The 54,843-nt window shown below is 70.5% G+C and carries 55 protein-coding genes and 1 tRNA gene (2 of these 56 running past the window's edge); 31 read left to right on the top strand and 25 right to left on the bottom strand.

Annotation, left to right across the window (positions count from 1 at the left end; translation table 11 throughout):
• Window positions 1–556, top strand: partial view of an LCP family protein gene (locus ACFYPA_RS00545; RefSeq protein ID WP_389128476.1) — the end only. The gene continues 932 nt to the left of window position 1, outside the view; only the last 556 of its 1,488 coding nucleotides appear in the window; the start codon falls outside the window, past its left edge; the stop codon is at window positions 554–556.
• 16 nt (window positions 557–572) lie between these two features.
• On the opposite strand, the gene ACFYPA_RS00540 is transcribed toward ACFYPA_RS00545, so the two are convergent.
• Complete coding sequence (locus ACFYPA_RS00540) at window positions 573–1,100, bottom strand: GNAT family N-acetyltransferase (RefSeq protein ID WP_389128473.1); 528 nt, start codon at window positions 1,098–1,100, stop codon at window positions 573–575.
• Window positions 1,101–1,542: 442 nt separating this feature from the next.
• Window positions 1,543–1,908: a metalloregulator ArsR/SmtB family transcription factor gene (locus ACFYPA_RS00535; RefSeq protein WP_359080240.1), complete on the bottom strand. Its 366-nt coding sequence runs from the start codon at window positions 1,906–1,908 to the stop codon at window positions 1,543–1,545.
• A gap of 389 nt (window positions 1,909–2,297) precedes the next feature.
• Here ACFYPA_RS00535 and ACFYPA_RS00530 point away from each other — a divergent pair, with 389 nt between their 5' ends.
• The 5 genes from ACFYPA_RS00530 (at window position 2,298) to ACFYPA_RS00510 (ending at window position 6,055) form a co-directional block, all read left to right on the top strand.
• Window positions 2,298–2,921, top strand: coding sequence for an ATP/GTP-binding protein (locus tag ACFYPA_RS00530; RefSeq protein ID WP_359080242.1), 624 nt, complete (start codon window positions 2,298–2,300; stop codon window positions 2,919–2,921).
• A gap of 118 nt (window positions 2,922–3,039) precedes the next feature.
• Complete coding sequence (locus ACFYPA_RS00525) at window positions 3,040–3,453, top strand: roadblock/LC7 domain-containing protein (RefSeq protein ID WP_359080244.1); 414 nt, start codon at window positions 3,040–3,042, stop codon at window positions 3,451–3,453.
• Between the two features lie 116 nt (window positions 3,454–3,569).
• Window positions 3,570–4,703, top strand: a complete 1,134-nt coding sequence (locus tag ACFYPA_RS00520; RefSeq protein WP_389128469.1) for a DUF6397 family protein — start codon at window positions 3,570–3,572, stop codon at window positions 4,701–4,703.
• Window positions 4,678–5,166, top strand: a complete 489-nt coding sequence (locus ACFYPA_RS00515) for a GNAT family N-acetyltransferase (RefSeq protein ID WP_359312214.1) — start codon at window positions 4,678–4,680, stop codon at window positions 5,164–5,166. Before ACFYPA_RS00520 ends, ACFYPA_RS00515 begins: the two co-directional genes overlap by 26 nt.
• 247 nt (window positions 5,167–5,413) lie before the next feature.
• Window positions 5,414–6,055, top strand: a complete 642-nt coding sequence (locus tag ACFYPA_RS00510; RefSeq protein WP_359080250.1) for an LAETG motif-containing sortase-dependent surface protein — start codon at window positions 5,414–5,416, stop codon at window positions 6,053–6,055.
• Window positions 6,056–6,156: 101 nt separating this feature from the next.
• Here the strand turns inward: ACFYPA_RS00510 and ACFYPA_RS00505 are convergent, their stop codons facing one another.
• Entirely contained in the window at window positions 6,157–8,355 is a 2,199-nt protein-coding gene (locus tag ACFYPA_RS00505) for a SpoIIE family protein phosphatase (protein ID WP_389128465.1), read from the bottom strand.
• A gap of 219 nt (window positions 8,356–8,574) precedes the next feature.
• On the opposite strand from ACFYPA_RS00505, the gene ACFYPA_RS00500 reads away from it, so the two are divergent.
• Window positions 8,575–9,648, top strand: coding sequence for an enoyl-CoA hydratase/isomerase family protein (locus ACFYPA_RS00500; protein ID WP_389128463.1), 1,074 nt, complete (start codon window positions 8,575–8,577; stop codon window positions 9,646–9,648).
• A gap of 90 nt (window positions 9,649–9,738) precedes the next feature.
• On the opposite strand, the gene ACFYPA_RS00495 is transcribed toward ACFYPA_RS00500, so the two are convergent.
• Complete coding sequence (locus tag ACFYPA_RS00495; protein WP_359080256.1) at window positions 9,739–10,731, bottom strand: helix-turn-helix domain-containing protein; 993 nt, start codon at window positions 10,729–10,731, stop codon at window positions 9,739–9,741.
• Window positions 10,732–10,783: 52 nt separating this feature from the next.
• On the opposite strand from ACFYPA_RS00495, the gene ACFYPA_RS00490 reads away from it, so the two are divergent.
• Window positions 10,784–11,179: a cupin domain-containing protein gene (locus ACFYPA_RS00490; RefSeq protein ID WP_359080258.1), complete on the top strand. Its 396-nt coding sequence runs from the start codon at window positions 10,784–10,786 to the stop codon at window positions 11,177–11,179.
• A gap of 191 nt (window positions 11,180–11,370) precedes the next feature.
• Here the strand turns inward: ACFYPA_RS00490 and ACFYPA_RS00485 are convergent, their stop codons facing one another.
• The 3 genes from ACFYPA_RS00485 to ACFYPA_RS00475 form a co-directional block, all read right to left on the bottom strand.
• Window positions 11,371–11,598: a hypothetical protein gene (locus tag ACFYPA_RS00485; RefSeq protein WP_359080260.1), complete on the bottom strand. Its 228-nt coding sequence runs from the start codon at window positions 11,596–11,598 to the stop codon at window positions 11,371–11,373.
• 43 nt (window positions 11,599–11,641) lie between these two features.
• Window positions 11,642–12,178 (bottom strand): hypothetical protein, encoded by a 537-nt coding sequence (locus tag ACFYPA_RS00480; protein WP_359080262.1) that lies wholly within the window; start codon window positions 12,176–12,178, stop codon window positions 11,642–11,644.
• 94 nt (window positions 12,179–12,272) lie between these two features.
• Window positions 12,273–13,643 (bottom strand): FAD-linked oxidase C-terminal domain-containing protein, encoded by a 1,371-nt coding sequence (locus ACFYPA_RS00475; RefSeq protein WP_359080264.1) that lies wholly within the window; start codon window positions 13,641–13,643, stop codon window positions 12,273–12,275.
• A gap of 143 nt (window positions 13,644–13,786) precedes the next feature.
• On the opposite strand from ACFYPA_RS00475, the gene ACFYPA_RS00470 reads away from it, so the two are divergent.
• A complete protein-coding gene (locus ACFYPA_RS00470) occupies window positions 13,787–14,662 on the top strand; it encodes a pentapeptide repeat-containing protein (protein WP_389128458.1) in 876 nt (291 codons plus the stop codon).
• A gap of 15 nt (window positions 14,663–14,677) precedes the next feature.
• Here ACFYPA_RS00470 and ACFYPA_RS00465 read toward each other — a convergent pair whose 3' ends face one another.
• The gene (locus ACFYPA_RS00465) at window positions 14,678–15,202 is read right to left on the bottom strand and encodes an SRPBCC family protein (protein WP_359080268.1); all 525 of its coding nucleotides are present in this window, start codon (window positions 15,200–15,202) and stop codon (window positions 14,678–14,680) included.
• A gap of 224 nt (window positions 15,203–15,426) precedes the next feature.
• Between ACFYPA_RS00465 and ACFYPA_RS00460 the strand changes: the two genes are divergently transcribed.
• Window positions 15,427–16,779 (top strand): radical SAM protein, encoded by a 1,353-nt coding sequence (locus ACFYPA_RS00460; protein ID WP_359080270.1) that lies wholly within the window; start codon window positions 15,427–15,429, stop codon window positions 16,777–16,779.
• Between the two features lie 172 nt (window positions 16,780–16,951).
• Here ACFYPA_RS00460 and ACFYPA_RS00455 read toward each other — a convergent pair whose 3' ends face one another.
• The gene (locus tag ACFYPA_RS00455; protein WP_359080272.1) at window positions 16,952–17,872 is read right to left on the bottom strand and encodes a LysR family transcriptional regulator; all 921 of its coding nucleotides are present in this window, start codon (window positions 17,870–17,872) and stop codon (window positions 16,952–16,954) included.
• A gap of 115 nt (window positions 17,873–17,987) precedes the next feature.
• On the opposite strand from ACFYPA_RS00455, the gene ACFYPA_RS00450 reads away from it, so the two are divergent.
• A complete protein-coding gene (locus ACFYPA_RS00450) occupies window positions 17,988–18,860 on the top strand; it encodes an oxidoreductase (RefSeq protein ID WP_359080274.1) in 873 nt (290 codons plus the stop codon).
• A gap of 67 nt (window positions 18,861–18,927) precedes the next feature.
• On the opposite strand, the gene ACFYPA_RS00445 is transcribed toward ACFYPA_RS00450, so the two are convergent.
• Window positions 18,928–19,587, bottom strand: coding sequence for an NAD(P)-binding domain-containing protein (locus ACFYPA_RS00445; protein WP_359080276.1), 660 nt, complete (start codon window positions 19,585–19,587; stop codon window positions 18,928–18,930).
• Between the two features lie 192 nt (window positions 19,588–19,779).
• On the opposite strand from ACFYPA_RS00445, the gene ACFYPA_RS00440 reads away from it, so the two are divergent.
• The 10 genes from ACFYPA_RS00440 (at window position 19,780) to ACFYPA_RS00395 (ending at window position 31,731) form a co-directional block, all read left to right on the top strand.
• Window positions 19,780–20,331: a glycoside hydrolase family 25 protein gene (locus tag ACFYPA_RS00440; protein WP_359080497.1), complete on the top strand. Its 552-nt coding sequence runs from the start codon at window positions 19,780–19,782 to the stop codon at window positions 20,329–20,331.
• Between the two features lie 193 nt (window positions 20,332–20,524).
• Window positions 20,525–20,944 (top strand): MarR family winged helix-turn-helix transcriptional regulator, encoded by a 420-nt coding sequence (locus ACFYPA_RS00435; RefSeq protein ID WP_359080499.1) that lies wholly within the window; start codon window positions 20,525–20,527, stop codon window positions 20,942–20,944.
• Window positions 20,945–20,979: 35 nt separating this feature from the next.
• Entirely contained in the window at window positions 20,980–21,249 is a 270-nt protein-coding gene (locus tag ACFYPA_RS00430) for a hypothetical protein (protein WP_359080278.1), read from the top strand.
• Window positions 21,250–21,621: 372 nt separating this feature from the next.
• Window positions 21,622–22,755, top strand: a complete 1,134-nt coding sequence (gene chvE, locus ACFYPA_RS00425; RefSeq protein WP_359080280.1) for a multiple monosaccharide ABC transporter substrate-binding protein — start codon at window positions 21,622–21,624, stop codon at window positions 22,753–22,755.
• Window positions 22,752–24,323, top strand: a complete 1,572-nt coding sequence (gene mmsA, locus ACFYPA_RS00420; protein WP_359312228.1) for a multiple monosaccharide ABC transporter ATP-binding protein — start codon at window positions 22,752–22,754, stop codon at window positions 24,321–24,323. Before chvE ends, mmsA begins: the two co-directional genes overlap by 4 nt.
• A 5-nt stretch (window positions 24,324–24,328) precedes the next feature.
• Window positions 24,329–25,564, top strand: a complete 1,236-nt coding sequence (gene mmsB / locus ACFYPA_RS00415; protein WP_359080284.1) for a multiple monosaccharide ABC transporter permease — start codon at window positions 24,329–24,331, stop codon at window positions 25,562–25,564.
• A gap of 27 nt (window positions 25,565–25,591) precedes the next feature.
• On the top strand, window positions 25,592–26,761 hold the full coding sequence (locus ACFYPA_RS00410; protein ID WP_389128452.1) for an aldose epimerase family protein: 1,170 nt from the start codon (window positions 25,592–25,594) through the stop codon (window positions 26,759–26,761).
• 110 nt (window positions 26,762–26,871) lie between these two features.
• The gene (locus ACFYPA_RS00405; protein WP_389128450.1) at window positions 26,872–28,404 is read left to right on the top strand and encodes a carboxylesterase/lipase family protein; all 1,533 of its coding nucleotides are present in this window, start codon (window positions 26,872–26,874) and stop codon (window positions 28,402–28,404) included.
• Window positions 28,405–28,582: 178 nt separating this feature from the next.
• Complete coding sequence (locus ACFYPA_RS00400; RefSeq protein ID WP_359312235.1) at window positions 28,583–29,749, top strand: S1 family peptidase; 1,167 nt, start codon at window positions 28,583–28,585, stop codon at window positions 29,747–29,749.
• A gap of 491 nt (window positions 29,750–30,240) precedes the next feature.
• A complete protein-coding gene (locus ACFYPA_RS00395) occupies window positions 30,241–31,731 on the top strand; it encodes a UDP-N-acetylmuramoyl-L-alanyl-D-glutamate--2,6-diaminopimelate ligase (RefSeq protein ID WP_359080292.1) in 1,491 nt (496 codons plus the stop codon).
• Between the two features lie 45 nt (window positions 31,732–31,776).
• Here ACFYPA_RS00395 and ACFYPA_RS00390 read toward each other — a convergent pair whose 3' ends face one another.
• Complete coding sequence (locus ACFYPA_RS00390; RefSeq protein WP_359080294.1) at window positions 31,777–32,217, bottom strand: GNAT family N-acetyltransferase; 441 nt, start codon at window positions 32,215–32,217, stop codon at window positions 31,777–31,779.
• A 150-nt stretch (window positions 32,218–32,367) separates the two neighbouring features.
• Here ACFYPA_RS00390 and ACFYPA_RS00385 point away from each other — a divergent pair, with 150 nt between their 5' ends.
• A complete protein-coding gene (locus tag ACFYPA_RS00385; protein WP_359080296.1) occupies window positions 32,368–32,655 on the top strand; it encodes a DUF2087 domain-containing protein in 288 nt (95 codons plus the stop codon).
• A gap of 122 nt (window positions 32,656–32,777) precedes the next feature.
• Here ACFYPA_RS00385 and ACFYPA_RS00380 read toward each other — a convergent pair whose 3' ends face one another.
• Window positions 32,778–33,656, bottom strand: a complete 879-nt coding sequence (locus tag ACFYPA_RS00380; protein ID WP_359080298.1) for a sigma-70 family RNA polymerase sigma factor — start codon at window positions 33,654–33,656, stop codon at window positions 32,778–32,780.
• A gap of 104 nt (window positions 33,657–33,760) precedes the next feature.
• Entirely contained in the window at window positions 33,761–34,690 is a 930-nt protein-coding gene (locus ACFYPA_RS00375) for a TIGR03619 family F420-dependent LLM class oxidoreductase (protein ID WP_359080300.1), read from the bottom strand.
• A 201-nt stretch (window positions 34,691–34,891) separates the two neighbouring features.
• On the opposite strand from ACFYPA_RS00375, the gene ACFYPA_RS00370 reads away from it, so the two are divergent.
• A tRNA-Met gene (locus ACFYPA_RS00370) sits at window positions 34,892–34,965 on the top strand.
• Window positions 34,966–35,058: 93 nt separating this feature from the next.
• Here the strand turns inward: ACFYPA_RS00370 and ACFYPA_RS00365 are convergent.
• Window positions 35,059–35,901, bottom strand: a complete 843-nt coding sequence (locus ACFYPA_RS00365) for an oxidoreductase (RefSeq protein ID WP_359080302.1) — start codon at window positions 35,899–35,901, stop codon at window positions 35,059–35,061.
• 82 nt (window positions 35,902–35,983) lie between these two features.
• Between ACFYPA_RS00365 and ACFYPA_RS00360 the strand changes: the two genes are divergently transcribed.
• Window positions 35,984–36,643, top strand: a complete 660-nt coding sequence (locus tag ACFYPA_RS00360; RefSeq protein WP_359080304.1) for a DNA-binding response regulator — start codon at window positions 35,984–35,986, stop codon at window positions 36,641–36,643.
• Between the two features lie 92 nt (window positions 36,644–36,735).
• Here ACFYPA_RS00360 and ACFYPA_RS00355 read toward each other — a convergent pair whose 3' ends face one another.
• Window positions 36,736–37,209: a carboxymuconolactone decarboxylase family protein gene (locus ACFYPA_RS00355; RefSeq protein ID WP_359080306.1), complete on the bottom strand. Its 474-nt coding sequence runs from the start codon at window positions 37,207–37,209 to the stop codon at window positions 36,736–36,738.
• Between the two features lie 252 nt (window positions 37,210–37,461).
• The gene (locus ACFYPA_RS00350; RefSeq protein ID WP_359080308.1) at window positions 37,462–38,034 is read right to left on the bottom strand and encodes a GNAT family N-acetyltransferase; all 573 of its coding nucleotides are present in this window, start codon (window positions 38,032–38,034) and stop codon (window positions 37,462–37,464) included.
• 59 nt (window positions 38,035–38,093) lie between these two features.
• Here ACFYPA_RS00350 and ACFYPA_RS00345 point away from each other — a divergent pair, with 59 nt between their 5' ends.
• Entirely contained in the window at window positions 38,094–38,534 is a 441-nt protein-coding gene (locus tag ACFYPA_RS00345) for a GNAT family N-acetyltransferase (RefSeq protein ID WP_359080310.1), read from the top strand.
• 130 nt (window positions 38,535–38,664) lie between these two features.
• Here ACFYPA_RS00345 and ACFYPA_RS00340 read toward each other — a convergent pair whose 3' ends face one another.
• Window positions 38,665–42,039 (bottom strand): pyruvate carboxylase, encoded by a 3,375-nt coding sequence (locus ACFYPA_RS00340; RefSeq protein ID WP_359080312.1) that lies wholly within the window; start codon window positions 42,037–42,039, stop codon window positions 38,665–38,667.
• 353 nt (window positions 42,040–42,392) lie between these two features.
• A complete protein-coding gene (locus ACFYPA_RS00335) occupies window positions 42,393–43,466 on the bottom strand; it encodes an alkene reductase (RefSeq protein ID WP_389128438.1) in 1,074 nt (357 codons plus the stop codon).
• A 115-nt stretch (window positions 43,467–43,581) separates the two neighbouring features.
• On the opposite strand from ACFYPA_RS00335, the gene ACFYPA_RS00330 reads away from it, so the two are divergent.
• Window positions 43,582–43,959, top strand: a complete 378-nt coding sequence (locus ACFYPA_RS00330) for a MerR family transcriptional regulator (protein ID WP_359080316.1) — start codon at window positions 43,582–43,584, stop codon at window positions 43,957–43,959.
• A 17-nt stretch (window positions 43,960–43,976) separates the two neighbouring features.
• Here the strand turns inward: ACFYPA_RS00330 and ACFYPA_RS00325 are convergent, their stop codons facing one another.
• Window positions 43,977–44,723: a TetR/AcrR family transcriptional regulator gene (locus ACFYPA_RS00325; protein ID WP_359080317.1), complete on the bottom strand. Its 747-nt coding sequence runs from the start codon at window positions 44,721–44,723 to the stop codon at window positions 43,977–43,979.
• An 88-nt stretch (window positions 44,724–44,811) separates the two neighbouring features.
• Here ACFYPA_RS00325 and ACFYPA_RS00320 point away from each other — a divergent pair, with 88 nt between their 5' ends.
• On the top strand, window positions 44,812–45,684 hold the full coding sequence (locus ACFYPA_RS00320) for an NAD(P)H-binding protein (RefSeq protein WP_359080319.1): 873 nt from the start codon (window positions 44,812–44,814) through the stop codon (window positions 45,682–45,684).
• A gap of 91 nt (window positions 45,685–45,775) precedes the next feature.
• Here the strand turns inward: ACFYPA_RS00320 and ACFYPA_RS00315 are convergent, their stop codons facing one another.
• Window positions 45,776–46,345 (bottom strand): GNAT family N-acetyltransferase, encoded by a 570-nt coding sequence (locus ACFYPA_RS00315; RefSeq protein WP_389128433.1) that lies wholly within the window; start codon window positions 46,343–46,345, stop codon window positions 45,776–45,778.
• A gap of 200 nt (window positions 46,346–46,545) precedes the next feature.
• On the opposite strand from ACFYPA_RS00315, the gene ACFYPA_RS00310 reads away from it, so the two are divergent.
• Window positions 46,546–46,992 (top strand): SRPBCC domain-containing protein, encoded by a 447-nt coding sequence (locus ACFYPA_RS00310; protein WP_359080322.1) that lies wholly within the window; start codon window positions 46,546–46,548, stop codon window positions 46,990–46,992.
• Window positions 46,989–47,372, top strand: a complete 384-nt coding sequence (locus ACFYPA_RS00305) for a metalloregulator ArsR/SmtB family transcription factor (RefSeq protein ID WP_359080323.1) — start codon at window positions 46,989–46,991, stop codon at window positions 47,370–47,372. The genes ACFYPA_RS00310 and ACFYPA_RS00305 overlap by 4 nt, the downstream gene beginning before the upstream one ends.
• Window positions 47,373–47,550: 178 nt before the next feature.
• Here the strand turns inward: ACFYPA_RS00305 and ACFYPA_RS00300 are convergent, their stop codons facing one another.
• Complete coding sequence (locus ACFYPA_RS00300; RefSeq protein ID WP_359080325.1) at window positions 47,551–48,012, bottom strand: VOC family protein; 462 nt, start codon at window positions 48,010–48,012, stop codon at window positions 47,551–47,553.
• A gap of 142 nt (window positions 48,013–48,154) precedes the next feature.
• On the opposite strand from ACFYPA_RS00300, the gene ACFYPA_RS00295 reads away from it, so the two are divergent.
• The gene (locus ACFYPA_RS00295; RefSeq protein ID WP_359080327.1) at window positions 48,155–49,153 is read left to right on the top strand and encodes a YafY family protein; all 999 of its coding nucleotides are present in this window, start codon (window positions 48,155–48,157) and stop codon (window positions 49,151–49,153) included.
• A gap of 455 nt (window positions 49,154–49,608) precedes the next feature.
• Window positions 49,609–50,865, top strand: a complete 1,257-nt coding sequence (locus tag ACFYPA_RS00290; protein ID WP_359080329.1) for a right-handed parallel beta-helix repeat-containing protein — start codon at window positions 49,609–49,611, stop codon at window positions 50,863–50,865.
• Between the two features lie 139 nt (window positions 50,866–51,004).
• Here the strand turns inward: ACFYPA_RS00290 and ACFYPA_RS00285 are convergent, their stop codons facing one another.
• The 4 genes from ACFYPA_RS00285 to ACFYPA_RS00270 all read right to left on the bottom strand — a co-directional run.
• Complete coding sequence (locus tag ACFYPA_RS00285) at window positions 51,005–52,399, bottom strand: VWA domain-containing protein (RefSeq protein ID WP_359080331.1); 1,395 nt, start codon at window positions 52,397–52,399, stop codon at window positions 51,005–51,007.
• 64 nt (window positions 52,400–52,463) lie between these two features.
• Entirely contained in the window at window positions 52,464–53,630 is a 1,167-nt protein-coding gene (locus ACFYPA_RS00280) for an alanine--tRNA ligase-related protein (RefSeq protein ID WP_359080332.1), read from the bottom strand.
• A gap of 286 nt (window positions 53,631–53,916) precedes the next feature.
• On the bottom strand, window positions 53,917–54,576 hold the full coding sequence (gene thpR, locus ACFYPA_RS00275; protein ID WP_359080334.1) for an RNA 2',3'-cyclic phosphodiesterase: 660 nt from the start codon (window positions 54,574–54,576) through the stop codon (window positions 53,917–53,919).
• A 39-nt stretch (window positions 54,577–54,615) separates the two neighbouring features.
• On the bottom strand, window positions 54,616–54,843 hold the end of the coding sequence (locus tag ACFYPA_RS00270) for a helix-turn-helix domain-containing protein (protein WP_359080336.1). 378 nt of this gene lie beyond the right edge of the window; 228 of the gene's 606 nt are visible here — the last part of the coding sequence; its start codon lies beyond the right edge, outside the window; the stop codon is at window positions 54,616–54,618.

Raw genomic sequence — 54,843 nt, 5'->3', positions numbered from 1 at the left:
GACCGTCCCCTGGCGCTACGAGGGAGCGCGCGTCGCCCTCGTGGAACCGGAGGCGGACGCGCTGTGGGCGACGCTGAAGGCCGACCGCACGATCGACGGACAGGACGCCGCGGGCACCTCCGGAGCCAAGAAGTCCAAGCCGGCCGCCGGCGCGACAGCCTCTCCCACCGGTCCCGTCTCCGGGCAGGGCATCGACGTGGCCGTCTACAACGGCACCACGGTGACCGGCCTCGCGGCCCGGGCCGCCGAGTTCCTGCGCACGCACGGGTTCACCGTCACCGGCACGGCGACCGCGAACTCCCAGGACCAGGCCCGCACCGTCGTCACCTACGGCCCGGGCCTGAAGGACGCGGCCGCGACTACCGCCAGGCTCTTTGGGGGCGCGCGGACTTCGCAGTCCGGCGAGCCCGGAATCCAGGTGATCGTGGGCGGCGACTTCGCCGAGAACCCGTCGCCCGCTCCCGCGTCACCGACACCCGACGCAGTACCGTCCACCGTCGCCGACGAGGCCCGCTCGGCCGCCGACGACCCGTGCAGCGATCTCTCCTACGGCTGAGGCGGCCGCGGACGGCTCAGGCCCGTGGCCGGGCCGTCCGCAGCTGCAGCGACGGGTGCCGGGGCGGTTCGAACCCGAACGACGCGTACAGACCGGCCCCGTCCCCCGTGGCGTTCAGATTGACCACCGTCACACACGTCTCCTGACGGAACCAGGTGAGCAGCGCGTCGACGCAGGCACGAGCATGACCGAGCCTGCGCCTCCGGGGGTCGGCGCACACGTTGGACACGTGGCCGTGCAGCCCGCTCGGATTGACCGGACTCGGCGCGTGCGCGTCGCACGCCCCTACCGCGCACGCCACCACGCCCAGTTCCGCATCGTCGACGACGAACGCCGCGAACTCGTCGCTCCTCGGCATCCGCTCGGTGAACCATCGTGCCGCGTCCGCCCGCCAGGGAGCGCGGTCGTCCCCGACCTCCAGCCCCATGTCGGCGAGCATCACTGCCCGCATGCGCACCAGCGCCGCGACATCGGCGAGAGTGGCCCGGCGCACCGGCGCCAACCTGCCGTCCGCTGATCCGGCGGCAGCGCTTCCGGTACTCACCGTCATGCGTTCCTCCCGTTCCGTTCGTAGCGGTCGCGCGCCCGCCCGAGACCGTATGCGTACAACGCGAGGACGGCGGCGAGCAACAGGTATGGAGCGGCGGCAGGGCGCCCGTCCCGGCACGGGCCCGAGCGCGGTGAGCGGCAGGAGCACACCGACGCCGCCCGTACCGGGCCGCCGCCTGCAATGGCCCGCCGCCGCCGCTGCACGGTTCGCCGGCCGGCGCGCCCAGCCGGTCGCGTTCCGCCGGGGCCAGACCGCCCCGCTGTCCAGCGAGCGGAGCACCTGGAGGGAAGTCCGCGAAGGGGACGGCCGTACGCCCGTCCGCGGAGGGGACAGTCGTACGCCGCGCCGCCCGCCGACTGCGGATGCCGGGCGGGGCGTCGGCACGACCACGGCCGAGTGCTCACCGGCCTGTCCGGACCCCGCGGCGGCAGCGTTCTCAGGTACCGAGTTCACGGAGACGCATGGGCTGCGTGGCCTGGAATCCTGCCCGCTCGGCGAGCTGGCCGACCATCAACCGCACCACCGTCACGACATCGGGATCATCGACCAGGTAGACCTGTCGGCGACCCTCGCGCCGTGAGCGGACGAGTCCGGCGAGTTTCAGCTTCGTCAGATGCTGGCTGACCGAGGGGAGCGTGCCGCCGACCCGCTCCGCCAGACCGGTCACGTCGCTCTCGCCCTGGGCCAGCGCCCAGACGATGTGCAGCCGGGCCGGGGTCGCCAGAAGACCGAAGGCGGCAGCCGCCTGGGCCAGTACGTCCGCGGGCGGATCCTCGAAACCGCCGCCGGCACCTGTCGACACTTCTGCACTCCCGTCCGCGTGGGCCGACTCCTCGCACCCGAGGCGATCAGTGTAGGCGTCGGACACGTTGTTCCCCGGGCCCGCTCGCCGCCGTACGGCAGGCGCCGGAGCCGTGCGGTCACTGCCGTTCCACCGGAAGGGGGCGGCGCGTTGTTATCGGCCAAAAGCAATCGGATGGCTGACAATCGCACCGGAATTCGTGCGGTTCCGGGCATCGGATGGCCCTGAACAGTCACATCCTCAAAAAAGTGATCGCGCCCCACGGGGCAGGTGCCGGTTTGCCATGCTGTCGCCGTACGTCTGCCGATGCTGCACTGAATCCGAGACCTCAAGATGGCTCCGACCTGCGCATTCGATGCCTTGAGGCTCACTGGTGAGAGAAGTGATCGATGCCGACCGAGCATGCTGACAGCCCCCGGGACGAGTCCGGCGGTGCCGCCCCGAACGACGCCCTGGCCCTGAAGATCCTGGTCGCGGGCGGGTTCGGCGTCGGCAAGACGACACTCGTCGGCGCGGTGAGCGAGATCAGGCCCCTGCGTACGGAAGAGCTCCTCAGCGAGGCCGGGCAGTCGGTCGACGACACCGACGGCGTCGCCCAGAAGACCACCACGACCGTCGCCATGGACTTCGGACGCATCACCATCAGGTCCGGGCTCTCGCTGTACCTGTTCGGCACTCCGGGCCAGGACAGGTTCTGGTTCCTGTGGGACGAACTCTCCCAAGGCGCCCTCGGTGCGGTCGTCCTGGCGGACACCCGGCGGCTGGAGGACTGCTTCCCCGCGGTCGACTACTTCGAGCACCGCCGTATCCCCTTCGTCGTAGCGGTCAACTGCTTCGCGGGTGCCCGGTCGTACGGGGAGCAAGACGTCTCACGCGCCCTCGACCTCGATCCCGGAACGCCCGTGGTGCTGTGTGACGCGAGAGACCGGGATTCAGGCAAGGAAGTGCTGATCCGCATGGTCGAGTACGCGGGCCGGATGCACACCGCGCGGCTCCTGGACTCGGTGGGCTGAACCGACTTGGCCGGAACACGCCCCGGTGACGCGCGGCGGGGCGCTTGCCCGTACGTGACCGGTGCGTAAGGCTTGCAACACGTGGGGCACGGGGAACGTATGAGCGGGGAGGAACAGCATGGCGCTGGACAGGGGACTCGACTGGCTGCTCGACGATCTCACCAGCCGGGTGAAGCACATACGGCACGCTCTGGTGCTGTCGAACGACGGCCTGGTGACGGGCGCGAGCACGGGGCTCGCGCGTGAGGACGCGGAGCACCTGGCCGCCGTCTCGTCCGGACTGCACAGTCTCGCCCGTGGATCCGGCCGGCACTTCCGCGCCGGAAAGGCCCGGCAGACGATGGTGGAGTTCGACGAGGCGTTGCTCTTCGTGACGGCCGCCGGAGACGGCAGCTGCCTGTGTGTGCTGAGCGAGGCCGAGGCCGATGTGGGTCAGGTGGCGTACGAGATGACGCTGCTGGTCAACAGGGTCGGGGAACATCTCGGAGTGGCCGCGCGGCAGGACGGGAGCGCGGACGTCAACCGGATCTGACGGCCCGTTCGCCGCTGCCGGCCGGCCCTGGAGTTATCCACAGGCCGGACGGCAGGGGCCGTTCCCGGGCTACCGTGGTCACGGAGAGTATCCGTATCTCACGGGGGAGATTCATCATGCCGATGACCGAAACGGTGCGCGACGACGGCGTTCACATGGTCACCGCGAGCAGGGCCGCTGCGGAACTGGAACTGAGGCGCGGAGAATTCGCCCTCGCCGTCCACCTGGGCATCATCCGAATGGAATCACAGGAGTCGGGCGGACGGGCCAGGGTCCGTCAGGAGGAGATCGCCCGGCTCACGTCGCAGGACGGATTCCCCGAGACTCTGCGGGAGCGGGTCCGCACGATGGGGACCGCGGAAGGGGCCGGACTGCTGGGTGTCAGCCCGGTCCGCTTCGCCCGGCTGGCGCGCGCCGGTTGTGTCACGCCGGTCGCCTTCTACCTCAACCGTTACCGAGTGGTGGTCTGGCTCTATCTCGCCCATGAGCTGGGCCAACTGGCCAGCCGATCCCCCGAGCTGCTGGTGGGTAACGCCCCGCCCTGGCTGCGGAGCCGACTGGACGCGGGCATGGACTGCAGGGCGCGCAACTGGCGCTCGCGCCGGATCGAGCTTCTGCTTGCCCTTGCCGAGGACCCCTGGGCCCGCGCGGCCGTCGTCGCGGAAGCGCTGGACCCGGTCCAGCTCGCCGAGGTGGTCGACGACCCGTACGAGCGCGCCTACTTCGCCAGGGTCCGGCCCGCGCCGGTCTTCGGGCGGGGCGGCTCGCCTGCCGGACGCGAGGCCATGGCGAAGCTGATGCTCGCCGATGAACCGGACGAGATCCTCTGGCGTCGTATCACCCTCGGGATGGAGCTGGACAGCGCACGCGAGCTGCGTCCGGCGCCGCGCCCGGGAGAGGGGCGGTGGCCCGCGTCGGCGGACGACCCAGCGATTTCGGTCGAACCCGAGCTGGGGGAGGGGGTCACTGAGCGGTCGGATCCGGGCCTGCGGGGAGGGCATGCCCCGAGCGCGCGGGAACGAGACGCACCGGACGCTCAGCAAGACGGCGCGCAAGGAAGCGGCGGCCAGGCCCGTGCGGACGGTGGCGGTAGCGGCGTGTCAGGCCTGCTGACGCGGCTCCGCCTGCGACGGTCACGGGGGAGCCGGCGCCCTCGCCGGGCAGTGGGCGGCGGCAAGGGGAAACCGCTCGCCACCGACACCCGGACCAGGCATTCTTTGCACCATGTTGATCAGGGAAGCCACCGCTGAGGACTGGCCCGCCATCTGGCCCTTCTTCCACGAAATCGTCGCCGCGGGCGAGACCTTCACCTACCCTCTCGATCTCGGAGAGGCGGACGCCCTCGACTGGTGGCTCTTGAAGCCCCCGAACCGCACGGTGGTCGCGGTTGACGAGGGCGGCAGCGTCCTGGGCACGGCGAAGATGAACAACAACCAGATGGGCAACGGCGCGCACATCGCGAGCGCCAGCTACATGGTCGACCCCCGGCACGCCGGCCAGGGCGTGGGACGGGCGCTCTGCGAGTACACGATCGACTGGGCTCGCACGGCCGGGTTCCGCGCCATGCAGTTCAACGCGGTCGTGGAAGGCAACGGAGCAGCGGTCGGACTCTACCGTTCGCTCGGGTTCGAGATCCTGGGGACCCTGCCGGAGGGATTCAACCACCCGAAGAAGGGGTTCGTGGGACTGCACATCATGCACCGCCCGCTCTGACGGCCCGGGGGTGGACGTGGCGGCGGACGGGCCCCATGGCCACGGTCCGGCGTCGGGCGTTCACTTCGCGCCACGGCAGAGGTGGCGCGGCGCAGGCATCTGTGTCCGGGTTGCCCCAACCAGCGATGGTGTGCGGCTAGTTGTGACGTCGAATGGTTCGTGGGGCGGGTGCACACAGGGGGGAAGGGAGCAGTACTGTGCGCCCCACCGCCATTCGGGCGATGAAACATTTGCGGAGGAAGAATCCATGACCATACCCAGGAGATCGTGGCGTGCTGCGGGAACTCTCGCCGCCGCCGCGGTTGTCGGCCTGACCGGCGCGGTTCTGACCGCCGGTCCGGCCGCAGCTCACACCCCCACCTGGGACGTGACCTGTACCGAAGTGAGCCTGCACCTGACCGCGTACAACGGGGGCGTCACCAACCAGGTGACCGTCACCGTCGACGGCAAGGACCTTCTGCCGACGGAGGCCTTCGGCAAGGGGCTCGACAAGACCATCGCGCTGCCCGAGCACGACAAGGCGCTGACGGTACGACTGGTCGTCAAGGCCGGGGACGGCGAGCAGTACTCGCGCGACGAGTCCAAGCAGGCTCCGGTGTGCGAGGAGACGCCGCAGGAGCCCAAGCCGACTCCGACCGAGACGAAGCCGTCCGAGACGAAGCCGTCCGAGACGCCCACCACGGCGACTCCCACGCCGACGGACACTCCCAGCGAGACCGCTTCGTCGTCCGCGCCCGCCGTGGCCGCGCCGAGCCCCAGCTCGCCGGATCTGGCCGAGACCGGTTCGTCATCCGCCACGCCGATCATCGGTGGTGCGGCTGTTGCCGTGCTGCTGGCCGGCGGCGGCATCATGTGGTCCGTGCGCAAGCGCCGCACCGCGCAGCACTGACGTAGTCCGGTGGACCGGGTGCGCCGAGTGCGACCGGGTCCCGGCTGAGGGGCGTGCCGTGTCCTGCGGGACGAGCCGGCGCGCCCCTCAGCGCTGCCCGGTCATCGCTTTCCGCCCACGGGGCCGGGGTGGTCCTTGCCGCCTTCACCGAGAGGGTCCGCCGGCTCCTCGGCGTCCTCGGTGTCCTCGGGCATCGGGTCGGAGGCGGGCGCCGCCGGGCCGATCTCGCACCAGACCGCCTTGCCCTCGCCGCGGGGCTCGATTCCCCACCGGGTCGTGACGGCGTCCAGCAGCAGCAGCCCCCGGCCCGAGGTTGCGGTCTCCCCGGGTGTCCGGCGCCGGGGCCAGGCGCTGGAGCGGTCCTGGACCGACAGACGGATCCGCCTCACCGGTTCCGGGAGTACCTCGAGGGTCAGCACCGCACCACCCTCCGTGTGCAGTAGCACATTCACCAGGAGTTCACCGGTCACCAGCTCGGCGTCGTCCGCGAGTTCGGCCATGTTCCAGTCGGTCAGGGCCTGGCGCACGATCGTCCGGGCGTCGGAGAGCCCTTCCGGATCGGCCTGATGGATGTACTGATGGAGCCGCGGCGCCCGCGGGGACCCCGGATCGGGGCTGCGGCGCATCACCAGCAGTGCGACGTCGTCGCCCGAGCCCCAGCGCTCCCACAGCCGGTCCGACAGATGGTCCGCAAGCGCCTCGGCACCCGCCGGTCCCGCGCTGACCTCGTTGATGAGCGTGCGCACCCCCGCCTCGATGTCGGCGCCCGGCTCCTCCACCAGTCCGTCGGTGTACAGCACCAGCGTCTCGCCCGGGACCAGGTCCAGCCGGGTCTCCGGGAACTCCTCGTCGCCGAAGTCCGTCGCGATGCCGAGCGGGACTCCACCGCGTACCTGCGGGGTGCCGACCCGGCCGTCCACGTGCCGGATCAGCGGGCCGAAGTGGCCGGCCCGCACCACCCGCACCGTGCCGGTTCCCAGATCGACCTGGGCGTACGTACAGGTGGCGAACCGGTCCGTGTCGAGTTCGGCGAGGAACCGGGAGGCCCGGGCCAGCACCGTCGACGGCGGATGCCCCTCGGCGGCGTACGCGCGCAGCGCGATGCGCAGCTGACCCATGATCGCCGCCGCGTGCGTGTCATGGCCCTGCACGTCGCCGACCACGATGCCGAAGCGCTCCTTGGGCAGCGCGATGACGTCGTACCAGTCACCGCCGACCTGGCGGCCGCTCCACGCGGCGTGGTAACGGACGGCGATCTCGCCGCCCTCGATGTCCTGGATCCGGCGGGGCAGCATCGCGGACTGGAGCCCCGTGGCGAATTCGCGTTCCTCGTCGAAGAGCGTGGCCCGTTGGAGGGACTGGGCGACGATCGCGGCGAGCCCCAGGCAGAGGTTGCGTTCGTCGGCGGTGAAAGGAGTGCGCTCGCGGTAGAAGAGCGCCAGCCCGCCCAGGGTCCGGGCCTGGGCGACGAGCGGCAGGTAGGCCGCCGCCTGGAATCTGAGCTGTCCCACGAACGGCTTCAGGACCGGGTAGCGCCGGGTGAGCGCGCCGAGTGAGCTCACGAAGCGTGGGCGTCCGCTGACAACCGTGTCGGCCAGCGGGAACTTGGGGTCGAGCCCGCCCGAGCCCAGCTCGTCGACGACCTCCAGAGAGTCGCCGCTCAGGGCGATGACATTGAGCGTGGCGTTGTCCAGCAGGGCCAGCGCGAGCCCGTCGGCACCCAGGCGTGCCAGCCCGCCCGGTCCGGTCAGAGCTGCCGTGACATCGTCCACGGTCACCGCGCGCGACAGTGCGCTGGTTGTGCGTTCAACTATGTCGGTCTGTCGCTGACGCCGCTTTTCCAGATCCAGTACGAAGGCCGAATGGGTGACTTCCGCCGTCGCGTCCCGCACCAGGCCGATCACCCGGTGCGCCCGCCCGTCGGGGCTGCGCAGGATGCGCGCCTGGACATGGGTCCACTGATCGCCGCCGTGGTCCAGGGGAACCCGGAAGTGCACGCTGTAGGAGGTGCTCCCGCCCTTGATCGCCTCGTCGATCGCCACATCGAGACGGATGCGCTCCGCCGGGTCCAGGAGCTCCATCAGGGACCCCGGCCGGGAGTCGAAAGAGGCCGCGTCCAGGCCGAAGACCAGCAGCCCGGCCTCATCGATGTCCAGCGTCCGGGCGTCGAGATCCCACTCGAAACTGCCGGTGCGGTTCATGGCGAGCCGCTCCACCGTCGCCGTCTCGCTGTGGTGGGTCTTCTCGACCAACAGGCGGGGCGGGACGGGGATGAGCGGTGGCCGGTCGTGATCGGTCATTCGTGCTCCGAAGATCGTCCGGCGGGGCCGGCGTACGGCGTGACTCAATTGTCTGGCGGGTTCGGCACGCCTGCCACAGCGGGAACCCGTCGTGTGGCGCACCGCCCCGGGCCCTGCCACCCCACTTTCCGCGCCCTTCCGACCGCCACGCACAATGGCCGTGGAAGATCGTCCGCGACCGGCGGACGGTACGGCACTGGGCCTGACCGGAGCGCACGCATGAAGCACGAGGATTCCGTCCTGCTGCACACCGGGGGAAGCGTCCGCCGCATCACACTGAACCGGCCGCGGGCCCTGAACGCCCTGAACCACGCCATGGTGCTCGACATCGCGAAGGCGCTGGACGCGGCGGAACAGGACGCCTCGGTCGTCGCGGTGCTGCTGACCGGTGCGGGGGAGCGCGGGCTGTGCGCGGGCGGCGACATCCGGTCCATCCGCGACGACGCGCTGGCCGGCGGCCGGGCGTCACTGGACTTCTGGCGTGACGAGTACCGGCTCAACGCCCGGATCGCCCGGTTTGCCAAGCCGTACGTGGCCCTCATGGACGCCATCGTGATGGGGGGCGGGGTCGGCGTGTCGGCCCACGGGTCGCTCCGCGTCGTGACCGAGCGCTCCCGCCTCGCGATGCCCGAGACCGGCATCGGATTCGTGCCCGACGTCGGCGGTACGTACCTGCTCGGCGCGGCCCCCGGCGAACTCGGCCTGCACCTGGCGCTCACCGGCGACGCGGTCGGAGCGGCCGACGCGCTGCTGTGCGGCCTCGCCGACCACTTCGTGCCGTCGGAAGACCTGCCGGCCATGCTCGCCGCACTCGATACGTGCACCACGTCCGAGGCCGTCGTCGCGACGGTGGAGCGGTACGCCGGCGCCGCCCCCGCCGGTGAGCTGGCCGGGCACCGCGACTGGATCGACGCGTGTTACGCGGCGGACACCGTCGAGGAGATCGTCGAGCGCCTCGAGTCGGACGGGGCGCCCGCCGCTAAGCAGACCGCGACGACGATCCTGGCCAAATCACCCACGGCGCTCAAGGTGACGCTGGCGGCCGTCCGCCGCGCACGCCGCCTCGAAAGCCTGGAAGCGGCCCTGGACCAGGAGTTCCGCGTCTCGTCCGCCGCCTTCACCCGGCCCGACCTGGTGGAGGGCGTGCGCGCCCAGATCATCGACAAGGACCACAACCCCCGGTGGATCCCGGCCGGGCTCGCCGAGGTCACCGAGGAGGACGTGGCCCGCCACTTCGCACCGCTGGGTGACGGCGAGCTCGGTCTCGGCCCCGCGGCAGCGACAGCCGGCTGAGACCCACGCCGCCCGTCGCCGTCAGCGCACCCCCGACCTCATGGTCCTTCCGACCTGACGGCACCCCGACCTGACGGCACCCGCGGGCCGTCAGTGCACCCCCGGCCCGAACCTGCCCTTGTAGGCCGACGGGGTGATGCCGGTCGCGCGGCGCATCAACGCGCGCAGGTTGGTAGCGGTGCCGAGCCCGCTGCGGCGCGCGACCGTCTCGAAGCGGGACTCACCTCGCTCGATCAACCGGCATGCCAGGGCGAGTCGCTCCCTCGTGAGCCACGCCAGCGGTGTCGTTCCCAGCTGCGCCCGGAAACGGCGGTGCAGCGTCGCCGGACTGACCGCAGCGCGCGTCGCAAGATCAAGGACGCCCAGCGGGGCGTCCAGCCGCTCCTGGGCCCAGGCCAGGACCGGCGCCAGGGACTCGTCCGGCACGTCCGGCATGGGACGCTCCACGAACTGCCGCTGACCGCCGTCCCGGTGCGCCGCGAAGACCAGCCGCCGGCTCACGGAGTTGGCGATCTCCGCCCCGTGGTCGCGGCGTACCAGATGCAGCCCGAGGTCGAGTGCTGCCGCGCTCCCCGCGGCGGTGAGGATGTCGCCGTCGTCCACGAACAGCACATCCGATTCGAGGCGGACCGAGGGGAAACGGGCCCGGAAGGAGTCCGCCCACTGCCAGTGCGCGGTCGCCCGTCGGCCGTCGAGGACCCCGGCCTCCGCCAGGGTGAAGGCACCGCTGCAGAAGCCGACCAGGCGTGCACCGCGCGCGTGCGCCCGTCGCACGGCATCGAGGACGGCGGGGCGGCGCGGCACCTCGACGTCGGGGCGGTTGGGGACGATCAACGTATCCGCCCCGTCCGCCGCTTCCAGGCCGGCGACACCCGTGAGCGTGAAGAATCCGTCCCGCATCAGGGTGTGGGGCTCGGGGGAGCAGAGCCGGAAATCGTAGAGCTCACGGCCGATCTCCGGTCTGCGCAGACCGAAGACCTCGGTCGCGCAGCCGAGCTCGAAGGGGTTCGAGTTCGCGTCGACGATCACGACGACCCGGTGGACGCCCGACGAGCGCCGTGCGTGCGAGGATTCTTGCGTCATGTGCAATTCCTAGCACTCACACCGGACGCGGCCGACGACCGAGGATGAGCGCATGAGCAACGAACCGATCCCTCTCGACCGGGCGCTGGCCTCCTTCGACGCCCTGTGGAGCCCCCGCATCGTCACGCGCGTCAACGACTACGACGTCCGTATCGCCAAGGTCCGGGGCGAGCACGTCTGGCACGTCCACGACGACACCGACGAGTTCTTCCTGGTACTGGAGGGCGAGCTGCACATCTCCCTGCGCGAGCCCGGCGGAGAGCGCACGGTCCTCCTCCCTCGGGGCGCGGTCCTCACCGTCCCCCGGGGCACCGAGCACAAGCCGTACGCTCCCTCCGGCGCCGCCATCCTCATGTTCGAGCCCACCGGGACACCGACCGTGGGCGACCGGCACGAGGAGGTCCCGGACCACGTGGACGCGACGACGGGGCACCCGATCGGCATCTGACCGGATGCCCCTCCGCCCGGTGCCCGGTCGCCCGTCTCAGCGCCCGGGCCGGGCCTCCGCGCGGTCCCGAGTGTGGATCAACTCACCACGGATCGGGGCGTACTGGCCGAAGACGGCCCCGGCCCGCCCGGAGATCCGTGGCGGGCCGGGGCCGGCAGGTGTGGCGAAGGCTGTGCGGAGGAGTCCGCCGGTCAGTGCCCGCTGTCCGACATGCTGGGCTGGAGCGAACGGACGAGATCGAAGAAGCGCGACTCATTGCCCGAGAGTCCGGCGCGGCGCAGCGCACCGTCCGCCTCGGCGATCGGCGAAGTGAGCAACGGCATGTACAGCGGGGCGTCGTCCGGATCGGACAGCACGGCCCGTGTCGCCTCCAGTAAACGGACGTACGCCTGCGCCGCGGCGAGTTCGTCATTGCGCATCTCAGCATCTCCCGGTCAGAGGTGTCGGACCCACAAGCATCCCTCATGGGTCTGACAACGAACCTGGGCGACTGCTGCGGCACGCCTCCTGTCGGCCATGCGGCCGAGCCGCATGCCCCGGGGGTTCCACCTCCAGGAACCGGCGGCCGCGTGGTCCGCGGTAGAGCAGGGCGATCCAGCCCAACTCCCGCAGCGCCGACGCACACCGGTTCAGCTCGCCCTCCTCCTCGTGCGCGGCGCCGCTGCCCGGCGGACCGAGCCACTCCACCCGCGCGGTGCCCGGTGCTGTGCCCGCGGCCACCCGGTACCCCGTCGCTGTGCGCCGCCCTGAGGCGTCGACGGCCGACGCGGCCGGCCCGGACGCCTCCAGGGCCAGGGCAACAGCCCGTACCACCTTGTGCAGTTCCCAGGCCGCGGGCACCGCCTGAGGGGTGGGGCCGGTGTTCGTCAGGCGCCGGATCTGGAGCATCCCGGCGAACGCGGTCCGCACCGAGGCGGCCCGTCGCGCGGCCGGCCCCGGAAGAGGCGGGCCGTCCCCGGTGGCCGGTTCGAAACCGCTCTCCTCTTCGCCGCCACTCATCCGATCCCCCTTCGCCGCACCGTACTGGTGCCGGTGTGCGCCGGCCTGCCGCACCGGGCTGGTGCCAGTGTGCGCCGCCCCACTGACAACCGGGTCAGACGCCCCCGAGCACCTTGCCCGGGTTGAGGATGCCGTGCGGATCGAGCGCGGCCTTGACCGCGTGATGCATGCCGAGCACGGCCGGGCCCAGTTCCTTGTTCATCCCGCGCATCTTCAGCAGGCCCACCCCGTGTTCACCGGTGACCGTGCCGCCCAGCGCGATCGCGTCGTCCAGGATGTCCTCGAAGGCGAGCTGGGCGCGGGCACGTGCGGCCTCGTCCCCGGGGGGCGTGATGATCAGGGGGTGGAGATTGCCGTCCCCCGCGTGCGCGATGTTGGCGATGAGGATGTCGTGCCGGGCGGCCGTCCTCTCGATCCGGGCCAGCATCTCGGGTACCGCGGTCCGCGGCACACAGACGTCCTCGGTCAGCACCGGGCCGAGCCGCTCCAGGGCCGGATAGGCCAGCCGCCTGGCCTGGAACAGCGCGTCCGCCTCCTGCTGGTCCGTGGAGACCGCGGCCCAGGTCGCCCCGGCGCGTTCGAAGCAGTCACGGACCAGTTCGGCCTCGGCGTCGCCCTCGGCGCCGGGCGTGTCGACGCGGCCGAGCAGCACCACGTCGGCGTCGGCGGAGAGGCCCATCTTCTTCCAGGCGTCGACGGCTGCGAGGCAGTGGCGGTCGACGAGTTCGAGCGCGGAGGGAATGACACCGGACGCGGTCACGGCGCTCACCGCCTCACCCGCGGCGACCACGGACGAGAAGTAGCCCGCCACCGTCCGCTCCTGCAGCCTCGCGGGACGCAGACGTACCGTGATCTCCGTGATCACCCCGAGCGTTCCCTCGGATCCCACCATCAGCCCGGCCAGATCGTAGCCCGCCACGCCCTTCGCGGTCCGGCGCCCGAGCGAGACGACTTCGCCGAGTCCGTTGACGACCTCCAGGCCCAGCACGTAGTCACGCGTCACGCCGTACTTGACGCAGCACATGCCCCCGGCATTGGTCGCGACGTTCCCGCCGATGGTGGACCAGGGGGAACTCGCCGGGTCCGGCGGGTACCACAGCCCGTGCTCGGCGCTCGCCGCGCGCAGATCGTCGTTGACCACCCCTGGCTGGACGACGGCCAGCCGCTCCGCGCGGTCGATGGTGACGACGCGGTTCATGTCCTCGAAGGACAGGACGATCGCCCCGTCGACGGCGTTGGCGCCCCCGGACAGACCGGTACCGGCGCCGCGCGGGACCAGGGGGATGCGGTGGGTGATGCAATGACGCACCACGTCCTGCACCTCGCGGGTGTTCTGCGGGCGGACCACGGCCAGCGGTGTCCCGTACGGTGCCCATTCGGCCTCGTCGTGCTGGTACCGGGTCAGACCCGCCGGGTCGGTCAGGACCCGCTGGGCCGGAATGCTGTCGACCAGTGCGTTCGTCACGATGGTGGCCACCTCCAAAAGATGTATGACCCATCATTATGGTCCGCAGTGGCGAAGGAACGTGTGGGCGCCCCCCGGGGCCGCCGTTCGCCGGGTGCCTCGTCGGAGAGTGCGACGGCGCGCATCGGTAGGCTCGGGCGTCCATGGACCACGTACACCAGAAGGACCCACGTACTGTGCCCGAGAACGACCACGCCCTCGGTGCGGACGGCGACCGCGCCGCTCTGCGCGCCGACTGCGCGAACTGCTTCGGACTGTGCTGCGTCGCGCTGACCCTCACCCGGTCCGCCGACTTCGCCGTCAACAAGGACGCGGGCACACCCTGCCGCAACCTCCAGGAAGACTTCCGCTGCGGCATCCACACCCGGCTGCGTACCGAAGGCTTCGCGGGTTGCACGGTGTACGACTGCTTCGGCGCGGGCCAGAAGGTGTCGGGGGAGACCTTCGGCGGGCGGGACTGGCGCACGGCTCCGGAGAGTGCCCGGCAGATGTTCCAGGTCTTCCCGGTCGTGCGGCAGCTCCACGAGCTCCTCTGGTACCTCACGGAGGCGGCTTCCCTCGCGCCGGCCCGCTCCCTGCACGAGGCGATCCGGCGCGGCCTGGAGGAGACCGAACGTCTCACCCGCCTCGACGCCGCTGCCCTCGCGGACCTGGACGTGGCGGCGCACCGCGACGGGGTCGCCGCACTGCTCGCGCGCACCAGCGAACTCGTACGCGCCACCGCGCCCCGGAAGAAGAAGCGCAGCCACCGCGGGGCGGATCTCATCGCCGCTCGCCTCGGGGGAGCGGATCTGCGCGGCGCCGATCTGCGCGGCGCCTACCTCATCGCGGCGGACCTCGCCGGCGCCGACCTGCGGCTGGCCGATCTCATCGGTGCGGACTTCCGCGACGCCGACCTGTCCGGGGCGGACCTGAGGGGGGCGCTCTTCCTGACGCAGTCCCAACTGGGTGCGGCCAAGGGCAACGACGCCACCCAACTGCCCTCCTCGCTCACCCGCCCCGCGCACTGGGGCGGGTGACGGGCCGAAGGCCGGTCATGCCTCCGAGGCCCCGTCGGCCGGCGAGGCCTCCATCGCCGCCTTGAGCCGCTGCAGCGTGGTGCGGATGTTGCCGCGCTGGAACTCGGCGAAGGTGTGCCCCCGGGTCGCCAGCCGGTCGAAGGCGTTGGCCAGGAAGTCCGGCCAGGCGCGGCGGTCGTCCGTCCAGGTCTCCGTGACCCTGGTGGCGCCGTCCACGGCCTCGAAGCGGTACTCCCAGGTGGCGATCGCGCCCGGCAGCCGCGGCCGCTTCGCCCCGATGGCGTGGACGCGGAAGGCGAACCGTTCACCGGGGTCGGCCGCCGTCACCGTGCACCGGGTCGTCCAGCGCATGGCCCCGCGCTTGTTCCGGCCCTCGAAGACCATCCCGACGTACGCGCCCTGACGCTCCCCGAGCACCTTCGCGCCCCGGTTCTCCGGACTCCAGCGCCCCATCTGGGTGGGGTCGCTCAACCGGTCGTACACGAGCGAGGGTTCGGCGAGAACGACGACACTGTCCGACACTGACATGGTGCGGGCCATGAGGCACTTCCGATCCGCGGCCGACTGCGGCAACCACCGGGGCGTCGGAACGGCCGCGCGGCCGACGGGCTCCCGGGCAGCACACCCTACTCACCGGTCACTTAGGGCCGGGTGGTGGGTTCCGGGCGTTGTCATGGACGAGAGCGCGAACGCTTCGCGGTCCTGGTTCGTTGGACAGGGCGGCGTACCGCGACACCGCCACGACCGGACCGAGGAGCCCGCGCATGCCCGACCGTACCGACCCCGGCAGCACCGATACGAGCCGCACCCGCCTGATCGAGCGGCTCATGGAGCAGTTCCCGCACGTGCCGCGGGAGGCCGTCATCAAGGAGGACCTGCTGCGCGGCGGCCTGGCCTTCGACGAATCCGCCCTCAGCGACAACGAGGGCGGCGACGTCAAGCCCAAGTCGTACTTCATCTTCTCCTTCGACCACGGCACCCTTCCCGAGCTGGGTGCGGCCGCGCTGCGCCGCCCGCCCGAGGAGATCGTGCTCACCGGTGGACCGTACGACCTGCGGCGCACCGTCGTCTCCGTGCGCGTCAATCCGGCGTCCCCCTACCGTGTGGCGGCCGACGCCGACGGAGTGCTCGGGCTGTACCTCGACGGCCGGCGGATCTCCGACGTCGGTCTGCCTCCCATGCCGGACTACTACCGCCACACCCTCGACAACGGGAAGTCGGTCATGGAGGTGGCGCCCACCATCCAGTGGGGCTACCTCGTCTACCTGACGGTTTTCCGCGTCTGTCAGTACTTCGGCGCGAAGGAGGAGTGTCAGTACTGCGACATCAACCACAACTGGCGCCAGCACAAGGCGGCGGGGCGCCCCTACACGGGAGTGAAGCCCGTCGAGGAGGTCCTGGAGGCCCTGGCCATCATCGACCGGTACGACACGGCGAAGACCTCCACGGCCTACACCCTCACCGGCGGCGCCATCACCTCGCACATCGGCGGACGGGACGAGGCCGACTTCTACGGCCAGTACGCCAAGGCCATCGAGGAACGTTTCCCCGGCCGCTGGATCGGCAAGGTCGTCGCCCAGGCGCTGCCCAAGGCCGACGTCCAGCGCTTCCACGACTACGGCGTGCAGATCTACCACCCCAACTACGAGGTGTGGGACCGCAGGCTGTTCGAGCTCTACTGCCCGGGCAAGGAGCGTTACGTCGGCCGCGACGAATGGCACCGCCGCATCCTGGACTCCGCCGACGTCTTCGGTGCCCGCAATGTCATCCCCAACTTCGTCGCGGGCGTGGAGATGGCCGAGCCGTTCGGCTTCGCCACGGTGAAGGAGGCGATCGACTCCACCACCGAGGGCCTGCGGTTCTTCATGTCGCACGGCATCACCCCGCGCTTCACCACCTGGTGCCCCGAACCGACGACGCCGCTCGGCAGGACCAACCCGGACGGTGCGCCGCTGGAGTACCACATCCGGCTGCTCGACGCCTATCGCTCGACGATGGAGGAGTACGGACTCAGCTCACCTCCCGGCTACGGACCGCCCGGGCCAGGTCGCGCGGTGTTCTCCGTCAGCTCGTTCATGGACAGCCTGCCCGCCCGCCAGGAGGTGGCCGACTCATAGGCGCGGCCTCGTAGCGACCCGGCTCGCCCGGTCGGCGGCGGCGTGCGTACGGCGCCGCGCAGCGACGGCATCCTGTCCTCCGGACGACGAGCGACGCGCCTTCTTCGCCGTAGTCGTCCGGAGCGCGTGGCGCGGGATGGCGCCCAGCCGGACAGCGCCCGCATCCGGCCGGTCAGGAGGAACCGCCCGACGCGTTCGTCACTCGGACCGGTGGCACCCCGGAGAGCTCGCGCACCACTCCGGCGAATCCGTGTACCAGGGTGTTGTCGGTCCCCTCCGCCCAGGCCAGCGCCACGCGGAGCGGTTCCACGTCCGTCAGCGGAACCCAGGAGAGGTCGGGCCGCGCGTAGTACCGGGCCATGCTCAGCGGAGCGAAACAGATGGCGGCCCCCTCCGCCACCTGCTCCAGCATCTCCTCGACGTTGTCGTTCGTCGGACCCCACCGAGGACTTGAGCCGTCCGGGCGGGGGTTGACCGCCCACCAGTCCACCCACTCCCGCGGCGCCCGCCGCGTCCACAGAAGGGGTTCGTCCCCGACCTCCAGCACCGATACACCGGACCGGGACGCCAGCGCGTGTCCGCGGGGCAGTCCCACGACGCGCGGCTCCGTGTGCACCACCTCGCTGCGCAGGCCGGTCAGATCGTTGGGCAGCCACACGAAGGCCACATCCGCCAGACCGTCCCGCAGCGCGTCCGCCTCCTGCCCCCAGTCGTACCGCTTGGGTGCCACCCGCACACCCGGGTGGCGCCGGGAGAACTCCGCCCGCGCCCGTGTGGTCAGTTCGCCGGCACCGCTCGCCTCGAAACCCACCCGCAGCACGCCCGTCTCGCCCCGCGCGTGCCGCTCCGCCGCGGCCGTCACCCGCTCGGACTGGCGCACCGTGCGCAGGGCCTCGGCGATCACGTCATGTCCTGCGGCGGTCGCGGAGACACCGCCGGCGTGACGGTCGAACAGTCGCACTCCGAGTTCGGACTCGAGGCTCTTGAGCGCGTACGAGAGGGCCGGCTGGCTGACGAACAGCCGCTTGGCGGCCCGCCCCAGGTTCTTCTCCTCGGCGATCACGGTGAGGTAGTGCAGCTGACGCAGCTCCATCCAGCGATCATAAAGCCCGTTTATCGGGCCGGCGGATCTTTGTCTTGGACCGCTGGGGGAGCCGGATGGCATAACTGGATCACCGCAACGACGCTCGGAACAACTGGAGTTGGACATGAACGCCGCACACGCAGCAGCGCCCCGCGACAACGCCCCGGGCCGGGTCTGGCTCATCACGGGAGCCTCCTCCGGATTCGGCCGCGCCATCGCCACGGCAGCACTCGCAGCCGGGGACACCGTCGTCGCCACGGCCCGTAGGCCGGAGGCGCTCGACGACCTCATCGCCGCACACCCCGACCGCGCCGTCGCCGTACAACTGGATGTCACCGACACGGCGCGCATCGCGGACGTCGTGGCGGACACCGTGCTCTGGTACGGCCGAATCGACGTGGTGGTCAACAACGCGGGGATGGGGCTGGTCGGGGCCGTGGAGGAGACGAGCGACCGCGAACTGCGCGATCTGATGGATCTGCACTTCTTCGGGCCGGCCGCGCTCGTACGTGCCGTGCTGCCGCACATGCGCCGTAACGGCTCCGGTGCCGTGGTCCAGATGAGCAGCATGGGAGGGCGGTTCACCTTCCCCGGGGTCGGCGGCTACTCGGCGACCAAGTTCGCGCTGGAGGGCCTGTCCGAGGCCCTGGCCGCGGAAGTGGCTCCGCACGGCATCAAGGTGCTGATCGTCGAGCCCGGATCGTTCCGCACGGGATTCGCCGGAGGCGGCGCCCTCCGTCAGTCCGCGGCACTCCCCGCCTATGCCCGGACGGTGGGCCCGGTCCGCAGCGACCTCCCGGATTCCGACGGCAAGCAGGAGGGGGACCCGCACAAGGCGGCAGCCGCCATTCTGACGGCCCTGGCGTCGAAGGACACCCCGCTCCGGCTGCCGCTCGGCAACGACGCGACCGACGCCGTCCTCGCGAGCCTCGATGCCTCCCGCGCCGAAGTGCTGGCCTGGGAGAAGGTCAGCCGCAGTACCGGCTACGACGACTGAGGCACACCGTGCGGCGGCAGGGGGTGCGTGCGCCGCGCCCCCTGCCGCAGACGTACCGGGCGGGACCTCAGGCCCGCCACTCAGGGGCCCGCTCGGCGGACGCCGAGGCCAGGGCCTTCTCGATCGCCGCGACGTCCCCCTGATTGCCGTACACCGGGGTGCCGGGCTGCTGGCGCCACGACGCGTCGAGCCCGCCCGCGTCCACCGTGTCGAATCCCAGCTCGTCGATCAGGTCACGGACCTTCCGCTTCGCCGAGGCGTCGTCGCCGGCCACGGGCAGCGCCTGACGGCCCGCGCTGCCCGTCGGCCGGCCCTTGGAGAGGATGTCCTGCGCGTAGGTCCCGTTGAAGGCCTTGATGACGGGGTGACCGATCTGGTCCTGTGTCCAGCGGCTCTCGGGCAGGCCGTCCTCGATCTCCGCGATCCGGCCGTCGCGCTCGCGCGGGTAGTAGTTCCCGGTGTCGATGACCACGACGCCCTCAGCGGCACCGTCGAGGAAGCCGGCGGGCAGCGCCGGGACGGCCTTGAGCGGCACGGTGACGACCACGACCTCGGCACCGTTCGCCGCCTCGGCGGCGGTGACGGCGGTCGCGCCGGTCTCCTCGGCCAGTGCGGTGAGGGTCTGCGGACCGCGAGAGTTGGCGACGGACACGTCGTGACCGAGCGCGGTGAGGCGCCTGGTGAGATTGCCGCCGATATTCCCTGCCCCGATGATGCCGATCTTCATGGTGCGACCTTCCGCTGGTGCGTGCGCTACGTGAAAAGGGTCTCGCCGGTTCACCAACTCCAGCGGGGCGGAAGCTATTCCGTGCGCCGGCGTACGGGTTTTCCCGGCACGAGCGACGGATGGGAACCGGGTAGCGCGGGCACGTATCAGAGAAGGAAGCGGAATGACCGGACCATGAGTGAGGCGGTACCCATGCTGCACGGTGTCGATGTCAGCGCCTATCAGGCGTCGTTCGAAACGGACGGGCTGGACTTTGTCTTCATCAAGGCCACCGAGGGGCGTTCGTACATAAATCCGCATCTGGCGGCGCAGACGAAACGTGCCCGGGACGCGGAATGCGTGGTCGGGTTCTACCACTTCCTGTGGCCCGGGAATATCACGGCACAGGCGGAATACTTTCTGAGCAAGGCGCCGGAAGGGGCGGGAGATCTGCTGGCCGTCGACTGGGAGGAGAACGGTGAAGGCACGCATGCGAGCAATGCTGAGAAGGACCGCTTCATCCGCGAGGTCAAACGGCTGCGACCCCACCACAAGGTCCTGCTCTACTGCAACCGCTACTTCTGGCTGAATCACGACACCACGTCGTACGCCGGCGACGGGCTCTGGATCGCCGACTACGTCACCGCCGGGAAGCCGCGCATCAAGGCGTCCTGGCGCATCCACCAGCACACCGACGAGCCGCTCGACAGGGATGTCGCCGCGTTCTCCTCCCGGGCGGCCATGCGTACCTGGGCGGAGGGGTAGCGATCCAGGGGGTGGCGGGGTCCTCGTCCTCGCGGGCGAGGCGGCGGGCCGCCTTGTCCTTGGCCGGCGGCGTAGGTGTGATGCGCAGCCGCACGCAATGCTGGGTGCGCACCCATAATGGGTGCGTGCCTACGATATACGTGTGAACGAGAACGAGACCCCGCCCACTCTTCTGGGACTGACGACCTACCTCATGTCCAGGACGGGCAAAGTCGCGCGGAGCCGCCTCGCGGAGCGGCTGGCCGACCGCGGTCTGCGGCTCCGGCACATGGCGGTCCTGGCTGCCCTGGTCGACTTCGGCCCCCATGTGCAACGGGAGCTGGCGTCGCGGCTGACGATCGACCGCAGCGACATCGTGAAGATCATCGACGAACTGAGCGAGGCCGGACTGGTGGGCCGGGCACGCGACATGGCGGACCGGCGGCGCGTGACGGTCACCGTCAGCCCGGCGGGCCGCGCCCTGCTGGACCGCCTCAAGGCCGACGCCACTGCCGTGCAGGACGACGTCCTGGCGCCCCTGAACGCGCGCGAACGCGCCCGGCTGACAGCCCTGTTGGCGCGTGTTCACAGCCACCTCCAGGACGGCTCCGGGGCGGGGCGGCCAAGTCGCTGACCCATTCCGGCCCCCGGGTGCGGCAGACTTCCTCAGTGACCACTGCCGCGGCTCAGCCGCCTCGTGACCGTGCACTCGGGCGCGGAATCTCCACCCTCATTCCGCAGGCCGCCACGGCCACGCCCGCCGAACAGGCAGCGGCCGTGCTGACGGCCATGCAAAGCGTGCCTGTCCGGGTGGGCGTGCTCCAGGCGGCCGTCGTGCTGCTGGAGGAGCGGGTGCGCGCCACGGGCGACGACGCGGAACGCGCCGCTGCCGCGACCACGGTGGCCATGCTCCGGGGCGCGATCGGCCAGGCCCGCTGACGACCGCCACGCCGGACGGTCCCGCTCGTGCCTTGGTGCGGGGTGATGCGCCGCTCCGGCTGCGGGGAGGCACGGACGCGGGCGCGACCGAAACCGCGTCCTGAGCTGAGAGTTGCCGCGACGACGCCTGCGTGACCCATTGACAGTGTCCCCGCTCCCTCACTACCGTCACGCCCACATTTCGAACGCATGACGAGATTTCGAACGACGGTCAGCTCAACTGCCGCGTCGCGCAAGGGGATATCCCTGAGCGGCGGGGCCTTCGAGTGTCTGCGGCCGTCGCGCACGCCGAACCATGTCCGAAATACCGAACAATCGATGAGAGTGGCGCGGCCCGCCCAGCCGCTCCCCTCGCACCCCGGAGGACCGACCATGCGCACCTCACGAACCGCGTCCACCCCGCGCGTCGCCCGGACCGCAACGGTCCTCACCGCCCTGGCCCTGTCGCTGACGCTCGCCGCCTGCGGACAGAGCGGCGAAGGCGGCAGCAAGGAAAAGAAGACGGGCGGCAAGGGCTCGACCATCGGAATCGCCATGCCGACCAAGTCGTCGGAGCGTTGGATAGCCGACGGGAAAAACATGGTCGCCGAGTTCGAGAAGCTCGGCTACAAGACGGATCTGCAGTACGGCGAGAACGACGTCGACCAGCAGGTCTCCCAGGTCGAGAACATGATCACCAAGGGTGTGGACGTCCTCGTGATCGCCGCCATCGACGGCCGCGCGTTCAGCGATGTGCTGAATCAGGCGGAGAAGCAGGGCATCCGAGTCATCTCGTACGACCGGCTCATCCTCGGCAGCCCGGACGTCGACTACTACGCCTCCTTCGACAACGAGAAGGTCGGCGAGCTCCAGGCCGGCTACCTCCTCGACAAGCTCGGGCTGAAGTCCGGGACCGAGAAGGGGCCGTTCAACATCGAGCTGTTCGGCGGGTCCCCCGACGACAACAACACGCGCTACTTCTTCCAGGGCGCCTGGAAGACGCTCAAGCCGTACATCGACAAGAAGCAGCTCGTCGTCCGCAGCAAGCAGACGAAACTGGACCAGATCACCACGCTCGGCTGGGACGGAGGCATCGCCCAGAAGCGTATGGACAACCTCCTCACCAGCGCCTACTCGTCGGCTCAGGTCGACGCGGTGCTCTCCCCGTACGACGGCATGTCGATCGGCATCATCTCGGCCCTGAAATCGGATGGATACGGTACCGGATCCAAGCCGTACCCCGTCGTCACCGGTCAGGACGCCGAGGTCGCCTCGGTGAAGTCGATCATGGCCGGCCAGCAGACGCAGACCGTCTACAAGGACATTCGTGCCCTCGCCAAACGGGCCGTCCAGATGGCCGACGCCGTACTGAACGACAAGAAGCCCGAGGTCAACGACACCACGACGTACGACAACGAGAAGAAGGTCGTCCCCGCGTTCCTGCTCGAACCGGTGAGCGTCGACAAGACGAACTACCGCGCCGAGCTCGTAGATTCCGGCTACATCAAGGAGAGCGACCTCCGATGAAGGCCCCGACGGCAGGCCCGACGGCCGCCGCCGTACCCATCCTGGAGATGCGGTCCATCGTCAAGACGTTCCCCGGCGTCAAGGCACTCTCCGACGTCTCCCTCACCGTCGCCCAGGGCGAGGTGCACGCCATCTGCGGGGAGAACGGCGCCGGGAAGTCAACGCTGATGAAGGTCCTCAGCGGAGTACACCCGCACGGCAGTTACGAGGGCGAAATCCGGTTCAAGGGCGAGGACTGCGCCTTCAAGGACATCCGGGCGAGCGAAGCGCGCGGCATCGTGATCATCCACCAGGAACTCGCCCTGGTGCCGTACCTCTCCATCGCCGAGAACATCTTCCTCGGGAACGAACACGCCACCCGCGGCTTCATCAGCTGGAACGAGACCCTGCGCCACGCGGCCCTCCTGCTCGACCGGGTCGGCCTGCGGGAGCACCCCCAGACCAGGGTCGCCGACATCGGCGTCGGCAAGCAGCAGCTCGTCGAGATCGCCAAGGCGCTCTCGAAGAAGGTCGAGTTGCTGATCCTCGACGAACCGACCGCCGCCCTCAACGACGAGGACAGTGCCAAACTCCTTACGCTCATCGAAGAGTTGAAGGAGCAGGGCATCTCGTCGATCATCATCTCGCACAAGCTCGGTGAGATCACGGCGGTCGCCGACTCCGTCACCGTCCTGCGCGACGGCCGCACGGTCGAAACCCTCGACGTGGGCTCCGGATCGACCACCGAGGACCGCATCATCCGCGGCATGGTCGGCCGCGAACTCGACCACCGCTTCCCCGACCGCACCCCGTACGAAGGCGACCCGGGAGCGCACCCGGCCCTGGAGATCCGCGACTGGACCGTGCACCACCCGATCGACCAGCACCGCAAGGTCGTCGACCGCGTCTCCGTCCTCGCCCGCCGCGGGGAGATCGTCGGCATCGCCGGCCTGATGGGCGCCGGCCGCACCGAACTCGCCATGAGCGTCTTCGGCCGCAGCTACGGCCGCAACATCAGCGGAACGGTCCTCAAGGACGGCAAGGAGATCCGCACGCGCACCGTCTCCGAAGCGGTCGGCCACAAGATCGCCTACGTCACCGAGGACCGCAAGCAGTACGGCCTCAATCTCATCGACACCATCGGCCGAAACATCAGCCTCGGCGCCCTGGACAAGGTGTCGCGGCGGGGGATCGTCGACGAGCACGAGGAGACCCGCGTCGCCGAGTCCTACCGCACCTCCATGAACATCAAGGCCCCCACGGTCTTCGAACAGGTGGGGCGTCTCTCCGGCGGCAACCAGCAGAAGGTCGTCCTCGGCAAATGGATCTTCGCCGGTCCGGACGTCCTCATCCTCGACGAGCCGACCCGCGGGATCGACGTCGGCGCGAAGTACGAGATCTACTCCGTCATCGACCGGCTGGCGGCGGAGGGCAAGGCCGTCGTGCTCATCTCCTCCGAGCTCCCCGAACTGCTCGGCATGTGCGACCGCATCTACACCATGGCCGCCGGCCGGCTCACCGGCGAAGTCCCGCGCGCGCAGGCCACCCAGGAGGCCCTCATGCGCCATATGACCAGCGACAAGAGGTAGCAGGAATGCCCCAGGCCCCCACCGACACCCCGCAGCGCACCGTCAAGGCCGCCCCGGCCGCGCCCCCGACGACCGGCAGCCTCCTCCTGGACGCGGCACGCCGCAACATGCGCCAGTACGGGATGCTCATCGCCCTCGGGGTGATCGTCGTCCTCTTCGAGATATGGACCGACGGAGTCCTGCTCAAGCCGAACAACGTCACCAACCTCGTCCTCCAGAACAGCTACATCCTCGTACTCGCCATCGGGATGATGATCGTCATCATCGCCGGGCACATCGACCTCTCCGTCGGCTCACTGGCCGCCTTCGTCTCCGCCGCCGCCGCGGTCATGATGGTGGAGCACGACATGCCCTGGGTCCTCGCCCTCGTGCTCTCGCTGCTCGTCGGAGCGGTCGCGGGCGCCTGGCAGGGCTTCTGGATCGCGTACGTCGGCATCCCCTCGTTCATCGTCACCCTCGCGGGAATGCTGCTCTTCCGGGGTGGCACGCAGATCCTGCTGGGCAGCCGCTCGCTCGGCCCGTTCCCCGAGGGCTTCCAGAAGATCTCCACCGGCTACCTCCCCGAGATCGGGCCCGAGACCAATTACCACAACCTGACCCTCCTCATGGGCTGCGCGCTCCTGGCCTTCGCCCTCCTCCAGGAGGTCCGCGACCGGCGCCGCCAGCAGCGCTACGAACTCGACGTCCTGCCCCGGAACATCTTCCTCGCCAAGTGCGTCGCTCTGGCCGCGGCCGTACTCGCCTTCACCATGACCCTGGCCAGCTACCGCGGCGTCCCCGTCGTGCTCCTCCTGCTCGCCGCGCTGCTCATCGGCTTCGGCTACGTCATGCGCAACGCGATCGTCGGCCGCCATGTGTACGCGCTCGGCGGCAACCGCGCCGCGGCGAAGCTCTCCGGCGTCAAGGACCAGCGCGTCACGTTCCTCGTCTTCGTGAACATGGGCGTCCTGGCGGCGCTCGCCGGCATCGTCTACGCCGCCCGCCTCAACGCTGGCGTGCCCCAGGCGGGGACGAACTTCGAGCTGGAGGCCATCGCCGCCGCCTTCATCGGCGGAGCCTCCATGAGCGGCGGCGTCGGCACGGTCTTCGGCGCCATCATCGGCGGCCTGGTGCTGGGCGTACTCAACAACGGCATGTCGCTCGTGGGGATCGGCACCGACTACCAGCAGGTCATCAAGGGTCTGGTACTGCTCGCCGCCGTCGGCTTCGACGTCTACAACAAACGCAAGGTCGGCTCGTAACTCCCTCTCCCCGTCAAGGAGTCACCCATGCCCAGCACCACCAGACGCACCGTGCTGACAGCCGCGGCCGCCGCAGGGATCACCGCCACCGCTGCGGGATCCGCCCACGCCTCGGAAGGGCGCCACGGCACACCCGGCCACGCGCCTACCAAGGAGGTCTTCGGCTTGCTCGCCGACGGCACGGCCGTGCACCGCTGGACCCTGAGCAACGGCGGGACAACCCTCAAGGCGCTCTCCTACGGCGGCATCATCCAGTCCCTGGAGACCGCCGACCGCCGCGGCAGGGCCACGGGTATCGCCCTGGGCTTCGACAACCTCGACGACTACGTGGCCAAGTCGCCCTACTTCGGCGGACTGATCGGACGCTACGGCAACCGCATCGCCGACGGACGGTTCACCCTGGACGGTGCCACCCACCAACTCCCGCTCAACGACGGTCCGAACAGCCTGCACGGCGGCGACCGGGGCTTCGACAAGCGGATGTGGGACGTCGCACCGTTCACCCGAGGCGCCGACACGGGCCTCGTCCTCACCCGGATCAGCCCGGACGGAGAGGCCGGATACCCCGGCAACCTGGCCGTGCGCGTCACCTACACCCTCACCCCGCGCGGCGCCTGGCGCATCGACTACGAGGCCACGACCGACCGGGCCACCGTCGTCAACCTCACCAGCCACACCTACTTCAACCTCGCGGGGGAGGGGAACGGCACGATCGACGGCCATCTGCTGGAACTGGCCGCCACCCGCTACACCCCGGTCGACGCGACGCTCATCCCGACCGGGGAACTCGCCCCCGTAGCCCGCACCCCCTTCGACTTCCGCCGCGCCCGGAGCATCGGGGAGCAGGATCGCATCCCGCACGAGCAGACCGTGATCGCGCAGGGCATCGACCACAACTACGTACTGGACAAAGGCATCACGCCCCGGCCCGAGTACGCCCTGAGCGTCACCCACCCCGAATCCGGCCGGGTCATGAAGATGTACACCACCGAGCCCGGCATGCAGCTCTACACCGGGAACTTCCTCGACGGCACTCTCACCGGCTCCTCGGGCCGTCTCTACCGCCAGGGCGACGCGTTCTGCCTGGAGGCCCAGCACTTCCCCGACGCACCCAACCAGCCGGCCTTCCCCTCCACCGTGCTGCGCCCCGGCCGGACGTACCGGACGACGACCGTGCACGCGTTCTCCACCCGGTGACGCATCCCGTGCGGTGACGGTCAAACCGTTCGCGTCGCGGCCGGCCGCTCTGCCATTCTGATCTTCGTGCCGTCCGCCCGGGCGGGGGAGCGAAGGATGGCAGAGCAGCCTTGACCGGCGTATTCGACACAACGAGCGGCCGAGTGAGCGGACGCGCACCGGACCGGGGGGTCGTGGCCGTCCTCGGTATCCCGTACGCGGAGCCCCCCTTCGGAGCTGGCCGGTTCAGGGAGCCGCGTCCCCGGCGAGCCTGGGAGGGCATCCGCGACTGCGTGGAGTACGGCCCCGTTTCGCCGCAGTCGGCGGAACTGCCGGGCGCTCCGAGCTGGGCACCCGGCGACGAGGACATCCTCAGCCTCAACGTATGGACACCCGTACGTGAACTCGGAGCGGAGGACCGCCGGCTGCCGGTGCTCGTCTGGATCCACGGCGGGGCCTACACCTTCGGGTCCAGCGCCCAGCCGGACTTCGACGGTACGGCGCTGGCTCTGGCCGGCCTCGTGGTGGTCACCCTCAACTACCGCACCGGATTCGAGGGCTTCGGCCATGTCCCGGCACACGGCGAGGACCCCTGCCCGCCGAACCGCGGGCTGCTCGACCAGATCGCCGCACTGGAGTGGGTGCGCGACAACATCGCGTCCTTCGGGGGAGACCCGGGCAACGTCACCGCGGCCGGGCAGTCCGCCGGGGCGACGTCCGTGGCCTGTCTGATGACCGTGGACGCGGCACGGGGGCTGTTCCGGCGGGCGATCGCGCACAGCGCCGTCGGCCCGGTCTTCGATCCGGAGTTCGCCGAGCACCTCATGCGGGAGGTGGCCGCTGCGGCGGGTACTGCCGCGACGCACGCCGGTCTGGCAGCAGCGTCCCCGCAGGCGCTGGTGCGGGCGTCCGACGCGGTCGTCGAGGGATACCGGCAGGGTCCGCGCTCAGGACCCCTCTCCTGGGATCCCGTCATCTTCGGCCCGGTCGCCGACGGGCACTTCCTCCGTGCCGACCCGCTGGACCTGATCGCGGCAGGGGCGGCCCCTGCGATCGATCTCCTCGTCTGCCACACCACCCAGGAGTACTGGCTGATGGGAGCCGTCGGCGGCTGCGCCGAGGTCACCACCGAGGGAGAACTGGCTCGTTTCGTGCAGGACTTCGGCCTTCCGGACAGCTTGCCGGCGGGCTATCGCCGTCTGGTTCCCGACGCGACCGTGCGTGATGTCCAGCTGGCGGTGTACGGGGACCTGTCGTTCGGCGAGTACAGCAACCGGATCGCCGCGGGCCATGCCCGGACGGGAGGACGCACCTACCTGTCGCGTTTCGTCCGGCAGCGTGGCGGATCCGGGCCGGGGGTGTACGCCTGGCACTGTGCGGACATTCCGTTCGCCTTCGGGAACCTGGCCGAGGAAAGCGTCCAGTTCCTGATCGGCGGCCCGCCGACGCCGTCGGACCACCGACTCTCGGAGCGGATGGTCGCGTCCTGGGCCGGATTCGCGGCCACGGGCGATCCGGGGTGGGAGCCCCTCGATGACGCCTCACCCGACTCGATCAGGATCTGGGGAACGGCGGACCCGGCGGCGGGCCCCGAGTTCTGGAGGGACGACTCGGCGCTGCGTGGACTGTGGAGCGGGTTCACCTACCGCCCCGATCAGCACTGACGGGATTTCGCCGGCGGATCCTTCGAGGTGGCCCCGCGATCTGTCATTGGCATGGACCTGCAAAAGACTCTCGGCTACAGTCCGGATCGGCACACTCTGAGAGCGCTCTCAAGCGAGCGTCTCCCGGACGCCTGCTGTTCCTCCCCCACGTCGCCGGAACAACAGAAGGGCCAAGACCATGAGACGCACCACGGCTTTACGCACCGCCCTGTCCGCTGTGCTCCTCCTCGGAGCCTGGGCGGGCGCGGGCTTCCCGTCCGCCCAGGCCGCGGACACACCCACAGCAGGTTCCCGCACCGCCGCCGACACACGACAGGCGTCCGCCGGTCTGCTGACCGCCATGCAGAAGGACCTCGGCCTGACGGAAAGTCAGGCCAGGGCGCGGCTCGCCGCGGAGAAGACGGCGACCGCGATCCAGCCCAAGGCCCAGCGCGCCGCGGGATCGTCGTACGGCGGCTCCTGGTTCGACCCGTCGACGGGCGGCCTCACGGTCGCCGTCACCAGCGAGAAACAGGCAGCTTCCGTACGGGCGACAGGCGCCGCCGTCCGTCTGGTCACACACACCGCCCGCAGTCTCGACGCCGCCAAGGCGAAGATCGACCGGCTGCCGGCGCCCGCCGGTGTCAGCAGCTGGCACGTCGACCCCGAGGCCAACAAGGTCGTCGTGAACGTCGTCTCCTCGGCGCGGTCCGACAACGATGTCCTCGCGTTCATCGACCGGGCCAGGGACGCGGGCCCCGTCGCCGTCGAGCAGACCGCCGAGGCACCGCGGACCTTCTCCGCCGGGACGGTGGGCGGCGACCCGTACTACACGGGCAACGTCCGGTGCTCCATCGGCTTCTCCGTGTACGGCGGCTTCGTCACCGCCGGCCACTGCGGGCAGGCGGGCGCGTCGGTCAGAGGATGGGACGGGTCGGGGATAGGCAACTTCCAGGGATCGTCCTTCCCGGACAACGACTACGCCTGGGTCAGCGTGGGCAACGGCTGGTGGACCGTCCCCGTGGTCCTCGGCTGGGGAACCGTCTCGGACCAGCTGGTCCGCGGCTCCGCCGTGGCACCGGTCGGGGCGTCGATCTGCCGTTCCGGATCCACTTCGCACTGGCACTGCGGAAACGTGCTCGCCACCAACGAGACCGTCAACTACAGCCAGGGCGCGGTGCACCAGATGACCAAGACCAGTGTGTGCGCCGAGCCGGGTGACTCGGGCGGTTCCTTCATCAGCGGGGACCAGGCACAGGGCGTCACCTCGGGCGGATGGGGCAACTGCGGCTCCGGTGGCGAGACCTGGCACCAGCCGATCAACGAGATCCTGAACCGGTACGGGCTGACTCTGCACACGGCCTGACACCGGACGGCCGAACCGGAGGGCCTGTCGCGCGGGAGCATCCACTCCCGCGAGGCAGGCCCTCCGTGCACTTCCAGGAACGCCGCTCCCCGAGCCGCAGGCGGTGACCAGCAGCGCGATGGACCGGCCCCCGCTTCGGCTGCGACCATCACCGGTGCCCGGCGCGGTCCACGGGACGTACACTCCCCGTATGGGTCACACAGATGTGGTGAGGGAGTGCCTGCTGAGGGCGCCCCTCATGCTGGGCCCCGCCGCTCCCCGGGCGCGCTGCCGCGCCCTGCACGGCCACGGCTGACCAGAACCCGACTTCACCGGCCGTCGCACGACGCACTCCCGTCCCGGCCGCGTTCTCCCGCTCCGCCACCGGAGCCGATTCACTCCTTCGCTGCGCAGACCGCAGCACCCCGCACCATGCGCAGCTCCCGCGGCGCACCGTCGGAATCCGCGACGGCCGCCGGCGGGCCGAGCCGCATTCTCGAGAGGACCCCCGCATGAACCTGAGGGAGTTGCTGGCCGGTCACGATCACGAGGTTCTCCTCGGCGATCCGGAAACCCCGATCACCGCCGGACCCTGCTTCGACGCCCATCGCGTCACGCCCGGCTCGCTCTACATCGCCGTACCCGACCACCGCGAGGGTGGCCCCGAGGCCGTGGGCCCCGCTCTGGCGCGCGGAGCCGTCGCCGTACTCCTCGACAGCCGTGCGCCGGATGTCCTGGCGGCCGTGCACGCCGCCGGGGCCGGCGCGTGCGTGGTGCGGGTGGCGGACACCCGTACCGCGGCAGCGGTCGTCACCTCCCGCTACTTCGGAGAGCCCGGCCGCTCCATGAACATGGTGGCCGTCACCGGTACCAACGGGAAGACCTCCGTCTCGTACATGGTCGAATCCGTGCTGAGGATCGCGGAGGGCGCCAAGGTCGGCGTGATCGGAACGGCGGGGAGCCGCATCGGCGACGAACTCATCCCGATGCCCCGCTCGGTTCTGACCACGCCGGAGTCACCTGACTTCCAGTACCTCCTCGGCCGGATGCGCGACCAGGAGGTGGGCACCGTGGTCCTGGAGGCCACCTCGATGGGCCTGCTGCACCACAGGGTGGATCACGCCTTCCTGGACGTGGGCATCTTCACCAATCTCACGCAGGACCATCTGGACGACCACGGAACGATGGAGCACTACCGCGACGCCAAACTCCGCCTCTTCCAGGGGCTGTGCCGCAGTGCCGTGGTCAACGCGGACGACCCGGTGGGGGCCGCGATCGTACCGACGATGCCCGGCAGGGTCGCCACGTACGGCATCGACGCGCCGGCCGACTACCGTGCCACCGACCTGAGCATGAACGCCTTCGGCACCCGCTTCACCCTCCACCACGGGGGCGACAAGTACCCGGCGGCGATCCCGGTGCCCGGCCGCTTCTCCGTTTCCAACGCACTCGCCTCCGTGGCCGCCTGCCACCTCCTGGGACACGACCTCGCCGGGCTGGTGAGTGCGCTCGACCGGATGCCCCCGGTACCCGGGCGGCTCGAACGGTTCGAGACGCCGAGCGGCACGGCGGTGATCGTGGACTACGCCCACTCCCCGGACTCCCTGGACAAGGTGCTCGGTGCCGTCAGGGACTTCGCCACGGGCCGGGTCATCACCGTCTTCGGCTGCGGGGGAGACCGGGACGTGACCAAGCGGGCACGCATGGGCGAGATCGCCGGGGCCCGCTCCGACCTGTGCGTCCTGACCTCGGACAACCCGAGGAACGAGGACCCCGAGGCGATCATGGATCAGATCACCCCGGGCCTCAGGTCCACGGGCACGAGGTTCGAACGTCACGCGGACCGGCGCGCGGCGATCGCCTTCGCCCTGTCGGACGCCGGACCCGACGACATCGTGCTGGTGGCGGGGAAGGGCAGCGAGCCCTACCAGATCGTCGGCGAACAGCTCATCCCCTTCAGCGACATGGCGACGGTGCGCGAACTCGCCGCCGCCGCGGAATGACAGCCCGCGCCCAGCGACCGCCGCGGAGCGCCGCCCCCATCGGCGTCAGACCAGCCGCAGATCGATGAACGGCACGCTGTCACCCGGCAGCACATAGCGCTCGGTCTCGATGAAGCCGCGGCCGAGCGCGAAGCGCAGCCCTTCCGGGTTGGACTCCAGGACGCAGGTCTCGATGACATCGGCTCCGAGCGCGCGCGCGTCCGCCAGGCCGCGCTCGTACAGCTGCCCGCCGAATCCCCTGCCGCGGTGGTCCGGCAGCACCCTCGCGATCACGGTGGCCGCCGAAGCGCCGTCGGCGGGCGGCCGCACGGTCGAGCAGCCCATCGCGAGCTCGCCGAGATAGGCGACGGCGAGCCGGTTGCGGCCGGCCCGTTCGCGTACCTCCGCGAGCGACAGCACGGCCGTCGGGATGATCGCGTTGTGGACGTACTGCCAGTCCTTGAGCATGGCGTCGCCGTCCACCCGCTCGATACGAAGTTCCGTCATCGCAGCAGGAAACCCTCGGGGCGTCCGCGCGTCAACTCGCCTGACTCCGACAGGCGTCGGGCAGACACGGCGGCCCCTCGCCACAGCTCCGGTCCGGTCTCCGGAGAAACATGTTGCCGGGTGCCGGATCCGGCTGAAAGGCTCCGGGTCATGTCCGACAACCGATCAAGCTCCAGCCACGGTGTGGCCGCCCTCTTCTCCCATGGGCGGCTGACGACGATCCCGCGCAGGACGGCCCGCCGCGAGCAGCTCCTGGAACACCTCGCGGACACGCTGTTCCGGCCCGACCGGACGTACACCGAACGCGAAGTCAACGACGCCCTCCTCACGGTCCATGAGGACTGCGCGGCGCTGCGCCGCTATATGGTCATCGGCGGCCTGCTGGCGCGGACCAAGGATGGCGTCGCCTACCGACGCCCTGCCCGACCGGCAGCGTGACGGCCCGGACGAAGGCCGCCCGCTGTTCCGTCCGGCCCCGTGCCGGGCGCCGAGCCGCAGTCGAGCTCCGCGGGCCCGGGCCGACTGTGACGACGTGCCGGTGACCGGGCCGCGCATCCGCGTCAGTGGTCGAGGACGCCGATCTCGAACGCGGCGAGCCGGTCCGGGTCGGCGACGACGTCGATGCCCGTGACCAGACCGTCCACGATGGTGAAACCGAGGACCAGACGCAGTCGTCCGTGCGGCGCCATCGCCAGCGCGACCTCGCCGTCGACGAGCGCGACCCCGGTGAACAGGGCACGGCCCGTGGCCGCCATCGCGCCCTTCGCCACGGTGTGACCGCCTCGGACCACGACGGGCTCGGGGGTGGGAATGACCGACCGGTCGGCGCGCAGCACCACATCGGGGTGGAGCAGTGCTACCAGAGCGTCGAAATCCCCGGCGCGGGAAGCGGACAGGAACGCCTCGACGACCCGCCGGCGTCGGGGCAGATCCGCATCCGCCGACGTGGTGGCTCCCTTGACCCGGCGGCGCGCACGGCTTGCGAGCTGCCGGGCGGTGTCCGGGGAACGGTCGAGCAGCGGCCCGATCTCGGCGAACGGCACGGCGAACATGTCGTGCAGCACGAAGGCGAGGCGTTCCGCCGGCGCGAGCCGGTCGAGCACCACCAGCAGCGCCAGCCCGACGGAGTCGGCGAGCAGGGCCTCCCGCTCCGGGTCGTCCCCCTCGCCGGGCCCGGGAGACCGGTCGTAGGTGTCGAGAGGTTCCTCACGGCGCGTACGACGGGTGCGGAGCATGTTCATACACACCCGGCCCACCACGGTGGTCAGCCACCCGGTCAGGTTGTGCACCTCACTGACATCGGCCCGGGAAGCCCTCAGCCAGGATTCCTGCACCGCGTCGTCGGCTTCGCTCACCGACCCCAGCATCCGGTACGCGACCGCCTTCAGGTGGCTCCTGTCCTCCTCGAACCGTTCGGCCAGCGCGGTGCGGTCGTCCATGGGTCACGTTCCTCCGTCGGCGGTCTCCACTGAAGCTGCCCACAGGAAACCACTGGGGCGCTGATGCCACCCGGGCCCCGGCCCGGGTTCCACGCAGGCCCTGCTCAGACCCCCGCGGCCCGAGCGGCCTCGTACACCTCGGTTGCCACGTCGACGAGTTCGCGGGCGTCACGGAGCGAGGTCTGGAGGTCGAGCACGATCTCCGGAATCCCCGTGGCGGCGTGCGCGACGAGATCCTCGACGATCTGCGCGACATCGCCGTGGAAGGGCCGCCGGCCCGCACCGGGCACAGGCCTCGCGCTGTACCGCGCGTTGGCACGGGCGCAGACCTCGACCGGGCGCTCGCGCCCACGCTCGGCGGCTACGTCCCGCACCCGCTGCCACTGCTCGGAGAGCTGCGGGGCTCCCATCGCGACGGGCATCCAGCCGTCGGCCCGGTCGATCAGACGCCGAGTGGCCCGGGGGCCGGTGGCCGGCAGATAGACGGGGATGGGACGCGCGGGCTTGGGCCCCACTTCGGACGGCGCGATGGTGGTCAGACTGCCCTTGTACGAAACGGGGTCAGGCCCCCAGACGGCTGCGCACACGTCCAGCAGTTCGTCCAGAACCTCACCGCGCCTCTCGAAGGGGGCGACGGCAGCGGCCGCGTACTCATCCAGGGACCACCCCGTGCCCAGCCCCGCGATCACCCGTCCACCACTGGCGGCGTCCAGCGACGCGAGCGAGCGGGCGAGCTGGAAGGGCACGTGCAACGGGGCGACGAGAACACTCGTGCCGAGCCGGGCCCGCTCGGTGGCCGCGGCGGCCAGTGTCAGCGTCACCAACGGGTCGGCGACGCCGCGGTAGTGATCGGGCCAGGCCAGCCCCGGAACGCCGTACAGGCCCTGGACCGCGGGTTCGGGAAAGAGGATGCGCTCGAACACCCACAGACTCTCGTACCCGACGGCCTCCGCGGCGCGCGCCACGACGGCGACGTCGCGGCCGATGTCGTACTGCTTCGTCTGCGGCAGACCGAGACCGAGCGCGATCGGCATACGAGTGCTCCCTCTGTGTAGTGTGCTGAGGCAACTACCGTACGGGAGTGCACCCTTGCCGTGTCGACCGGCAGTCCGACGTCGCCACCGGCGGGTTCTTCGCCGCAGCGCCCCATCCGTGGTGACATCCGGGATCACCGGGCCCGGCCGGAGGGTGGTCATGGGGGCCGCGGATATGGCATAGGCTGGGGATCACAACGACGCGGGGTGGAGCAGCTCGGTAGCTCGCTGGGCTCATAACCCAGAGGTCGCAGGTTCAAATCCTGTCCCCGCTACTGTCGGAACAGGGCCCGGAACCAATTGGTTCCGGGCCCTGTTTCATGCGGGGAGACCGGTGGCTTCTCGCGAGTGGCCCACTCGTGCCGGTCTCAGCCGCGCAGCTCGGACAGGTCCTCCTCAGCGAGACCGAGAGCGTTCGCCGCGAGGTTCTCCTCCAGATGATCGAGAGAGCCGGTGCCCGGAATCGCCAGCACCGAGGGTGACGCGGCCAGCAGTGAGGCGATCCGTACCTGAGCGGGGGTCGCCCCCAGGCGGGCTGCGACCTTGCCGAGCCGGTCCGTGTCGATCGGGGTACGGCCACCGCCGAGCGGGAAGTACGGCACGTACGCGATATCCGCTGCCTCACATTCCGCGAGCAGCTCCATGTCATCGGTGTGCTGGTTCTGCACCGCCGCGACGGGCGCGATGGCCCGTGCCTCGGCGAACTGCCCGGCGTCGACATTGCTGACGCCCAGGTGCCGGATCAGCCCCTCCGCGCGGAGCCCGGCCAGAACCGCGAACCGTTCCGCGATCGATTCGCCGCCCGGCCCGGTCATGCCGCCCACCCGCAGGTAGACCAGATCGAGCCGGTCCAGACCGAGGGCTCGCAGATCCGCCTCGACCAGAGCTCGAAGCTGACCGGCCGTCGCCTGCCCGCTGGGCACGCCCTCGGGTCCGGGCAGCGGCCCGACCTTCGTCGCGATCACCAGGTCGTCCGGGTAGGGAGTCAGAGCCGTATGGATCAGCTCGTTGGCGCGCACGGCACCCCTGCCGTAGAAGCCCGCCGTGTCGATGTGGTTCACGCCCAGTGCCACGGCGCGCCGGAGCACGGCGACACCGGTGCGCGGATCCCGCGTCGGGCCGTCGAAGGTACCCATCGCCAGGCGCATGGCGCCGAAGCCGAGCCGAGCGACGGGCAGGTCTCCACCGAGGGAGAAGGTCTTGATCGTCATGAGACACAGGGTGTGCGCCGGGGCACGGCAGGGCGAACCCGTGGCAGCTTGCTGCCAGACTGGCGGGGTGCGGAATGAACAGATGTTTTCGGTCCAGGGGGATGCGGAGCTGATCGCGCGCGCCGGTCATCTCTTCGAGTCCGTGCGCACCGAGTTCCTGTGCGCCGCACGGGACCTCGACACCTGGTCGCAGCCCGCCGCCAGAGAGGCGGTCCGCAAGCGGATGCGGGGGGCGGAGTCTCCGGGGCTGACCGCCCGCAAACTGCTCAGCCCGATGGCGCTCGCCGATGAGGCGACCCGCGAACATGTGCGATCGGTGCAGGGGCAGGGCGCCCTCGTGCGGATCAGTGGCTCGCCCCTGCCCCACGAAACCATCATCATCGACCGGCGGGTCACGATCCTCGCAGGCCGCGAGACGCCCACCGGCCGCCAGTACACCGTGACGACATCGCCGACCATGGTCGATGGGGTGCACGCGCTGTTCTCGGCGATCTGGGACAACTCCGTCGAACTCGACACCTACCTGCTCCGGGACATACCGCACCTCGACGCCGACGGCCGCACGATCCTCGAAGCGCTCGGTTCCGGGCGCACCGACGCATCCGCGGCCAGGCGGCTCGGCGTCTCGCTGCGCACCTATCGCCGGCGCGTGGCGGAGCTGATGGCCACGCTCGACGCCGGCTCACGCTTCCAGGCCGGGCTGCGGGCGGGTGAGCTGGGACTGCCCCGCCGGCCGGAGTGACCGCCTGCCTGCCGCCGCCGCGCACAGGGTGCGGGCACGGCCGCGGCAGGGCAGCCCCCCCCAGGCCGTTCTCGTTGTCCCGAGACTCCGGGTCAGTCGAACTGGCCGGGCTGGTAGTCGCCCGCGGGCTGCTGGACGATGACGTTCAGCCGGTTGAAGGTGTTGATGAAGGCGATGGTCGCCACGAGCGCGACGAGCTGATCCTCGTCGAAGTACTTGGCGGCATTCGCCCAGGCCTCGTCCGTGACGCCCCCGGCCGCGTCAGCGATGCGGGTGCCCTGCTCCGCCAGCTCCAGCGCGGCGCGCTCGGCGTCGGTGAAGACCGTCGCCTCCCGCCAGGCCGCCACGAGGTGGAGGCGGGTCGCGGTCTCCCCGGCGGCAGTGGCGTCCTTGGTGTGCATGTCGGTGCAGACACCGCAGCCGTTGATCTGGCTCGCGCGGAGCTTCACCAGCTCCGCCGTCGCTGCGGGCAGCGTCGAGTCCGCGAAGGTCCTTCCTGCGGCGACCAGGTGCTTCAAGGACTTGGCCGCGAGCGGGTTGGCGAACAGGTTCAAGCGCGCTTCCATGGTGTACTCCCTGGATGGTGAACGGATACACCCCTGTGACGGACCGGCCGGGAAGAATGTGACAGGGCCGCCTGTGACGTGCGACTCCCCGTCTGTGTCCCGGCCGGCGATGCCGGGGACGTCGACCACCAGGAGTCGTGTCACCTGGGGTCCAACGTCACGGCCACGACGGCGATCGCGAAGTGGTTCGGCGGACCGCACCGGCGATGAGAGCTGGGCCGAGTCCGCGAAGGGCCGTCGTGCGCCCGGCCTTCAGCGCAGGTCGAGGCGCATCAGGACCCGGGGATGCCCGGCCAGGACGGACGTGGTGTCGGCGGCATGGGTGAACCCGGCGCGCTCGAAGTTCTTCCGGATCCCGGCGTACGCCATCGTCAGGTCGACCCGGGCGTCACCGCTGTCGAGCGGATACGCCTCGACCGCCGGCGCGCCGTGGGCGCGGGCGAACTCGACGGTGCCGGCGATGAGGGCGTGTGAGATGCCCTTCTTCCTGTGGCCGGGGCGCACGCGGATGCACCACAGGGACCACACCGGCAGGTCATCGACGCAGGGAATCCTGCGGCTGCGCGCGAACGAGGTGTCCGAGCGCGGCGCCACGGCGGCCCAGCCGACCGGCTCGTCGCCGTCGTGGGCGAGGACACCGGGCGGCGGCTGCCCGTGGCACAACTCGGCGACGTACTCACCGCGTGCCGGACCGCGCAGCTCGTTGTTGAGCCGGGACGGGATGCGGTGGCTCAGGCACCAGCAGACGCTGGCCTCCGCCGACTTCGGGCCGATGAGCGCACGGACGTCCTCGAAGTCCGATGCCGGGCGCACGTCAATGGTCATGGCACCACAGTGACATGCGTACCGGGCCGGCGGACGAACCCCACGCATAAGCTCAGCCCATGAAGATCACCGTACGGCCGGCGGCCGAGAACGACCTGCCGGCGCTGCTGGCCCTCTACAGCGAACTGAACCCCGACGATGCTCCGTTGACCCCCGGAACCGCACGTGGCGTGTGGGAACAGATCTCGCGGCAACGCGGACGTACCGTCCTGGTCGCGGACGCTGCCCACACGATCGCCGGAACCGCGGACTGCCTGGTCATGCCGAACCTCACCCGGGGTGGCCGGGCCATCCTGTTCGTGGAGAACGTCGTGGTGGCAGGAACCGCGCAGCGGCGCGGCGTCGGTCGTCTGCTGATGGACGCTGCCGTCCGTCTCGCCGAGGAGAGCGGCTGCTACAAAGTGCAGTTGCTGGCAGCGGACGACGCCTACGTGCACACCTTCTACGAAGCGTGCGGCTTCAAGGCCGCGGCACAGGGATTCCGCCGCTACATTCCCTGAGGCCGCCCGGAACCGGGTGGGACCACGCTGCGAAATTCGGAGGCGCGCGACTTCCGCCCTCCGCATACTGACGGCTGGGCTGCGACCGGCGCTGCGGCCCGCCCGCAGACGTACGGGCGGGCCAGGCGTGTCAGCCGACCTCGATGAGCAGATCACCGGCCTCGACCTGCTGGACCTTGCCGATCGCCAGGCGGCGCACCACTCCCGCGGCCTGCGCGGTGATCGAGGCCTCCATCTTCATCGCCTCGATGGTGGCGACCGTCTGGCCGGCCGACACCGACGTGCCCTCCTCGACCTGCAGCGTCACGACGCCGGCGAACGGTGCGGCGACATGGCTCTGGTTGCCGCGGTCCGCCTTCTCCGCCGCCTTCACATCGGTCGCCACGGACTTGTCCCGTACCGAAACCGGCCGCAACTGCCCGTTGAGGGTGGCCAGTACGCTGCGGAAACCGCGCTCGTCGGGCTCGGAGATCGCCTCCAGCTCGATCAGCAGGGTGACACCGGGGTCGAGCGTGACCGTGTGCTCGGTCTCTGTCTCCAGGCCGTACAGGAAGTCCTGCGTAGGCAACACGGACGTGTCTCCGTACGCCTCGCGGTGGGCGTTGAACTCCTTCGTCGGGCCGGGGAACAGGAGCCGGTTCAACGTGGCGCGCGGGGACTCGCGCAGAGCTTCGAGATCCTCGTCCGACAGGTGCGGCGTCTGCGCCTTCGCAGGCCGTCCCGCCAGCGCGCGTGTACGGAACGGCTCCGGCCAGCCACCGGGCGGGTCACCGAGTTCGCCCCGCAGGAAGCCGATCACGGAGTCCGGCACGTCGAACTTGCCGGGATCGGACTCGAAGTCCGACGCCTCGACACCCGCGCCCACCAGATGCAGCGCCAGGTCGCCGACCACCTTCGACGACGGGGTCACCTTCACCAGCCGGCCGAGCATGCGGTCGGCAGCGGCGTAGCAGTCCTCGATGAGTTCGAAGCGGTCGCCCAGGCCGAGGGCGATGGCCTGCTGACGCAGGTTGGACAGCTGCCCGCCCGGGATCTCGTGGTGGTAGATCCGGCCGGTGGGCGACGCCAGCCCGGACTCGAAGGGGGCGTACACCTTGCGGGTCGCCTCCCAGTAGGGTTCCAGGTCGCCGACCGCCTGGAGCGAGAGACCGGTCGCGCGCTCGGTGTGGTCCGTGGCGGCCACCAGCGCGGACATCGGGGGCTGGCTGGTGGTTCCGGCCATGGAGGCGACTGCCGCGTCCACCGCGTCCACGCCCGCGTCGATCGCGGCGATCAGCGTGCCCAGCTGCCCGCCGGCCGTGTCGTGGGTGTGCAGGTGGACCGGCAGGTCGAACCGTTCGCGCAGCGCGGTGACGAGGGTGCGGGCCGCCGGCGGACGCAGCAGTCCGGCCATGTCCTTGATGGCGAGCACATGCGCGCCCGCCTCCACGATCTGCTCGGCGAGACGCAGGTAGTAGTCCAGCGTGTACAGGGTCTCACCGGGGTCCGAGAGGTCCGCGGTGTAACAGAGGGCCACCTCGGCGACCGAGGTGCCGGTGGCGCGGACGGCGTCGATCGCCGGGCGCATCTGGGACACGTCGTTGAGGGCGTCGAAGATCCGGAAGATGTCCATCCCGGTGGACGCGGCCTCGGCGACGAACGCCTCGGTGACCTCGGTCGGATAGGGCGTGTAGCCGACCGTGTTGCGCCCGCGCAGCAGCATCTGCGTACAGATGTTCGACACGGCTTCCCGGAGCTTGGCCAGCCGCTCCCACGGGTCCTCGGCCAGGAAGCGCAGCGCCACGTCGTAGGTGGCCCCGCCCCAGCACTCGACGCTCAGCAGCTGCGGCACGGTGTGCGCGACGTGCGGGGCGACGGCCAGCAGGTCGCGGGTACGGACCCGGGTGGCCAGCAGCGACTGGTGGGCGTCGCGGAACGTGGTGTCGGTGACGGCGACGGCCGACTGGGCGCGCAGTTCGGCGGCGAAGGCCTCCGGACCGACGGCGGCGAGGCGCTGACGCGACCCGGCCGGCGGCGTCCCGGCCGGCAGGGCGGGCAGCTTGTCGGCGGGCTCGATGACGGAGGGCCGGGGACCGTACGGCCGGTTGACGGTGGTCTCCGCGAGATAGCCCAGCATGCGGCTGCCCCGGTCGGCCGACGGGCGGGCCCGGATCAGTTCCGGATGCTCCTCGATGAAGCTGGTCGTGATGCGCCCCGCGCGGAAGTCGGGCTGGTCGAGCACCGCTCCGAGGAACGGCAGGTTCGTCGCCACGCCGCGGATGCGGAACTCCGCGATGGCCCGGCGCGCACGACGGGCCGCGTTGGTGAAGTCGTGCCCGTGACAGGTCAGCTTGACCAGCATCGAGTCGAAGTGGGCCGATACCTCGGCGCCCGTGTGGACGGTTCCCCCGTCCAGCCGGACGCCGGGACCGCCCGGGGAGCGGTAGGCGGAGATGGTGCCGGTGTCCGGCCGGAAGCCGTTGGCCGGGTCCTCGGTCGTGATGCGGCACTGCAGCGCCGTGCCGTTGAGGGTGATGTCGTCCTGGGTGAGATGAAGGTCGGGCAGCGTCATGCCGGCGGCGATGCGCAGCTGTGCGATCACCAGGTCGCGTCCGGTGACCTGCTCGGTGACGGTGTGCTCGACCTGGATGCGCGGGTTCATCTCGATGAACACGTGGTTGCCGCGCTCGTCGACGAGGAACTCGACGGTGCCCGCGTTCACGTACCCGATGTGACGTGCGAAGGCGACCGCGTCGGCACAGATCCGGCTCCGCAGCTCCGGGTCCAGGTTCGGGGCGGGCGCGATCTCGACGACCTTCTGATGGCGGCGCTGCAACGAGCAGTCGCGCTCGTAGAGATGGACGACATTGCCGTCGGCGTCGGCGAGGATCTGCACCTCGATGTGGCGGGGGTTGATCACCGCCTGCTCCAGGAAGACCGTCGCGTCCCCGAACGCGGAACGGGCCTCACGCATGGCCGCGTCGATCGCCTCGCGCAGCTCACCCGGTTCCGCGACCCTGCGCATCCCGCGCCCGCCGCCACCTGCGACGGCCTTCACGAAGACCGGGAAGCCGATGTCGGCGGAGGCCGCGACGAGCGTGTCGACGTCCTCGGAGGGCTCGGACGACTTCAGCACCGGAACACCGGCAGCCCGGGCGGCCGCGACCGCCCGGGACTTGTTACCCGTCAGGTTCAGCACCGATGCCGGCGGCCCGACGAACGTGATCCCGGCTTCGGAGCACGCAGCGGCGAGGTCCGGATTCTCTGACAGGAAGCCGTACCCGGGGTAGATCGCGTCGGCACCCGCCTTCCGGGCGGCCTTGATCACCTCGTCCACCGAGAGGTAGGCCCGTACGGGATGCCCGGGCTCCCCGATCCGGTAGGCCTCGTCGGCCTTGGCGCGGTGCAGGGAATTGCGGTCCTCGTGGGGATACACGGCCACGGTGGAGATTCCGAGCTCGAACGCCGCGCGGAACGCCCGGATCGCGATCTCCCCGCGGTTGGCGACCAATACCTTGTCGAACATCAAACTCCCCAGTCGTGTCACGGGCGCGTGGCCTCAGGACAGGCGATGTCGCACGGGATGCGCGTATCGGCATCCGGTGGTCACGTGGCGGTGGCGAAGTGCTCCGTGGTTCTCGGGCCCGGAGCGTTCGACACCGTACCGGAGACCTTCCCAGAGATCGCGGGCGCAAAGGATGGCGTGCGTCACGTGCCGCGATTGCGGCCCTCCGGCCCCAGGGAGCGATGCCCCGGGCGGCGCACAAGGCCCTCGACCGTCCGGCTCCCGACGGGGCATCAGGGCCCGGCGCCGCGTACTGACGTGCACGCACCGGCAGCCCGCCGGCGACACGCTCACCGGCGGGTGCCTCAGGGGTTTCAGGCCGCGTACTGGTAGGCCGGGTAAGTCAGGTAGCCGGCATCGCCGCCCTGGTAGTACGTGGCCTCGTCGACAGGGGCGAGCGGCAGCCCGCCGCGCAGCCGCTCGACGAGATCGGGGTTGGCAATGAAGGCGCGGCCGAAACTGATCAGGTCGGCGCCCAGTCCGAGCCAGTGGTCCGCGTCGTCCCGGCCGGTCTGCTTGGGCCCCATCGGAAGGGTGGGGTTGATGATCAGGGTGCCCGGCCATGCGCGGCGCAGCGTGAGGAGTGCCTCCTCCTCGACGGTGGCCTCGAGATGGACGTACGCGACGTCGAGGCGGGCCAGTTCGCTGAGGAGCGCGGTGTAGAGCTCGACGGTTTCGCTGTCCTCGACGCCCCAGAACAGCCCGCCCGGCGAGAGGCGGATTCCTGTCCTGGCACCGCCGACGGCGTCGACGGTGGCGGCGGTGGCCTCGACGGCGAATCGAATCCGGTTGGCGATCGGGCCGCCGTATCGGTCCGTTCGCAGGTTGGCGTTGGTCGAGAGGAACTGGGAGATCAAGTAGCCGTTGGCGCCGTGCAGTTCCACTCCGTCGAAGCCGGCGTCGACGGCGCGGCGGGCGGCCCGGGCGTACGACTGCGCGTGCTCGGGCACCTCGGTGGTGTCCAGGGCGCGGGGCATGGGGGCGGGCTGGGGCCCGGACGGGGTGAACACGTCACCGACGGCGGGGACGGCCGAGGGCCCGATCGGCTGTATGCCGGTGGTGTCGGGGTGCGAGACCCGGCCGCCGTGCATGATCTGGGCGAAGATCCGCCCACCGTTGGCACGGATGGCGGCGGTGACGGGGCGCCAGGAGGCGACCTGCTCGTCGGTGTGCAGCCCCGGCGTCCCCGGATTGGACTGCCCGATGACGCTCGGCTGGACCCCTTCGCTCACGATCAGTCCGGCACTGGCCCGCTGGGCGTAGTAGGCGGCCATGGACGGCGTCGCCAGCCCGCCGGCGGCGGCCCGTACCCGGCTCATCGGGGCCATGACCACCCGGTTGGGCAGCGTCAGACCGGCGAGACCGTAGCCGGTGAAAAGGGATGTCACGTCAGAACTCCTTCGCGTTCAGCGGTGCCCGGACCCGGGCATGCAGTTACGCTAAAACCTCACATTGATGTCAGAGGCAAGTCCTGTGACGCAGGACACCATGGGGGAGGGTTGCGTGCGCATCGGGGAACTCGCGACACGGGCCGGGGTCAGCGTCCGGTCCGTGCGCTACTACGAGGAGCAGAGCCTGCTCACCAGCACCCGCAGTTCCAGCGGGCAGCGGCACTACACGCAGGATGACGTCGAACGGGTCGCGTTCGTCCAGCGCCTCTACGCGGCAGGACTGTCCAGCCGCACCATCGTCGAGTTGCTGCCCTGTGTCGACGCGCCCAGCAGGGAGAACTCCGACTCCGCGCTGGAGCGGATGGCCCAGGAGCGCGAGCGGCTGTCCGCGCACATCGACGACCTCCTGCGGACCCGGGACACCCTCGACGTACTGGTGGCGACGGCCCGGGCGCACCGCGAACAGTTGGCGCATTCCGTAGCCGGCTGACGGCGGACCCGGCCGCGTCAGGCCTGCCGGCTGTCGGAGGCGAGGCGGTCCAGCCACTCCCTGAGGAGCTGCTGCTCCGAAGCGCTGAGAGTCGTCTGATCGGGCAGCGCGGCGCGCAGGGCGCGCGCGGCGCCGGCCGGCCCTGCGCGCCGCACGGCCGGCTCCTGGTTGGTCACGGCGGTGACCATGGATTCCCGCAGCGCGGTCAACAGTGCCGGATCGCGCCGGTCCTCCGGCAGGGAGAGCCATGTGAGCACGGCTCCGCGCCCCGTGGCATGGATGATCATCGCTGCCAGTTCCTCGTCCACGCGGAGCCAGCCACCGGCGGCGAGGCGCCGGATCCGGCCCTTCAGGATCTCCATTCCGGCCTGGAAGGCGGCCGATGCCGGCTCCGTGGGCTCGCTGTACATCAGCGAGTACAGGGCTGGATTGTCCAGGCCGAATTCGACCGCCAGATCCCAGCCGGCCCGCAGGTCCTCGATGGGATCGCGGGGCTCGGTTTCGACGTGCTTGGCCGCGAGGAATTTGGCGAAGCCGTGCTCGGCGACCGCTTCGAGCAGCCCGTCCTTGTCGCCGAACAGTCGGTAGATGGCCGGGGGTTGAAGGCCCGCCGCGACGGCTACCGCCCGAGTGGTGACCGCGTCGCGGCCCTCGCGTGCGAGGAGGTCTGCGGCGGCCTCGATCACGCGCTGCCGCGGCTGCTCGCGCTCTGAGGCCGTGGTTCCGGAACCGGCGGCGGTGGTGCTGGGGGGACGGGGTGGCATGTATCGACGATACAGCGCTGCTGGTTCCGTCGTTAGTAACGGTGTTATCGTGTAATTGATTCCAGTGGAACCAAGTGGGGAGTGCAGCATGATCATCGTGACCGGAGCCACCGGGCAGCTCGGGCGTCGGATCGTCGAAAGCCTGCTGGTACGCGTGCCGGCGGATCAGGTGGGCGTCAGCGTCCGTGACCCGAGGAAGGCCCAGGCCTTCGCCGACCAGGGGGTACGAGTGCGGCGCGGCAGTTTCGACGAGCCCGGCGGCCTCGCCCATGCCTTCGAGGGCGCCTCCCAGGTCCTCATCGTGTCCGTCGACCGGATGGGCGAGGAGGCGGTACGCCTCCACCGAACCGCCATCGACGCGGCCGTCGCCTCGGGTGCGCGCCGCATCCTCTACACCAGCCACATGGGGGCCGGCGCCTCGTCCCACTTCCAGGCCTGCCGCGACCATGCCGCCACCGAGCGGGCGCTGAGCGCCTCGGGTGTGCCGTTCACCGCGCTGCGCAACGGCTTCCATGCGGCAGCCGCGGTGCAGTTCCTCGGCCATGCCGCCGAGTCCGGCTGCCTGGAGCTCCCCGAGGACGGTCCGGTGAGCTGGACGGCCCACGCCGACCTCGCCGACGCGGCCGCGGCCATCCTGGCCGACGAAGGCCGGTTCGACGGCCCTACGCCCCCGCTCACCGCCGCACGGGCCTTCACCTTCGACGAGGTCGCCGCCCTCGCCTCAGATGTCACGGGTCGTGCCTTCACGCGGACCACCGCGTCCGACGACCGGTTCCGCGACCAGTTGAGGGGCAACGGTGTGCCTGTCGACGCGGCCGATCACCTGCTGGGCATCTTCGCGGCCGCCCGCGCCGGCGAGTTCGCGGCTGTCGGCCCGACGCTGGCCGACCTGATCGCCCGGGAACCGACGGCCTTGAGTGCGGTCCTGCGCGAGCATGGCTTCCACGGCGGCGGCCACTGACGGGTGGCCGGGCGCGGCGCCGGGGAAGTGCGCCAGCTGTGCGCGCCGGGTTCCGGCAGTGGACGAGGCGAGGCAGCCGGGAGCGCACCTGTCAGGAATTCGATGAATCGCCGTGGCGGGTGGCTGGGTCACGTTCGTCGCTCGGCGCGGGCGGTCGAACCATGCGCATGTTCGGCAGTCGTCCTCGCCAGAGCTCGTGCTCGCCCGTGGACTCGAATCCGTAGCGTTCGTAGAAGCGGACTGCCCGTTCGTTGTATTCGGTGACCCACAGGAACACGGACGCGCCACCGGTCCAGGCGAGGAATTCCCTCATCAGCCGGCCCCCGACGCCGTGCCCCTGGACTTCGTCCAGCAGATACATCGGCCCGAGGGTGACCGCCGCGCCCCGGCGACCGCACAGGAAGCCGACGATCTCCCGCCCGGAGCGGACCACACGGCAGTACAGCCGATCCGGCTGTTGCCCGGCCGCTTCGATGAACTCCCGCCACTGGGCGATGCCTGCCGCGGTGGCGGAGGGGCCACGGTGCTCACGTATCCACGCTTCGTCGACACCCGCCGCCGCGTGGGGATAGGTCTGCAGCCAGATCCTCAGATGCAGAGGCCCTATCGACGACGCGTCCTCGGAATCCGGCACTTCGATCACATAGGTCATGGTCGCCATCCGTTCGTCTGCCCGGCGCGTCCGAAGGACGAGCCCAGCCGTGCGCTGGGCGTGACAAGGGTGGCGCAGCCCATGCGGGCCGAGGGTATCCTCCGCTCCGCCCCGCAGGCCCTCTGGCGCAACCAATTGGTTGCGCCAGAAGTCTGGTCGTGCAACCCTGGAGTTGCAAGTCACACTCGACGATGGAACGGAGTCACCTCATGAGCGAGGACCGGATCGAACGCGAAACCGTGATCGAGGCGCCCCTGGAGAGGGTCTGGTCGCTGGTGGCCCAGCCGGGCTTCTGGGTGGCCGACAAGGCGACCCTGCCGGGCACCGTGGCGAGAGAGGGCGAATCGATGGTGGCGAAGCACGCCGAACACGGCGACTTCCCGGTGCGTGTGGAGAAGGTCCGGCCGCCGACGTACCTGGCGTACCGATGGACCAGCGCGTTCCCGGGAGAGGAACTGCGCGAGGACAACAGCACCCTCGTCGAGTTCACGCTGACCGAGGAGGGCGACCGGACGCGGCTGCGCGTCGTCGAGAGCGGGTTCGCGGCACTGGCGGGATCCGAGGAGCTGCGCAGTCAGAACCTCAAGGACCACACCGGAGGCTGGCCCTTGGAGCTCGACGCCCTCAAGCAGCGTGCCGAACAACCCGCAGCATGACGGAAGAACGACCTGGTGCCGCCGAGGCCGTCGGCAGCGTCCTCGGCGCGCTCGCCGACCCGACGCGACGCCAGTTGCTCGACCTGCTCGCCGCGCGGGGTGAGGCCACCGCGACGACGCTGGCCGAGCGGCTGCCCGTGTCGCGGCAGGCGGTGGTCAAGCACCTCGCCGTCCTGGATGCCGCGGAGTTGGTGTCCGGCACCCGGGTCGGACGCGAGGTGCGCTACGCCGTACGGCCCGCGGCGCTCGACGCTACGGCGCGGTGGATGACCTCCCTCGCGGCCGACTGGGACCGTCGGCTGGCGCACATCAAACGCGTCGCCGAGGCGGCGGAGGAGGAGGGTGCCGGGGACTCCGAGGGGCGTCGGCCGCTCAGCTGAGCCGGTCGGTGGAGTCCATGGCCCGGGTGCGGGTCGCCGCCCGGCCGGCGAGGAGCTTGCTGCGGTCCTCGAGGTGCTGCCCGCCCCGGCGTGTGCGGGAGGGCCAGGTCCCTGGTCCTGCACGCCGGGCCGCGGGCAGGTCCAGGGCCAACAGGTCGGCTGCAGGAGCCGAGCAGTGTCAGTCGAGGCAGAATTCGTTGCCCTCGGGGTCGGTCATCACGATGAGGCCGGCGCTCAACGGGGGAGCAGGCTCATCGCGTCGTACGCGCTTGGCCCCCAGGGCGACGAGCCGGTCGCACTCCGCCTCCAGTGCCGCCATCCGCTCCTCTCCCCGCAGTCCGGGAGCCGCGCGGACGTCGAGGTGGACGCGATTCTTTGCGACCTTGTCCTCCGGTACCTGCTGGAAGAACACGCGTGGACCGTGCCCGGCCGGATCCTCGATGGCCGATCTCGAGTTGCGCTGTTCCTCCGGTACGCCGATCCGCGCGAGGAAGTCGTCCCACGCCGCCAGCGGGTCGGCGCCCTCGGGCAGGTCGACTCCGGGCGGCCCGGGGTGGACGTAGTCCAGCGCGTCGCGCCAGAAGGACGAGAGCGCCCGCGGGTCGTGGGCGTCGAAGGTGACCTGGATGTGCCGGCTCATCGGGTTGCTCCGCTCGTAGCTGGACTCGTGTGCAGGTGGAGAACGCGCCGCGCCCGCTCCCGGTCGCGTGCGTCAGTGTCCATGCGACCACCCTGACACCTGGGGCGGACAGGATCGGTCCGCCATCTGGCAGGGTGACGGCATGGACGTGGCAGGTGGTGACGTACTGGGCACGACGGAGCGGGTGCTCACCCTGCTCGGGCTGCTGCAGCAGCCTCGGGTCTGGACCGGACCCGAGCTCGCCGGCCGGCTGGGAGTCACGCCGCGCACGGTACGACGTGATGTCGAACGGCTGCGCACGCTGGGCTATCCGGTGCGGGCCGGCCAAGGTGTCGGCGGCGGCTACCGGCTCGGGCGGGGGCAGGACCTGCCGCCGCTGCTCCTCGACGACCAGGAGGCGATCGCCACCGCGGTCGCGCTGCTCGCCGGTGCGGGTGGCGCGGTCGTCGGTGCGGGCGACGCCGCACTCCGGGCGCTGACGAAGCTCGACCAGGTGCTGCCCACCCGGCTGCGGCACGAGGTGCGCGCACTCTCGGGCGCGGTCGAATCCTTCGGTGGAGGCCGTACACCGGTCGATCCCGGGGCGCTCATGACGCTGGCCAGGGCCTGCCGCGACGAGGTCGAGGCCGGCTTCGGCTACCTGTCCGGGGGTGAGGTGCGACAGCGGCGGGTCGAGCCCTACCGCCTGGTCGCCTCCGACCGGCGGTGGTACCTCCTCGCCTACGACATCGACCGCGACGACTGGCGCACCTTCCGTGTCGACCGGATGACCGAAGTGGCCGCGCGGGTCTGGCGCTTCAGCCCGCGCGCGGCGCCGGACGCGGCGACGTACGTACAGGAGGGTGTGGCGAGCCGTGTCTACCCGCACCGGGCACGCTTCCTCGTGCACGCGTCCGCCGACACGGTGCGCGCGCAGATACCGGCCTCGGCGGCCGTCGTGCGAAGGCGGGGGAGTGAGCTGTGCGAGGTGCTCAGTGGCGCTGCCGACCTCGACGCCGTGCTCATGCACGTGCTCCTGCTGGGACATGACTTCGAGGTACTCGACCCTCCGGAACTCGGTGCGCGCTGCCGCGCGCTGGCGCAGAACCTGCTGTCGGCCGGTGCGGCGCTCCCGCCGGTGGTGGACACGGAAGGGCCGTGAACCCCCACCACGCCGACACCGACTGAGCGCCTCCGGTCGCGCGCCCCCCCCAGGGGCCGTCGGCCGTCAGTCGTAAGCCGTCAGTCGTCACGGGTGCGGGGCGATGTGCGCAAGTGTCGTTCACAAGGTTGATTAGATTTCAGATACATGTCCATTGACGTGAACATGCTCGATACTTAGAGTCCATAGAAAGCGCTTGTGCGATCCGCTCGGCGGTCCCCCTCCGAGTGAACCGTTCATGAACTTGAACCGACACGGTGCCACGTTCCGACCCTCGACAGAAGGGGAGTCCCCGTTCCCATCCGGCGCGGCCGCGGCCTCACCCGTGTCGAAATCGCCGTCGCCGCCGAGCAGTTGGCCGACCCGCCGCCCCACACCCAGAGGCGGACCGAGCCATCGCACGACCACGCTGCACGAATTCGTCGAACGAACCAACCCCCACCTGGAGTCGAACGATGCAGATCAAACCCGTCATCGCATGCGTCACCCTGCTGGTCGGCTCGCTTGCCGCCGTGTCCGGCACGGCCGCTCAGGCGGCGCCCACCCCGCACCGGGCCGGAGCGTTGTCCGCGGCCCCCGGACTCAGCGCCTTCGGCGAGGCGGCGGCCGCCTCCGTGCCACTGGACGCCACCGCCCTCTACGTGGCACCCGACGGCACGGACGGCGCGGCCGGAACCGAGTCGGACCCGACCACGCTCGCCTCGGCCATCAGCCGCGTCGAGTCCGGCGGCACGGTCTACCTGCGCGGCGGGACGTACCACTACGCACAGACGGTCACCATCCCGCCGGGCAACGACGGTTCGTCGAGTGCGCGCACGACCCTGGCCGCGTACCCGGGGGAGGCGCCGGTGCTGAACTTCGCGGCGATGAGCGAGGACCCGGCCAACCGCGGGCTCGCCGTGGACGGCGACTTCTGGCACATCAACGGCATCACCGTCGAGCACGCCGGTGACAACGGGATCTTCGTCGGCGGCAGCAACAACATCGTCGAACGCGTCGTGACGCGCTTCAACCGTGACTCCGGACTGCAGATCTCACGGATCGCCTCGACCACCCCGGACGACGAGTGGCCCGCCAACAACCTCATCCTGAGCTCGGAGTCGCACGACAACGCCGACTCGGACGGCGAGGACGCCGACGGTTTCGCCTCCAAGCTCACTTCCGGCCCCGGAAACGTCTTCCGCTACACGGTGTCCCACAACAACATCGACGACGGCTGGGACCTCTACACCAAGAACGAGACGGGCCCCATCGGCCCGGTGACCATCGAGGACTCCCTCTCGTACAGCAACGGCACACTCTCGGACGGGACCGTGAACGCCGACGGTGACCGCAACGGCTTCAAGCTCGGCGGCGACGGCATCGAGGTCGACCACATCGTGCGCCGCAACATCGCCTACGGCAACGGCCACCACGGATTCACGTACAACAGCAACCCCGGCTCGATGACGGTGTCCGACAACGTCGGCATAGACAACGAGGAGCGCAACTTCTCCTTCGACAAGGGCACTTCCGTGTACCGGAACAACACCTCCTGCCGCAGCTCCGACGGGTCGAACGACAAGACGGTCGGCGACGCCGACGGCTCGAACCAGTTCTGGACCGGTTCGAACGGCTCCCGGTGCTCGTCGTACGACGGAGCGCTGGGCTGGTCGTTCGCTGCGGACGGCCGCCTTGTCGTGACGTTCGGCGGCACCGTGGTGAGGCCGTAGCCGACCGAGGGGCGGTGCCGCCTGCGCACGGGACGGGCGGCACCGCGGGGCCGGAGGCCGCACATGCGGCCTCCGGTGGCGTCGCGTCCGGGCCGGACCCCATGTCCCTCACCGGACTCGGGCAGGGCGGTGGAGACGTTCAGCGCACGATGCCGAGCTGCCGGGCGTCCCTCAGCCAGGACGGGAACTCCGACAGGAGCCGGTCGTACAGTTCCGCGTCAGGGACCTTCTCGATGTCGTCGGCGGCGAAGAAGCCGACGTTGTCGACCCGCCGGCCGGGCAGGGTGTCGAAGCGTTCCAGCACACCGTACTGCGACCGGCCGAGGCCGATGAACTGCCAGAAGACCGGCTCCTCCACCGCCGCGCGCAGCTCCCGCTCGATCTCGTCGTTGCGGTACACGCCTCCGTCGGAGAAGAACAGGACCAGCGTCGGGCAGGGAACCGGGTGGTCGCGCACGAACGCGCGAACTTCGGCGATGACCTTCTGCTCCTCGTTCTGAATGCCGACCGCCCGCATGTCGACCTGCCCCGGGCGCAACCCCCTCGGCGGCTTCTTCCGGCCGAAGAGGCTGACCTGCCCCACGCGCACGTGCAGCGCCAGCCATTCGGGCAGTTCACCGATCACGAGGTCGGGCAGCCGGGCAGGGTTGCTGGCGAACGTCCAGGCCTGCATCTCGCCGTCGTCGTCGAGTTGGGCCGCGACGGCCGCCATCCGCTCGGTGACACCCGCCACGGTGCCGCGTGTGTAGAGGCCGCCCATCGATCCGGACGCGTCGAGGACGAGGATGACGCGCGCGGTCAGTTGGGGCAGACCGTGTTTGGTCAGACTGACAGCGACCTGTTGCTTGCGCATCGACAGGCGCTTGCGCATGTCGACCGGCAGATTCTCCTCACCCTTGGTGAACCGGATGGAGGGCCCGTTCCGGCCGGCGGGGGAGCCGGCCTGCGAGGGGGACGGGGCAGCGGGCGCGGCGGGAGCGTGAGCGGGGGGCGGCGGCATCGTGGCCGCGGCAGGCTGTTCCTCGTCGACGCTGATGCCGAAGTCGGTCGCCAAACCGGCCAGCCCGTCCGCATATCCCTGACCGACGGCGCGGAACTTCCACCCGCCGTCGCGCCGGTAGAGCTCGCCGCTCACATAGGCGGTCTCCGAGCCTGCCTGCATGCCGAAGCGGGCCAACTCCGCCCCGGAGACGGCGTCGAGCAGCCGCAGATGTAGGCCCGGCACCTGCCCGAAGGACCCACCGTCGGCCGAAGCGCACAGGGCCACCCGCTCGATGTCCCGCCCCAGGACCCCGAGGTCGATGAGCAGCGCGTCGGCGCCCGGCTGTTTGCCGAGGTGACGCACGGCGCCGGAAGCGTGCTGCGGCTGGTTGTAGAAAACGAAGTCGTCGTCGGAGCGGACCCGTCCGCCACTGGTCAGCAGCAGTGCCGAAGCGTCCATGTCCGGCACGCCGGGCCCCGGTGACCAGCCCAGGACAGCTCTGACGGTGGATGCCGTCACCGGCATGTTGGCGCCCTTGCTCAATGCGGTCACAAGGACAGTCTGCCTGCCCTCGGAGCACAGGGCGCCTCCTGGGAATGTCGGCGACAGGCTCTTGTCAGCCTCGGCGCAGGCTCGTGATCAGATCACGTGGCAGACCATGGGTGTCGTGGAGGTAGTGGAAGTCCTCCTCGGAGAGTGGGCCTCGAAACCGAGGGCGGTCCAGCACCTGCCGGCCGCGTTCCATGAGGAGACGGAACCGGCGCTGCTCGTCGAGGAGCAGCCGGCGGACGTCGGCCGGCGGCATGTCCTGCCGGAAGTGGGCCAGGGTGTGCCCGACCAGGTCGTCCGGGAAGTCGTCGAGACCGTACGAAGGATTCTCGCGCCACAACACGGTGAGGACCCGCCGTACCAGGCGGCGCAGGACGTAGCCCCGGCCGGTGTTGGCCGGGCGCACGCCGTCGCCCAGCACCACGACAGCTGAGCGCAGATGGTCGCAGACCAGTCGCAGCGATGGCTCGTCCAGATGCCACAGGGGCGGTAGGAGCCGACGCCACGGATCGAAGAGGTCCCCTTCGAACACGGACGACTTGCCCTGGAGCAGGGCGGCCAGCCGCTCCAGGCCGAGTCCGGTGTCGATGTTCCGCTGGGGAAGTGGCACGAGGGAACCGTCGTCGAGCCGGCGGTGCCGCATCATCACGTGGTTCCACACCTCGACCCAGCGCTCGTCCCGGGTGGGCGTGGACCGGGGCGGTCCTTCACCGTTCCACAGGAAGATCTCCGAGTCCGGACCGCACGGCCCGACGGCTCCGTTGGACCACCAGTTGTCCTCCACGGTGAACTCGACGGGGACTCCGCGCTCCTGCCACAACTGAAGGGAGGCGGTGTCCCGTTCGCACTGGCTGTCACCGGCGTAGACGGTGGCGTGCAGCAGGCTGCGATCGACCCCCAGCCCTTCGGTGAGCAGTCCGTACCCCCAGTCGAGGCTGAGCGGGCCCTCGTAGTCGCCGAGCGACCAGGTGCCGAGCATCTCGAAGACCGTCAGGTGCGTGGCATCGCCGATTTCCTCCAGATCCGTGGTGCGCAGGCAGCGCTGTACGTTGACCAGTCGTCTGCCCAGGGGATGGGGGCGGCCCTCCAGATAGGGGGTGAGCGGATGCATGCCGGAGGTGGTGAACAGCACGGTGTCGCCCGGTGGAGGCAGCAGCGTCGAGCCGACGATCCGTTGATGACCGCGCTCTTCGAAGTACTCGACGAATGTACTGACGAGTTGTTCCGTGTTCACGGGATGACTCCTTCGCGACGTAGCGGGGGAGGCACCGGAGAACGGGACCGTTCAGTTGCCCGGCCGGGGCCAAAGGCGCCACGGCACTGCCGACGGACCGTTTCCGGTCGCCGGGGGAGGGGAAGTCAGACGGCGGCAACCGGCGAGCTGGGCGCTCGCGCGGTCGCGGTGGTGCGGGGGCCGGTGACGTTCATGTCATCGACGTTAGCGCCCCCTGCCCGGTGAAGCACACGGATTTGTGAGGGAACCACACATGGTCCGGGTGCTGAACGGGCACGCCCGGCCTTCAACGAGGGCTGTGCGGGCCGGCCGAGCCGCCGCGGCCCGCGGTTGGCGGAGGCGTCGAAAACCCGTCGACGCGGTCCCGGAAGCCGCCGAGGGGCCACGCCGTGATGTCGCGATAGCGGATCGGCCCGCTGCTCCGGGCGGCATTGCTGCCGACCAGGTGCAGACGCTCGGCCGCCCATGGGCGGCCGGTGAACCCGGCGAGCCCGGACGCGATCTCCGCAGCCGAGGACAGATCTCCCCGGCGGGCGCGGGCCAGTGTCAGGTGCGGTCGCAGGGGCCGGTTCTCGAGCGCGATTCCGCAGCCCCTGACGGCGGTACGCACGTCTGCCGCGAGCGCGTGCAACTCGTCCACGCCTCCGTCGATCCCGGTCCACAGCACGCGGTCGTCGAAGTCTCCGCCGCCCCGCAGCGCAAGGCGGGGCGGCGGGTGCGCGGCTGCGACGCCGGAGAGCGGGGGGCACAGGAGGGCGACCGTTTCGACAGGAAGTTCCCCGAGGAACGCCAGGGTGATGTGCCAGTCCTCGACGCGATTCCACCGCATGTGCGGATGTGTGGCGTAGGCGGTGCGGAGTTCCCGGACCAGTTCCTCTTTGGCGGGGTCGGGCGGGGCGAGGGCGATGAACACGCGAATGGTCGCGGTCTGCGTCTGTTCGTTCACGTCGGAATACGTGCCGTATCCGGTCCCCTCGCGGGCCGGTCAGGCGCCCTCGCCGTCCATAGCAGCGGGGGGCGTGCCGTAACGGAGGCCGTTGACGAGCAGCGCGATCATGCGTTGCGTGTAGCCCTGGTCGTCGGGCGCGACGAGATCGCTGATGGCGCGCAGCAGGTCGTACGGGGGGATGTCGGCGCGGATCCCGCCGGATGCGGCTGCCGTGTCGAGCAGCTCCGTCACGACGGGCAGGAAGCGCTGCTGGAAGTAGGCGGG

Source organism: Streptomyces sp. NPDC005775 (assembly GCF_042871565.1).
Lineage (GTDB): Bacteria > Actinomycetota > Actinomycetes > Streptomycetales > Streptomycetaceae > Streptomyces.
Note: the sequence above shows the minus strand (reverse complement) of the source record. Positions and strands in the feature narration are given on the sequence as shown.

Excerpts from the sequence above, each read along its gene's own strand:
- ACFYPA_RS00325 (WP_359080317.1), bottom strand. The coding sequence starts at position 44,723 with ATGCCACCCCGTCCCCCCAGCACCACCGCCGCCGGTTCCGGAACCACG.
- ACFYPA_RS00510 (WP_359080250.1), top strand. The coding sequence starts at position 5,414 with ATGACCATACCCAGGAGATCGTGGCGTGCTGCGGGAACTCTCGCCGCC.
- ACFYPA_RS00385 (WP_359080296.1), top strand. The coding sequence starts at position 32,368 with ATGTCCGACAACCGATCAAGCTCCAGCCACGGTGTGGCCGCCCTCTTC.
- ACFYPA_RS00490 (WP_359080258.1), top strand. The coding sequence starts at position 10,784 with ATGAGCAACGAACCGATCCCTCTCGACCGGGCGCTGGCCTCCTTCGAC.
- ACFYPA_RS00440 (WP_359080497.1), top strand. The coding sequence starts at position 19,780 with ATGCTGCACGGTGTCGATGTCAGCGCCTATCAGGCGTCGTTCGAAACG.
- ACFYPA_RS00380 (WP_359080298.1), bottom strand. The coding sequence starts at position 33,656 with ATGGACGACCGCACCGCGCTGGCCGAACGGTTCGAGGAGGACAGGAGC.
- ACFYPA_RS00520 (WP_389128469.1), top strand. The coding sequence starts at position 3,570 with ATGCCGATGACCGAAACGGTGCGCGACGACGGCGTTCACATGGTCACC.
- ACFYPA_RS00310 (WP_359080322.1), top strand. The coding sequence starts at position 46,546 with ATGAGCGAGGACCGGATCGAACGCGAAACCGTGATCGAGGCGCCCCTG.
- ACFYPA_RS00315 (WP_389128433.1), bottom strand. The coding sequence starts at position 46,345 with ATGGCGACCATGACCTATGTGATCGAAGTGCCGGATTCCGAGGACGCG.
- ACFYPA_RS00480 (WP_359080262.1), bottom strand. The coding sequence starts at position 12,178 with ATGAGTGGCGGCGAAGAGGAGAGCGGTTTCGAACCGGCCACCGGGGAC.
- ACFYPA_RS00350 (WP_359080308.1), bottom strand. The coding sequence starts at position 38,034 with ATGACCATTGACGTGCGCCCGGCATCGGACTTCGAGGACGTCCGTGCG.
- ACFYPA_RS00530 (WP_359080242.1), top strand. The coding sequence starts at position 2,298 with ATGCCGACCGAGCATGCTGACAGCCCCCGGGACGAGTCCGGCGGTGCC.
- ACFYPA_RS00515 (WP_359312214.1), top strand. The coding sequence starts at position 4,678 with ATGTTGATCAGGGAAGCCACCGCTGAGGACTGGCCCGCCATCTGGCCC.
- ACFYPA_RS00470 (WP_389128458.1), top strand. The coding sequence starts at position 13,787 with ATGGACCACGTACACCAGAAGGACCCACGTACTGTGCCCGAGAACGAC.
- ACFYPA_RS00295 (WP_359080327.1), top strand. The coding sequence starts at position 48,155 with ATGGACGTGGCAGGTGGTGACGTACTGGGCACGACGGAGCGGGTGCTC.
- ACFYPA_RS00320 (WP_359080319.1), top strand. The coding sequence starts at position 44,812 with ATGATCATCGTGACCGGAGCCACCGGGCAGCTCGGGCGTCGGATCGTC.
- ACFYPA_RS00360 (WP_359080304.1), top strand. The coding sequence starts at position 35,984 with ATGTTTTCGGTCCAGGGGGATGCGGAGCTGATCGCGCGCGCCGGTCAT.
- ACFYPA_RS00505 (WP_389128465.1), bottom strand. The coding sequence starts at position 8,355 with ATGACCGATCACGACCGGCCACCGCTCATCCCCGTCCCGCCCCGCCTG.
- ACFYPA_RS00305 (WP_359080323.1), top strand. The coding sequence starts at position 46,989 with ATGACGGAAGAACGACCTGGTGCCGCCGAGGCCGTCGGCAGCGTCCTC.
- ACFYPA_RS00495 (WP_359080256.1), bottom strand. The coding sequence starts at position 10,731 with ATGACGCAAGAATCCTCGCACGCACGGCGCTCGTCGGGCGTCCACCGG.
- ACFYPA_RS00465 (WP_359080268.1), bottom strand. The coding sequence starts at position 15,202 with ATGGCCCGCACCATGTCAGTGTCGGACAGTGTCGTCGTTCTCGCCGAA.
- ACFYPA_RS00375 (WP_359080300.1), bottom strand. The coding sequence starts at position 34,690 with ATGCCGATCGCGCTCGGTCTCGGTCTGCCGCAGACGAAGCAGTACGAC.
- ACFYPA_RS00365 (WP_359080302.1), bottom strand. The coding sequence starts at position 35,901 with ATGACGATCAAGACCTTCTCCCTCGGTGGAGACCTGCCCGTCGCTCGG.
- mmsA (WP_359312228.1), top strand. The coding sequence starts at position 22,752 with ATGAAGGCCCCGACGGCAGGCCCGACGGCCGCCGCCGTACCCATCCTG.
- ACFYPA_RS00400 (WP_359312235.1), top strand. The coding sequence starts at position 28,583 with ATGAGACGCACCACGGCTTTACGCACCGCCCTGTCCGCTGTGCTCCTC.
- ACFYPA_RS00390 (WP_359080294.1), bottom strand. The coding sequence starts at position 32,217 with ATGACGGAACTTCGTATCGAGCGGGTGGACGGCGACGCCATGCTCAAG.
- ACFYPA_RS00435 (WP_359080499.1), top strand. The coding sequence starts at position 20,525 with ATGTCCAGGACGGGCAAAGTCGCGCGGAGCCGCCTCGCGGAGCGGCTG.
- ACFYPA_RS00355 (WP_359080306.1), bottom strand. The coding sequence starts at position 37,209 with ATGGAAGCGCGCTTGAACCTGTTCGCCAACCCGCTCGCGGCCAAGTCC.
- ACFYPA_RS00500 (WP_389128463.1), top strand. The coding sequence starts at position 8,575 with ATGAAGCACGAGGATTCCGTCCTGCTGCACACCGGGGGAAGCGTCCGC.
- ACFYPA_RS00290 (WP_359080329.1), top strand. The coding sequence starts at position 49,609 with ATGCAGATCAAACCCGTCATCGCATGCGTCACCCTGCTGGTCGGCTCG.
- ACFYPA_RS00300 (WP_359080325.1), bottom strand. The coding sequence starts at position 48,012 with ATGAGCCGGCACATCCAGGTCACCTTCGACGCCCACGACCCGCGGGCG.
- ACFYPA_RS00445 (WP_359080276.1), bottom strand. The coding sequence starts at position 19,587 with ATGAAGATCGGCATCATCGGGGCAGGGAATATCGGCGGCAATCTCACC.
- ACFYPA_RS00345 (WP_359080310.1), top strand. The coding sequence starts at position 38,094 with ATGAAGATCACCGTACGGCCGGCGGCCGAGAACGACCTGCCGGCGCTG.
- ACFYPA_RS00525 (WP_359080244.1), top strand. The coding sequence starts at position 3,040 with ATGGCGCTGGACAGGGGACTCGACTGGCTGCTCGACGATCTCACCAGC.
- ACFYPA_RS00410 (WP_389128452.1), top strand. The coding sequence starts at position 25,592 with ATGCCCAGCACCACCAGACGCACCGTGCTGACAGCCGCGGCCGCCGCA.
- ACFYPA_RS00340 (WP_359080312.1), bottom strand. The coding sequence starts at position 42,039 with ATGTTCGACAAGGTATTGGTCGCCAACCGCGGGGAGATCGCGATCCGG.
- ACFYPA_RS00395 (WP_359080292.1), top strand. The coding sequence starts at position 30,241 with ATGAACCTGAGGGAGTTGCTGGCCGGTCACGATCACGAGGTTCTCCTC.
- ACFYPA_RS00450 (WP_359080274.1), top strand. The coding sequence starts at position 17,988 with ATGAACGCCGCACACGCAGCAGCGCCCCGCGACAACGCCCCGGGCCGG.
- chvE (WP_359080280.1), top strand. The coding sequence starts at position 21,622 with ATGCGCACCTCACGAACCGCGTCCACCCCGCGCGTCGCCCGGACCGCA.
- ACFYPA_RS00460 (WP_359080270.1), top strand. The coding sequence starts at position 15,427 with ATGCCCGACCGTACCGACCCCGGCAGCACCGATACGAGCCGCACCCGC.
- mmsB (WP_359080284.1), top strand. The coding sequence starts at position 24,329 with ATGCCCCAGGCCCCCACCGACACCCCGCAGCGCACCGTCAAGGCCGCC.
- ACFYPA_RS00485 (WP_359080260.1), bottom strand. The coding sequence starts at position 11,598 with ATGCGCAATGACGAACTCGCCGCGGCGCAGGCGTACGTCCGTTTACTG.
- ACFYPA_RS00455 (WP_359080272.1), bottom strand. The coding sequence starts at position 17,872 with ATGGAGCTGCGTCAGCTGCACTACCTCACCGTGATCGCCGAGGAGAAG.